Here is a 57,671-nt window from a genome sequence, read left to right on the forward strand (position 1 = left end):
ACGTTACTTGTATAATTATGTATCATAAAAAATATCCTTTTTTGTACAGATTATACCATAGATTCTAAACAGGTTCTTAGTTCCGGGTTTCTTTTTTTATTTTCTATATGTAATCGTAAACCTCCCATAACAATTCCCCCACTTTTCTTAGTATTACATTAAGTGTAAGTTATTGGGTTAACCCAATATCAATATGTACTATTTGAAAAGTTTTAAGGGGAAATAAATAAAAGATGGGGTTAACCCCATCTTTTTCCGAAAAATGAATATGTATAAATTTCTTCTCCCTGAACAAAGAAATCCTCGTATTTCCCGCCCCGTTCCAAATAATTTGATGTTCTCTCATCAATGGATTGAAACTGTAGATTTTGGATTTCTTTCGTTACTTTTGAAAGTGTAAAATTAGCTTGAAATTTATTTGTAATTTGGCTATTTGAGCTAAAATTTTTAAATAAAATAAATAAACTTAATAAATAACAATCAGGTTTAAAAAGCGGATTTAATTCGTGAAGTAAAAAATTTTCATGCTCAAAACTATAATTGCTCGTACCAGAATGATCAATTACAATATCAACAGACCGATTCTGAATAGGGATGTTCAAAAAATCAGCACAGATAAAGAGTATGTTTCTTTTCGGATTTCTTCTTGCTAATACATCTTTTAAAAATATAAGTTTATTTAAATCTCGATCCACTGCTATGTATAGGCAATCTTCGGGTAGGTCTTCATAAATGTTTCTCAAAAAGAATCCAAGTCCCGATCCTATATCCAGTATTAATTTGTTATTTAAATCTAAATGTATTAGTTTCTTTTTCGCCCATTCCCCTTCTTTAAGCATATTTTCCAAATATGCATTATCAGTTTCATGAATATAATCCGAAATAGTATCTTCAAGTGACGTTCGCTCATTTTCTTTAAATGATTTACCAGCAGTTATAATTCCTGAAGTAATACTATATTCTTCACCACAATTACAAATTAACTTCCCCTCAGTAATTTGATTGTTATTAATAATTCCATCTTGAAGAATTAGCTTTTTGCTACACTTAGAACATGCCAGTAAATGAAGTACGCTTAAATCTATCCCTAAAATTGAATTAGAGGTTTCATTTGTTAATAATAAATCATGTAACACTTCCTTTAATTTATCCCGTTTCTTCTCCAAAAGTTCTATTTCCTGTTCCAACTTGTCATATTTCAGTTTAAATAAAGATTGGTAAAAAGTATCTTTTTCGTAATTCATAGATTTCGCTAAATTTTTATAAAAAAATAGTTCTTTAATTTCATTCAAACTAAATCCTAGCGCTTTGTAATGTAATATAAGCTCTAAATCTGTTTGACAATACTCGTCAAAAAAATAGTGACCTCCCTTTTTTTCAGGAATAATCAGACCCAGGTCCATATAATGTCTAATTGTATCAATACTTATGTTATTTAATTCTCCAAATTTACCTATTTTCATAGCATCACTACCATTTGTATATTTTTTTATATAGATTTCTATTTTTATATTTAAAAACCCTTTAAACTTTCGAAACAACATTATTTACGTTATGTATGGGATATTTGGATGCCACATATTTTATAGGTGTATAATCCTTTTATTTAATTAAATTTTCATCGCATGGAATATACAGGAATTTATAACTTAATATAGAACATAAAAAGGAAAAGTTTATATTCTAAATAAGGGGATATACATACGGAATGAGGGATTAGAAAATGAAAATTGCAATAGTCTGTTTCGATAACTTTACTGATATAGATGTTTTTTTACCATGGGATTTATTAAATCGTGTACGTTTAGTTGGCGGTGTTTCTGATTGGAACGTTCAACTATTAGGAACGGAAAAAACTCATATATCCATGTCTGGCTTACGTATTCCTATGACAGGAAGCATATCTGATATTCCTACTGCTGACGCAGTAATATTTGCAAGCGGTAAGGGTGTACAAGATTTATATAAAAACCAAGAATATATTAATAACATTCATGTAGATCCTCAAAGGCAATTAATAGGATCTATGTGTTCTGGTTCATTACTACTAGGAGCTAAAAAATTGCTTACAGGTAAAAAAGCGACTACATATCCGTCCGTAGTAGAACAGCTTAAAGAATTCGATGTAGATGTTATTGAACAAAGTTTCGTGAATGAAGGAAATATCTCGACTGCTGCAGGCTGTTTTGCTGCTCAAGATCTCTCAGCTTGGATTATAAGAACCCTAATCAATGAAGAAATGGTCGATACTGTGCTAGAAACTGTTCAGCCAGTAGGCAAAGGTTTATATTTTTAATTTCAAATCAAGTTGAGGGAGTGGTTGCTCCTAAAAACAATAATATGAGACTTTTTACTTGATGGCGACGTAATATGCCTCCATTTTCAATTTAATTAAATAAAAAACCCGCGAATCATTCACGGGTTTTCCTCTTAATAACTAATTGCTATTGTACCTTCACCTGCATGAACCGCAAATGAAATTGGTAATGGATATAGTTTGAAATCCATTTCAGGGAATGCTTGTCTAATATCTGAAATCCATTCTTCAGCTCCATCTTTATCGTTAGCATGGAACATGTGTAGTACTTTTGGTAATTCTTTTTCAAGCTCATTTTTAATATATTCTCGACATTTTTGGATTTTGCGAACTTTCTTTTCAAGTAAAAGCTCTCCACCTTTTACTTCTAATATTAAGTTGACACTTAATAAACTTCCAAGTAAAAATTGAACTCCTTTTACACGTCCACTTGCGTAAAGGCCTTTTAAACTTTTCGGGAATACGTGGAAAGGTCTTCTTTTTTCATCTACTAATGTTTTGTGTATATCTTTTAACGTCATACCATCATTGTATAACGATTTCGCTTTTCTAATTAGTTCATCCATTGGATAACTTGTTGTTTCACTATCCAATACCGTTAATGGGAAACCTGCCATTTCTGCAGCTAACTTCATGTTTTGATAAGTTCCACTTACTTTTCCGCTAATAGCAACTGCAAATCCCTCTTCATATTCTTCTTTGCATTTCGAAAATAACTCTACCATTTCCCCTATGTTAGGCTGTGATGTAGTGACAGTTTTACCTTCGTTTAACGCATTATAGACGCGCTCACGCACACCTTCTTCACAATCTTTGTACGACACACCATCAATAATAACTTCAATTGGGATAACAAAGTTATCTCCTTCTGTTGTAAAACTCGCAGTTGTACTATCAGTAATCCAAGCAACACGCTTCATGTTGTTCCTCCCTTAATTCAATTCCTCTTTTCTGACTTTTCTATATATTTATGTTACGAAAAGAGAATATCCCTGTAATAGTAACAGGACTTTATTGTTTTGGCTATAGTAGATGCATATTAAATGTGAATATTTTTTGTCATTTTCACGAAAAAAAGAAGAAAACCGAAGTATTTGCCCAATTTTCTTCTTATCGTGCATTATTTAAACGTTTCATTATCTAAAATTACAACATAATCATTCGTCAATCGGCCAGCTTCTTTCGTATAACTAACAAGTCTTTGTATGTTATCACAACTAAGTTTTGTTCCCCATACGAGTAATGGTACACCGATAAAATCGATGTGGAACCTTCTAGAAAATAGTCCACCGAAAGTCATAGGTAAAGGTACTGTTGGTGATGTATTAGAAAAAATAATTTTTTCATGGCTATGATAATGTTTTTGCAGAATCTCTCCTAAATGCTTCATCGCAGGTACGACGACTTTGGATGCCCCGCACCCAATTGTATATACAGGATTCTCATATTCGTCTACTCCATGAAAAATGATTTTCCCCATATCCTCTGTTTTCAATTTATTAAAGTAATCTACATTTAATATTTCTTCTTTCGTTAACTTACGATCCGTTGGTAATTTATTCAAATGATATGCTGCAGCGAGTGCAGTTGAATGCGTTCCGCCGAAATCTGTGTAAATGAATATCATATTATCATCCCTTGTTGTAAAAATTCAATGTTATTTAGTATTACCGTCCACAGCATTGTTAAACAAGGGATACATGTATTTACACTTTTTGTATTAACTCGTTATATTTTTTCCAAATATAATATCGTCTACTTATTACTGTACCTAATGTGACGCATAAAAAGGCATTCGTAACAACCATTAATGTGTTGTGAGTACTATCAGAAAACATACTTTGCTTAATTACAATTTTCGCCCCTAAAATAATAAGAAGAATTATTGTGCTTAACCAATTTCCTTTTCGTAATACATGACCCGTTTCACTATCTATTCGAAATGTTAACGCTTTTCCTCTAATAACCCCAAGAACCAATCCAATTCCAAGCATGGAAACGAATAATAGTAATTGTAATATAGTTAATTGTCCCATATGAATAATGGACTGAATTGTTACAAAGCACAACAAAGTCGGAACGAGCCAAATGCGATTAACTTTTACTTTACGTTCCTTACTTTGCATTAATACGATAATAAGAATAACAAGTAAAATATCCATTTAGTATCCTCCTTTATACTTGTTTATCTATAAAACTATATTCAGCTCTTTTTACTCCATACTTGAAATACGATAGCTACTTTAAATTGTAAAATATGGAATGTGATTCCCCTTCAGTTTGAAGCATTATTTTATTAATAAGGGTTTTCTAGTTAGCTAAAGTACTTTTCAAAACAAAAACAATCATGAACTCGTTTAAATTGTTTTCTTATCTCTTCATTATTTTCACCTGTATAATGAGCAAATGTTTGAACTGGATATAGCCGATCTATATTACTTTTCATTACACCTTTGATCTCGTCTGTATGATCGGAGTATACGTGTAAATATGAATCTACGTTTACGAATCCGTTCTTTTCATACCATCCATGTACCCATAGGTTGTCCCTAGTCCATGCTTCTAATCGATTTAGGTTATGTTCTTTCGCTAGCTTTTCCGCTTCATTTAATAGTTGATCACCAATTTTCATTCTACGAAAATCCGGATGAACTGCAATATGCCAAATCATGCCACCAAGACCAGTCCCTCTTGAACAAACTGTACGTTCTTCTAATTCATATTCAATATCTATTAAACCCACAATTTGATTTTCAAATAGAGCTACTAATTCAATAGCAGGATTTTCATATTTTGCTTTCTCCTTAAATACATTATCGTAATACGCTGTATCTAAAAAAGATAACACACGGCAACGTAGCCATCCTGTTTCATCCGATTTGTTATAAGCTCTAATTTCTATATTCATATAATTAAAAAGCTCCTTCTATTTCTGTCATTAATTTTTCGGGTCCTGTTCCTTTATTTGATGGAATAACTAAAGTAATTCCTAAGTCTGGATATACGGCCGAGCGAAAACTGACTCCTGGATCATATCCCATTACATGATATTTGAATATCTTATTTTCTCTTGTTTCAATCCATATTCCATAGCCGTAAGACTGATTATTATTCACTTGAATGTGAGGAGTTAAAAGTATCTTTGTATATTCTCGGCTTACGATTTCATAGTTAAACAACGCTTCCCAGAACTTCAGCATGTCTGGCGCAGTAATAAAAGCTCCACCATCAGATCCTCCTATTATTGGTATAGAGTAGATGTTTGTCCTCCAATTTTGGTTAATTTCATCTTTTATATATCCGAGAGCTGTGTGCCTTGGTAATGTATCTAAAGAAAAATAGCCAGAATCGTTCATACCAATTGGATTAAATATGTTTTTTTCTATATACTCCGTAAATGTAAGTCCTGTCTGTTCTTCTATAATTAATCCAAGTATGATAAACCCAGCATTGTTGTAGTGAAACTTACTTCCAGGTGCAAACATCATATTTTTATTTTGAAATAGTGGTAAAAAGTCTTTTAAACTTTTTAATAGATACATAGGAGTTTGTTTCCATAGATCTTCGAAGTTATCCATAATACTTTCATCAAAATAATCTGGAATACCCGAACTATGCGTCAATAGATGATGTATTGTAATATCTTCATTGAAGTTTGGAAAGTTACTACTTAAACACTCTTTTAACTTTGTTTGAAAAGTAATTACCCCTTTTTCAACAAGTTGACAGATACCGATAGCAGTGAATATTTTACAACCGGAGGCAATCCCGAACTTTGTTTGTAGCGTATTGTTTATACATTCATTTCGATTTGCGTAACCAAATGCCTCTTCATAGACTAAGCCTTTTTCTTCTTTCACTAAAATTACCCCAGAGAAATCTATATGTCGATGTATTTCTTTTACAACGCTCTCTATTTGATCTTTTGTTTTCATTACAAAAACCACCCTCGTTTATCAATATTGTTCACCCTTCTTATATTTCCATATATAGGAGGGTGAACCCTCCTATTGAATATCATAAATCAAAACCAAGCGAACTATTTGGAATTAATTGACTCAGAGGAATGCACTTTAGACTGTGATGGTAATAAAGTAAACACACACAATATGATAGTTATAAGTAGCATTACGAATGATCCTACGATAACGACAAGTTGTATAGAAATAAATTGAGTTGTAACTCCGAACAATATCGTAATTAAAATGGTTATGACCGCAATCACAAGCTCATAAATACTCCCAATCCGTCCCATCATATGGACAGGTACATTATTTTGATAAAAGGTGTTAAATCCTGTATTTGCATATGCCATAGAGAAAGATAAAATAAAGAATCCGATAGTAGCTATTAAAAACTCATTTGAAAAAGCATAAATTAAATAACCGATAGCGATGAATAATGATCCTATTCCAATTAAAAATGAAGGTGTTAATTTTTTTGATAATATTGTATTTGTTATGGCTCCTAAAATAAACCCGGCTCCAGCGATACTAACTAAAAAGCCATATTCACTATCTGTTAACAATAAAACTTCTTTCGCAAATGACAATTCAAGTGAATCAGTTGCGGCAACTAAAACCATCATCCCTTGAAATAAGAAGTACACAAAAACGATATATAAAGATTTCTTACTGAAATTTAAAACGATGTTCCAATCTTTTTTTAATACAGCTAAAGATAACTTGTCATTTGACGTAGTAATATCGGATTTTTTATCAAGATTAGGTAACAGTAATGTAATTACTCCTGCTAAGAGAAATGCTATAGCATTTATATATATAGCAAACTCTGGTGTACTTGCAATTAACAATACTCCCGCTATCGCTGGACCAATTAAAAATGCACCAGATCCTATTAAACTACGTAATGAGTTAAAATGTTGTCTTTGCTCAACTGGAATTAATTTCGTCATATACGTCATAGCAGTTGGCTCATAAATTGCACTGGCCATACTAATAAAGAATACGAACACATAAACAATCCAAAGTGATGGAACTAAAGGTAAAATAGCGATAAATACTGCACGATATATATCGAGGTGAATCATTAACTTCCGTTTATTTAAACGATCAATCATACTTCCTGACCAAGCGTTTGTAAATAAAGCGGCTAATGGTTGAATTACATATAAAGTAACAACAGCTAAGGCTGAGCCACCCATATTATAGACAAGTACATTCAGTGCTATTAAGTAAATCCATGCCCCTAAATTTGCAATACCAACTCCGGACAGTAGTAATAAAGGATACTTCCAATCTTTAAATAAGTTTTTCATTTTAGGCCCCCGCTTTCCAAATTGTTTTAAAACAACAAAAAAATCCCACCCCCAAGACTTTTAGTCTTAGGGACGAGATTTATCATCGCGGTGCCACCCTAGTTTGTTAATATGTCGCCATATTAACCTTATCAGGTACTGCATTCTAATTCATGCTTATACCATAGCTCTATAACGGGAGCTCCCGTCACACCATCCCCTAATAATAGGTTCCGATGCGCTGCTCAGAGGCTTGGTTCAATAAAGAATTTTTACTCCTTTTCAGCTAAATGGAGCTCTCTGTGAAAAATTCATTTTATTTACTCTTCTCTTCACTGCATTTGATTTTTTCCATATTATCACAATTATTTTTAACTGTAAATAAAAAATAATCAGATATTTAACGACCTGCTTCTGTTAATTCACTTATTTATTATTTTTTCTGAAAATTACGGTGCGTGAAATTACTTATAACTCTAAAAAGAACCTATTGGATCTAGGCTCTTCAAAGTGTTGAAATTAATTTGTATTTGCCTCTGCTAACGGTTGTAACGGTGGTTCTAAGTCTAGTTGTAATGCATCTCCTTCTTGTATAGCTTGTCCTTTTTCAATGCTTTGATTTGTTACATAGCCCGTACCTGTAGTTTTTAAATCTAATTTTAATAATTTAGAGAAATACATAACATCACGCATTGACCAACCTTGTAAATTTGGCATTCTTGCGTTGCTTCCTAATAAAAAGATACGATCTCCTTCACTCATTACTTCACCAGACTGCGGATATTGTTTTATTATTTTTCCTTCACCTAAAATTATCGGTTGGAACTTCTCTTTTTTCACCTTATTCTCTACTGTATCCATTGATTGATTGACATGATTTTGTACTTTTAATTGGGATTTTTTCGTTGCATCGGCCATTTGTTTTTCTGTGTATGGTTTCACCTTTAAATATTCAAGGCTATTTTTCACAACTGGTTTAAATATTTCAGCAAGCGGCTGAGCTCCATACTCGTCCCCCTTTAGCTTTGGCTGCTTAATAGCTAAGTATACAATTAACTCTGGGTCATTAATTGGAGCCATTCCTAAAAATGAAAAAATATAATTTTCTTTTCCTTCCATATATCGTCCATTTTCAGGATTCGGAATTTGTGCTGTTCCTGTCTTACCTCCTATTGGATAACCGTCCACTTTATACATTGTACCGGTACCTTTTGAAGACGTAATAACACGCTCCATTAAGTCTCTTACCTTGTCCGCTGTCTCTTTTTTTATCGGATTTCCAGTTTCTTTCGGTTGATTTTCCATAATAACTTGATTGTTTGTTGGATTTACAACTTTGTCAACGATATATGGTTGCATCATTTTCCCGTCATTAGCTATAGCAGTAGCTGCTTGGATTAATTGAATCGGAGTTACTGTAGAACCTTGTCCGAAAGAAGTTGTAACTTGTTGAATTTGTGTATTTAATAATAAAGTATTTTTACTTTCACCAGGTAAATCTATGCCGGTTTTTTGGTTGAATCCAAATTTATTCATATATTGCTTAAATTTATCTGGTTTTAATAACTGATCTTCTAAAATAGAAAAAGCTACGTTTGATGATCTTTCAAAGCCTTCATCAAATGTAATAGATCCCCATCCAAATCCACCATTATGATCTTTAATATCAGATGAACCAACGGAATATTTTCCTGATTGGAAATATTCTTTCCCGTTATATACCCCTTCATTAATTGCAGCAGCTAGCGTAAATATTTTCATTGTTGAACCTGGTTCGTATGCATTTGCGATTGGATCATTCAAAAAATATTCGATATCGCCTTTATTAGGATTAAAACTAGGTTTACTAGACATTGCTAAAACTTTTCCTGTCTTTGGATCCGCTATGATTCCTACTAACATAGAAGGATCATAGTGCTCTTGTGCTTTATTCATCGCTTCTTCTAAAAAACTATTAATTTGTTTATCTAGCGTAAGGTATACGTTATTCCCATTTTTAGCGGGCTCTATTTTCCCTATATCATTTGTAAGCGGGATTCCTCTTGGTGCTCCCACATATTCTATTTTCCCATTTGTCGAGCGCAAATATTTATCCAGACTCTTTTCAAGTCCAAATTTCCCTTCTGTATTTCCTTTATCATCAGGTCTAGCAAAACCAAGTATATAGGATGCAAAATCTTCATTTGGATATACTCTTGCTTTCTCTGTCATAAAGGATACACCTGGGATTTTTAATTGCCTAATTTGTTCCTTCACTTCTCTAGTTAAATTCCGGCCAACTTTTCCAATTTCAACTTGCGTACGTCCCTCATGAAAATTTTTTAATACATCCTCTTTATCAATTTCAAGCGCATCAGCTAATCGCCCTGCAGTTTCATCTTTATTTTTCACTTTATTTGTTCCTTTTAAATTCACAACAACACGATACGTTGTGGAATCTTGGACAAGCACTTTTCCAGCTTGATCATATATTGTGCCACGATTTGCTTCCAAAACACCATTTTTATTATGTTGCTCGTTTGCTAAATCCTTTACATTCACATTATGCAAGACTCCTACTGCCTGAATATAGAAAAAACGCAAAAGCATAATAAGAAACAAAACAATAAAAGCAACCATAAAATATCGAGCGCCTTTATTCGTTTGAAGTTTATGCATATTTATCCCCTTTCTTTCACAATTCATTACTGCGATAGTGTGCTATAAATTATGTAGTTTTTGCTTTCAATACTATATGTTTCGAACTTTTCCTTTTAATTCCTTTAAATCGTTCTGAATGTAGCTGTTGTTTCTGCTTTTATTTTATTTTTCTATTTACAGTACGGTGCGTGAAATTTAAGAATATTCCGTCATAAGATGGTTAACTTATAATAAACTACAAATTTAATAGGGGTTAACTCAGTTGTTCTTTCACCAATCTTTTAATGCATATGCCCTTTTCTTGTGCGCAATAAAAAAGTTCGCCTTTGGAAATCCAGAGACGAACTTTTAAACAAACTTACAAATAGTTATTTATAAGAATTAAGCTATATGATTATATTTCGCTAAAAAAGGAATTCGTTTCGCTACTAATGCGTACATTTTAAATACAAATTTCGCTATCGGTTCAAACGTACGTGTACTTTGCACTACTAAACCGCTCGTAATAAATGTTAAGAAAGCAGCGCCAAGTATATCTAGAGGATAATGAACTCCTACGTACATACGTGAAACACCAACTAATACTGCCCAAATAAGAGCGACATATTTAAGTTTTTCTCCTCTAAGTAAAAATACAAATGCAATAGAAAATACAAGTACAGAATGATCACTTACAAATGATGAGTCTGCTGCATGTGGCACTAATTGATGTACATCATGTGATACAAACGGACGTGGATGGTAATATACCGCATGTATCACAACATTTACTAGTAATGCGATAATGACTGAAAGTGTCGTATATAACACTGTGTATTGTTTTTTAATGGCATTGACTTTCTTTCCATTATTAAACCATAAGATAAACATAAACAAAATTGCTACATATACAGCACTATTTGTAATTGCAATCATTAGCGTATCTAATAGTTTGGACGATCCAGCAAAATTATTAAACCATTGAAATACTGTGTAATTCATAATACTCTCTCCTTACATAAAAGCATTCTTGATTTACACAGTATACAACATCAATATGAAAATGGGCTTAAACTTTTCTCATCAAATTCTCATTTTACTAGTACTCATTTGACAATAGTAAGACTAATTATATCGACTAATTATGTATAAAGCTGAAAAACCTTTAAAACAATACGAATCATACGCTTTTTATGTGTAGAATACATAACATAGTTATTTAAATATACTAGTTGCGAAATCATATTTTTACTACATACGAAGTGCGATATTACCAAATTGTTCTCCTTGTTCCATACGATTTAACGCCTGAATGGCTTCTTCTAACGAATATACTTTATCAATAATTGGTTTAATTTTATGTTTCTCTATAAACATAACCATTTCATGAAATTCCTCACGGCTACCCATAGATGTTCCCATTATATCGATTTGATTATAAAATAATGCTCGTAATGGTAATTCAATTTTATCTCCTGAGCTTGCACCAAAATTAACAATTCTCCCATTTGGTTTTAATACATCAAAGTATTTTAAAAACGTTGCTGGACCTATACTATCAATTATTAAATCTACTTTCTTTCCGTTTAAACTCTCTTCCCAATTTCCAGAACTATTAAAAGAAAAGTCTGCGCCGTATGTTTCGGCAAACTTTCTTTTACTCTCTACTCTTGAAGTAACACTTACTTTTGCACCAATTGCTTTTGCAAATATCATGGCAAATGTCGCTACACCACCGCCTATCCCCGGAATTAAAACATGTTCATCGCACTTTAATCTACCCTTTGTAAAAAGTGCTCTATATGCAGTTAGTGCCGATAAAGATAGAACCCCAGACTCTTCCCAAGAAAGATATGACGGTTTTGCCACTACATTTTCAGCTGGCACAATAACATATTCAGCAAACGTTCCATCTTTTGGTCCACCTAACACTTCTGGTAACTCAGGTACTTTGGCAATATTATCCCATCCAATGCTAGGATTTATAATAACCTCGCTATTTAATAAATGATTTGAAACGCCTTCTCCGATTTCTGTAACAATTCCTGAACCATCTGAACCTATTACTAACGGCAGATCCATTTCTTTTCTATTGTTTATAATGAATAAATCCCTATGATTTAATCCTGCAGCTTTTAACTTTACCTTTACTTCACCAGCATAAGGATTTATTTCAGATGACAATCTATATTCTAATCCTTCTACCCCTTTTTTATATTGATGTACAATAGCTTTCATTGCTTCATTCCCCCTTAATATTTTCAATGTACTAGATATATCAAAATAAATAAAAGAATATGCCTCCAATAATTAGAAATAATGTATATCGTTGTGACAAAAGAAAAAATCCCTCCCTATAAATAATGCAGGAAAGGCAGGAGATTTTTAAGTTTTGGCCAGCTCTAATATATTTAGAATAAATGGCGCTTTTGCACTTGTATATGAAGCACGATCAAACGGAAATGTAGCTGCAAGTTTCTCTTTTAATTCTGTATATTCAATCTGTGCCCATTTATGTTCTATAAGAAAATCACGAAATAAAATGTTATTCTTCCACTCTTCACTATTATATATATAAACATGTAAATGATGGGTACCAGCTCTCCATTTTCCCTTTCTAAAAAAACGCCAATTAGGTGTTTCTTTTGGAACATATTCATAGCCAATTTTTAATAGCTCTTCAATCCACTTTTCGGTAATTTGCAAATCAGTTACGCCAATCATCATATCTATTAGAGGTTTCGCTCCTAATCCCTCTATGGATGTACTTCCTATATGTTCAATAGCGATACAATCTCCTCCGAATAAAGAAATAAATTTCTCTTTTTCTATTACATACTCTTCATGCCAGTCTTTTTGATATGGTTTAATAACGATTTGTTGTTCCATTTTATCCCTCTTCTTATAATTATTTATTATTATATTTATAAAATTCTATGTGATTAACATAGGATTTTCACAAAATATGTCGAATACTGAAATATACAACTTAATTATAATAAATGCGAGGTATATTATGAAAGATAATCCAGTTGAAATTCAGTTGAATCAAGTTACATTCCAGTTAAAAGAACATCATAATTTTGATTGGCTATTGAAATTAGGAAACGTATTTGCTGTTTTTGACCAGCAAGATTCAGGCAATCTATCTTTTGGTGTAGAAAAAGATGGGCGTAAGAAATTTATTAAATATGCAGGGGCACAAACACTTGCATATGAAGGAACAATGAAAGACGCTATTGAAAAATTAAAAAATTCAGTTCCACTATATGAGGAATTACAGCACGATTCGCTTATAAAACTAATTGAACATTTTCCAGTTCACTCTGGGTATGTATTAATTTTTGATTGGTTTGATGGTGAATGTCTTCATTCACACTGGAGTTTTCCGTCTCCTGAAAAATATACAAATCCAAACTCTCCATTTTATAAATTTAAGCATCTATCAGTTATGGAACGAATTCAATCCTTAAATTCTATTTTTTCTTTCCATACATATATCGAAGAGAAAAACTACGTAGCAATAGATTTTTATGACGGTAGTATTTTATATAATTTCCATACAAATGAAACGCTGATTTGTGATATAGATTTATACAATAAGAAACCCTATGTAAATACAATGGGACGACTATGGGGATCCTCACGTTTTATGTCCCCTGAGGAATTTCAGCTAAACGCTATCATTGATGAGAGAACAAATGTATTTAATATGGGGGCAATGGCTTTTGCGCTTTTAGGTGGTGAAAAAGATCGTTCCTTTATAAAATGGGAAGCAAGTAAGGAGTTATATGAGATAGCTTTCCGTGCTGTAAGTGCAAACCGTTCGGAACGATTTGCATCAGTTGAAGAATTTTATATAAAATGGTTAAACGTGGCAAATGCTGAAAAGATATAAACCTATATTTTCAAAACCAATATATAGTTTATACTATTATCATGTATAATACATATGAAATAGAAATTCAAAATAACGAGGCACATACTATGAACTTTGTTTATATTAATCAAAACGTATTAAATAATCTTCTCTACATTCTAATTAGTATATTTATTTTCTATTTTATATATGATAGCGGGCACTATTTAAAGAAATATAAAAAACTACTTATTATACTTTGTACGAGTATACCTCTTATTTTATGTATGCGCTATCCTATCTATATGGATGAAAATTGTATTCATGATTTAAGACAAATACCAGTTATAATAGGTACGCTTTATGGTGGCTTCCCTGTCGGTATCATATTGTTTACTATTTTATTAGTTACAAGGTTTTCATTTTATGGGTTTAGTATGTTAACCATACTAGTTTATGGCACAATGTTTATCATTACAGCGTTCGCATCCGCAAAATTTAATAAGCATAATAGAAAAGTTAAAGTAGCATATGGAATGTTTTTAACATTTTTTTTAGCGATATTTACAACTGTAATTGTATTAACTTTATCAGATTTTGAAGTGAATAATTTATACATTATTTATTTCATAATATTACCAACTATTTTGATGTTGTTTGTCATTTATTTTAATGAAGTTTTAAAAGATGCTGTAGGTATGCGATCGAAGCTAATTAAAATGGAAAAAATGGAGATAGTTAGCCAACTTGCTGCTAGTATATCGCACGAAGTTAGAAATCCCTTAACTGTCGTAAAAGGATTTACTCAACTTTTAAAAACACCAAATTTAACTCCAAAATCAAGAGACGAGTATATTGAACATATACTTGAAGAGTTACATCGTGCCCAAGGAATTATTGATGATTATTTAACGTTTGCCAAACCCGCTTCAGAAAAATTAGATCATATTTCAATAGAACAAGAGTTAAATCGAGTTATTAACATGATCTTACCGTTATGTAATATGAACACAATACATATTACAAAAGATTTCTCTACGGCAACAATTGTTGGTAATAAACAGCACTTTCAACAATGTTTTTTAAACTTAATAAAAAATAGTATTGAAGCAATGCCGAATGGTGGTACTTTAAATATTTCCTCATCTATTAGTAATAATAAAGTTATCATACGAATTGAGGACAGCGGCATTGGTATGTCACAAGAGCAAATAAATCGATTTGGCGAACCATATTTTAGTACGAAAACGAAAGGTACAGGTTTAGGTACAATGGTTGCTGTTAAGATCATTGAAACGATGCAAGGTAGTTTAAAAATCCGAAGTATTGTTAATAAAGGTACAACTTTGACAATTACATTGCCGAAATGTAATATGAACTCATCTGAAAACAAATAAAAAAGGAGCATAATTGCTCCTTTTTTTATTTCGATACATAAGTATCTTCTATGTTTTTTAAGTTTACATTTGTGGAGACTAATTAGAAATTAGTACCCTCCGCCCCAGCAGCTGCATCCTACGATAATTAATAAAATAAATAACACAACTAATAAAGCGAAACCTCCACCAAAACCACAAGAACCACCGTAACTCATAATTTCTCCTCCTTTTGGTTTGAAAACTAATAGGTAGTTGATCATTTTAACTGGTTCGTATTATACATTATGAAAATATCCTCTTTTTGAGCATGTCTACATAAAAATAAGTAAAAGCACTCATTTGAGAGTGCTTTAAAATGGATACCAAAAGTTTTGAAATACATGTAACTTTAAATATACTGCTACAATTAAAATAAAAGCACCTACAAATAAAGCAATGAAATCCCCGCTTTTTGCTTTATTTGTATAAAACCACGTACGTTTATCCTTCTTTCCAAATCCTCTTAAATCCATTGCATTTGAAACTGTATCGATTCTCTCTAGAGAATGAATAATTAAAGGCCAAAAAATTAAGACACGGTTTTTCATACGGGTCCATAAACTTGCTTCTCCTTTTTCAAAAGCTACTCCTCTCGCCTCTTGCGCATGTTTAATAACTTTATATTCGGACTGAATATCAGGTATATAACGTAACGCAATATTTATTGCATAGGTAATTTTATAATGAATACGAAATTTACTTAAACTACTCACAAATTCGCTTGGATCAGTCGTATAAATAAAAATAAGTGTAAATGGTAATAACGTAAAATATTTTAATGAAAGTGTTGTTGCATAAAATAATGTTTCATAAGTAATTGTCGCATATCCGATATGTAAAAACGAAGTATATGACTCAGTTAATTCAGATCCATGGGTTGGTGTAATAAATAAAATCATGACAGAATTTAATAAACTAAATGTAAATATAACACTAAAAACAATTAAAATTTTACGAAATGGAATCTTTGCAACAAGAAGTCCGATACAACCAATCATAAAAACAATAAGCAATATGCGAAAATCAAAAAACAAAAAAGTAAGCGTCATACAAAAAATAAATAACAACAATTTCACTGCTCCATCCATACGATGAAAGTATGTACTATACATGTTCCTCCCTCCTAGTAACCTCAAAATAAAGTTCTATAAACCTTTCAGGATAGGCAATCCCACTAAATTTAACTAACTTGAATAATGAACTTTCCCTTAGATTCGCTCTTTGTAGCGTTTTTGAATGACCTAATACGATAGACGCAGTATTATTTGCAATAATTTGCCCTTCATGTAAAACGATAGCTCTGTCTGCATATTCTAGTGTGAGATTCATATCGTGTGTGATAAAAATAAAAGATATTCCCTTTGCAGCTAGTTTTTTTATAAACGACATAAACTGTTTATAATGATAATAATCTTGTCCCGCTGTCGGTTCATCTAAAATGATCAGTTTCGGATTTGTTGTTAGTACACATGCAATTGTTACTCTCTTTTTTTGTCCATAACTTAATGCCTGAATTGGCCAATTACGAAATGGATACAAACCACAAATTTTTAACGTTTCTTCCGCTCTAAGCTTAATTTCTTCCTTTGAAACCTTTTTTAATTTTAATGAAAATGAAACCTCTTCTATAACAGTAGGTTGCGTAATCATATGATTTGGATTTTGCATCACATAAGATATAATCTCTCCACGTTTACGAATAGACCAAGAATTAATATTTACTCCATCAAATAAAATCCTATCATTTTTTGTTTTGTTTATACCTATAAGACTATGAGCTAATGTTGATTTTCCAGCTCCATTATGACCTAAAAGTGCTACAATTTCCCCTTCTTTTATTGAGAAATTTACATTTTCTAATACTTTTTGTTTATTAGGATAGGAGAACGACAAATTTTCAACTTTCAATAATTCTTTGTTTGTAGGAGTGCTTTTACAAAAAACTTGCTTCTCCATCCACTCATTTATTGCGCTACTTACACTTTCTCTTTGAAGATTTTCGAGTGGATATATTCCAGCATTATTACCATCAAAAGGTAATTTCTTTAATCCTTCTATGTACATAGGTTCTCTTAAGCCGATAGATGGTAATATATTTGACGTTAAAATCTCTTGTGGAGTGCCTATCGCAATAATTTCCCCGTCATCCATTAAAATGATTTTATCTAAATCCAGATTTAACATTTCTTCTATTCGATGTTCAATAATTACAATTGTTTTATTATATTGTTTATGTATATCTTTAATAAGTTCTATTGTATGTAAGCTACTTACAGGATCTAAATTCGCTAAAGGTTCATCAAATAATAATATATCAGCATTCGTTGTTAACAACCCTGCTAGAGAAACAGTTTGTTTTTGTCCCCCTGATAATTCATGTGGACTTTGTTTATGAAAAGAATGCATCTTTACCTTTTTTAATGAATCTGAAACAATTTTTTTCATAGTGTTTTGATTTACACATTCATTTTCTAAATAAAAAGCTACATCTTCTTCTACTGTAAGACCAATAAATTGAGCATCTTGATCCTGCAAAATTGTTCCTACCTGTTTACTCTGTTCAAAAATACTCCCTTTCCTCGGGTCTTTTCCAGCAATTAAAATATTTCCAGCACTAATCCCTTCATAAGAAAACGGGATTAGCCCATTAATACAATGAGCTAACGTTGACTTCCCTGAACCACTACGTCCAGCAATTAATACTTTTTCCCCAGGATATATATGAAACGTAATGTCTTTTACAGTAGGCTGCGCCGCATGCTCATATTGAAAGCTGAATTGTTCAAAAGAAATAATTGGTTGCATGTTAACATCCCTACTTTTCAATTTTTAAATGTGTATGTTTCTTATTAGACTTAGCTAGACCTATTGTAATTGGTAACCCAAGTACTAAAAATACAATAACATCCGCAATTGTTGCTCCTAATACTTGTATAACAATTTTGTCAAACGGTTCTCCCATCACAATAATATCGAATGCACCAGCAAATATAATAGCAATGACAATACCAAGTAACCCCGCAATAGCTAAATAAGAAATATTCCCCTTATTATACGTCCCGTTTTTCACACTAAAGCCAACTCTTTTTTGAATGAGTCCCATTGCAAAGCCGATAATGCCTGAACTAATAACCCATCCCCACCAAATACCCCAACCAGCGATTGTATCCGTTACGGTATGACCGATAAGTCCTATTAGCAGTCCTGCCACTGGGCCAAATAACGCTCCAAAAACAGTTAAAATAGCTAATGCAGGTTTAATAAATGTATTTGGTGCAATTGAAAATCCCCAAAGTCCTAATATCCCGTATAATGCTGCTCCAATTCCGATTGCCACTACTAACTTCGTTGATAATTTGTTCATTACAATTCCCCTCTCATATTAGTCAACTTTTATTACTCTATATTTATTTTGAAATTGAATTATGCATCGACACTCCCTTTCTATACAACAAAAAATGACCCCTTATATAAGAGGTCATTTTCTTTCACGTTCAAGAATCCTCTTATCTTCCAAAAAACACATCGTGTCCTCTGCGGAATTAGCACCTTCCTATAAATGTACATAGGGGTTGCTGAGGTTTCATAGGGCCGTTCCCTCCACCTCTCTGGATAAGTATTAATTTGTAATTCGTATTATGGCACCAAGAAGAATAAATATCAACACTTTTCTAATTATTTTTATTTTTTGTTAAATGATACATTTAAATCATTGTATTCTTATCGGAATTATGAAATAATGAACTCAAAATTGTTTCGGGAGGAATGTATAATGAAAGTAATTGGTTTAATTGGTGGACTAAGTTGGGAATCTACATCGTTATACTATAAACATATAAATACACTTACACTCTCTCAATATGATCAAAATGCAAAGCTTGTTTTATATAGCATGGATTTTGGCGAGGTAACTACTTTATTACAAAATCATCAATATGAAGAAGTGAAAAACGAATTAGTTACCGTTGCAAAAAAGGTTGAAAATTCCGGGGCTGAATGTTTATTAATGTGTTCCAATACGGTCCATTTATTTGCTGAAGAAGTAGAACAGGCAATATCAATACCACTCCTTCACATCGGTGATGTAAGTGCTAAAGAAATGGTAGAGCATAATATAAAACGTATTGGACTATTAGGAACGAGACAAACGATGGAACAAGACTTTTATAAATCTCGTCTAGCGAATTATAACATTGAGACAATTATCCCAATTAAAGAAGATAGAGATTTTATACATCATGTTATTTTAAATGAATTAAGTAAAGGAATTATTTCAGAATCATCAAAAGAAAAGCTATTACAAATTGCAAAATCATTAATTCAAAATGGTGCAGAGGGTATATTACTTGGATGTACTGAAATTCCTTTGCTTATTTCTCAAAACGACCTTACTGTACCTGTTTTTGATACTGCTTTAATACATGCAAATACTGCTGTGCAGTTTGCGGGATAATAATATAAAAGCATAAAGGTAGCATCTCTATGCTTTTATATTGTCCAAACTATTTATTTAAAAGAGCTTTAATAACTTCGATTGCTTCTTTTGAACCACCGCATTCTAAAAAACTATCATTCAGTTTTCGTATACCATGTTTATACTTTTCATTTGAAAGAACGTCTAATACCGCTTCATTTAGAGTTTGCACATTAACATGCTCTTTCAATAATCTATGTGCTGCTTCCAAATCAGTTAATCTTTGTGCTATCATTGGTTGGTCTTTATCATGTGGAATTATGACAAATGGGACATTAAAATAAATAGCATCGTGCACACTATTCATGCCGCCATGTGTAATAAAAACATCTGCTTCACTTAATATTTCTGATTGTGGTACGTATGAAGCAATTAGAAAATTGTCTGGCGCTTTCTTAATTTTAGAACGATCATTTCTATCACCAATTGCCATTACAACTATTCCATCAAAATCTGAAAAAGTATCAATGCAAGTATTAAAGAATGGTTCGAGTCCTTCAAGGAGTGTTCCCATTGAGATATAAATAACTTTCTTATTTTTAAGTAATTCAAGCGGAAACTCTACATTCGTTTTACGCTTTGAAATACTAGGTCCAATAAAAATGTTATTTTCTCCGAACGCATCGCTATTAGGTTGAAAATAACGACTTGTGTACACGAGAGAAATATCACCCTTATTATGCATAAATTGAAGATTGTTTTTGGGCTTTACTCCAAATTCGTGTTCTATTTGATATAATAACTTTTCAGAAAGTTCATCAGGTTGAAATTGTATTTCTGCATTTGGATGAAAAGGTAAAGTCTCCAAAAATTCTGGAGGAATTAAAAATATAGGAGAAGAAACTACGCCTGGAATTTGTAAATACTCCTTTACTAACTCTCCAGCACCAAATATATCATAAATTACGAAATCAAAATTTATTCTTTCACATAATTGTTTTGTAATTTTCAATATATATAAAGAAGTTTGAACATGTACATGAAAGAAAGAATTCAGCCCAGATGAAGTTTCATTATCAATAGAAATCTCCTTTAATAAATCTGGATGGGTATATACAGTCGCTCCCAAATCTTCAATTCTGCCTTTAAAGTGTTCTGTTGTAATATAATGTACATGATCCCCCCGTTCAATAAAGGCTTTGACTAAACTCAATGTAGGATTTACATGTCCTTCTGCTGGAAAATTAACCACTAAAATATTTAGCACTTATTTCTCACTCCTTACATTTCAATACTCTTATTAATCATACTGTAAATATTACCGTCAATCTTCACCTAATAGTCCTAATATGCTTGCTACTTAAGGTTGATAAATAATTATCAGTTAATAACATAAAAAAGCATCTACATAAGTAGATGCCTAACTGTGATAAGGAGTGTTCTGTGAGGTTAGAATAAGCTTTTCAGCTTGTCCTATGCTATCAATATATGATTTATTTTATAAAATGTGAATAATTGATAGAATTATTTTACCCATTTTATTCGATTAAATAGATAATATACTATTTCTACTTTACCTATTATACCTCGTTTCTAATTTATTCCTATGAAAAAACGCCTCTAGTTCACATGATTGCTAGAGACGCTTCGTACATTTTAATTCTCTTTAGGATCATCTATTTTTGGCGATTCTCCACTTAAACGCTTGTTTTTCAATTCGAAATAAGCATCTAAAACTTCTTTTCCAATATCAGAGTTAATGCCAGATTTATCATTAATAACCCATGGTACAACAACAGAGAACGCTACTTCTGGATTATCATATGGCGCATATCCTGCTAACGTTAAATTATAACATTCCCTTCTCTCGCCTTTTTCATTTCTTCCGATATCACTTTCACCACCGTAAACTGTCTGTGCTGTCCCTGTTTTACCTGCTGGTTTATACGATGCTTTTTGGAACGCCCTTACCCCAGTTCCATCACCTTCTTGGAATACCCTTCTAAATCCTTCCTTTACTTGATTTATATATTCCTCTTTCATATCTATTTTATTTAAAACGATTGGCTCTACTGAATGTACTACTTTACCAATTTCATCTTTTTGCGACGTTTGCTCTCTTACCTCTTGAACAATTTGCGGCTTCATTCGATATCCACCGTTTGCGATAGTTGAAATATACTGTACAAGCTGAAGCGGTGTATACGTGTCATATTGACCAATTGAGTAGTCTAATAAGAAGCCAGGCTGATTATCTTTTTTACCAATTTGTCCAGCTGTTTCATTTGGTAAATCAATGCCTGTTGGAACACCTAGTCCAAATTGCCTGAAATAATACCTCATTTTATCAAAGTACTCCTGTTTAATATTTAATGAGCTATTTTTCACATAATCCACACCTGCAATTTTTAATGCTGTATGAAACATATAAACGTTTGAAGAAACTTGTAACGCTCTTAAATCATCAATATTTCCGAACTCTTTCCAAGACTTTTTTTCCTTAGTTCCTTTAAACTTTATTGGTGCATCATAAAAATAAGTACCTGGTGTTATAGCTTTCGTTTCAAATCCAGTTAAAACTGTCGCACCTTTCACTGTTGATCCAAGCTCGTACGAACTAGTCATTGTGCCTAATGCGTAGTCTTCAACTTCTGTTTTCCCATCTTTTTCTACAAGTCTTTTCCCAGCCATTGATAATACTTGTCCGTTTTTCGGATTCATCATTACAACGAAAGCACGGTCCAACATCGATTCTGAACCTTTATATGCTTTTAATATTTTTTCAATACTTTCTTCTACTTTTTTCTGCAGCTCCATATCTATTGTTAAAGTTAAGTTCTTACCGCTTTTCCCCTCAGAAACTGTTTCCGTTCTAATTGTATTACCTTGTTTATCAGCAACGCTTCTTACTTCTCTTTTTGCCCCATGAAGTACATCTTCATATTGCTGCTCGATATAACTTTTTCCAACCCTATCATTTCGACTATAATCACGTACCAAGTAGTAATCTAATCGTTCACTTGGTAATCCTTCATCAGAATTAGAAACATTTCCAAGAACGGATCGGAATAATCCATCATTTACATACACTCTCTCCCAATCAACCGATACGTCTACTCCTGGAAGATTCGCTAAACCTTCACTAATTATAGTAAATTCCTTTTCACTAACATCTTTTTTAATAATTTGAGGAGCCATTTGATAGCCTGCAGTCATCTTACTTTTAATAGCTAACACTTTTATATCTTTATCTGTTAATTCCTGAAGATTTTTATTTGTAACTCGTTTTCTTTTTAACTCTTCTATTTTTTTATCTAGCTTCTTACCGCTAATATCCTTCTCTCTAAATGTATCTATTTCTTTTTTAGATACTAGATTTTCAGCCAGTTTCGGATTTAATTGCATCCAAAAATCTTTCTTATCTGTCTCAGTTAACTTAGTAATATCTTCTTGCGGCATTTCAATTATATCTGCAAGTTGTCTTGCAGTTTTTAATATATCTTCTGATTTTACACCTTTCATCTTTGTGTACGTGACCGTTCGTAAAGATTTATTATCAACAACCGGATTTCCTTCACGATCAAATATTTTCCCGCGCGGGACGGAAAGACTCACAGTTGCATTTTCTCTCTTTTCTACTTCATTTTTATACGTCTCTCCATCGAGAATTTGCACTTTCCCTAACTGTATAATCATTGCAGAAAATAATAAAAATACACAAAGAAATAAAATGTTTAACCGCGTCGGTATTGCTTTAACACTTTTTTTCTCTTGCTTATTCACTTTGTCATAATCTCCTCCTTACAGTATTCCTCATAATAATAGAATCTATATATTAAATGTAATGCACATTTAATATACAGTACTTTATACAAATATTAATATACCGATAATAACTTAATAGAAATTAAAACAAAGGTAAAGAAAAGGTAAAGTTTACTAAATTAAATATAAAAATACCCAATGAAAAAGTTTAGCTTTTTTCATTGGGTATTTAATCATTTTTTTAAGAATGAATGCTAGAACGTATCGATATACATCTATCATCACAATTTGATAGATGCTCTTTACTCTGAATTTTCGGCAAGTAAATCGTTACTGTTGTCCCGACACCAACCTCACTCATAATACTTATATTTCCTTGATGACTTTCAATAATTTTGTAACTTAACATTAATCCAATACCGGTACCTTTTTCTTTCGTACTATAAAAAGGCTCACCTAATCTCTTAATTCTTTCTTCAGGTATTCCTATTCCTTCATCAATTACATGAATAATGACACCATCATCGTTTATTTCTTTTATGTGGATTGTAATTTTCCCGCCATTTGGCATAGCTTCGATAGAATTTTGCAAAATATTAATAAATACTTGTTTCAATTGATTTTCTGAGCATTCAATACTTATATCGTTGGATTCTGCATATAATTCGACTTGAATATTTGTCATAATTGCTTTTGTATTCATTAACGATACGACATTTTTATAAATTTGATAAATATTTTTTTGTTCTGTATTCATTTCATCTGTTTTAGCAATTGACAAAAATTCTTGGAGGATCGCCTCTATTCTTTCAATTTCCGAAAGCATTAGATCAAAATATTTTTCTTGATCCTCTTTATTAATTTGGAATAACTGTATAAACCCTTTTATGACTGTTAATGGATTCCTCACTTCATGAGCTACACCCGCTGCTAATTGACCGATTGCTGCAAGTGTGTCTGATTTATTTAGTAATTCTTCTGTCTTTTTCCGCTCTGTAATATCACGTACAATGATCATTATTTTATCATGTAATAATGGTAAGCATCTAGCTTCAAAGAAATCAATACTCCCATTAATTGTAAGGGGATATTCCACAATTACATTCGTTCCTTTTTCCTTCACTTGATGAATTGCTTCCTGAAACTGCTGTGCTACTGGAGATGGTAATACTTCGAAAAACTTTTTTCCCATAAAAGCTTCTGCCGGTACGTAAAATTTCGAAGGGAATCCTGCTTTATAATCTATAATTGTGCCATCATCTTCTGTTAAGAAACATAAATCTGGTAAAGCTTTAAAAATTAATTCCAATTCAGACGTTTGTTGTTTTAACTGCTCTTCTATCGCTTTTAAATGTGTAATATCTACACCGACAGCCCAGTAGCTATACCCTGTTACAGGAAACTGTTCTGATATATTGGACCACATGATTGTTTTGATTTCACCATTTTTACATGTTAAGCGCATTTCCCAATCCCTGAAATTTTTTCCGCAAGTTAAAAATTTCGTTTGTATTTGGTGACGATAATTATGATCTGGGTACAATAATTGAAGGGCATTTGGATTTCCGATTATTTCTTCAGCCGTATAACCTGTTACAATTTCACACTCCCGATTCCACAAAACAAAATCTCCATTATAATCAAGCGCATCAACCATAACAGGCATGTTTTGTAAAATCGTATGTAGTTCCTCCTCTTTTCGAGAAAACAACGTTGTATTTTTACTTTGAATTACTTTTGTTGCTCCATCAATAATTAGATTTGAAAGCATTTCAAAGTATTTTTGACAATTGAAAATTTCGCTTTTGTTTGACCATACTACAAAAGATCCTAAATGTTGATTGAATATAAAAATGGGGATTTCAATTTTGGGAAGTTTACATATTTTCGTCTCATTTATTCCAAAAGAAAATATACATTCTTTTTCAGCATCAAGAAGTTGATGTGATATGTTGGTTAATTTATAAAACTGTTCTGCCATGGTTTCTATTGTACTCACATCAATAAGTTCCATTAGCCGCGCATTCATTCCTTTTTCACCTCAATATGTAAAATTAATACAAATTCAAAATTTATACTTCTCCATTATACGAAGAATGTACGTATAGGTATATAGCTGTAGAATAATTATTCGAACAAATTTTATTTTTCAATTAAAAATAGAAAAGAATTTGCATGAAAAATAAACTTTTAATCCATTTGTATTTACTCATCTCATACATGGTTTTGATATGAGAGTAATACACATCACCTTTAGTAGTATAAAAATACAAAAAATATAAAGTTCATAAAATTTTCACAATTAACATGAAAAATATAAACATTTATTCCAATATATTCTATATAATTAAAAGTAATAAGGCTTCTATGAACCTCATAGAATACCTTACCCCTAATAAAAAAAAAAAGAATCTATTTGGATTCTTTTTTTTTTATTACATTACATATTTATATAAGGCATGTGCAACACCGTGTTCTTCATTTGATAAGGTTTCGTATTGACACATCGCTTTTATTTCTTCCACTGCATTCCCCATTGCAATTGATATATTCGCTTTTTCCATCATGGAAACATCGTTTAGCCCATCACCAATCGCTACAGTATTTTCGACTGGAATATTCAGATGTTCTGCTAAAGTATATAAGCCATTTCCTTTTTGGGCATCACGATGATTAATCTCTAAATTATGCCAATATGAAGATGTAATTGCTAAATCAGTATTATGCAGAAACGCTGCTTTTAACTTTTTTAATTTTTCTATGTCATAAGAAAATGGTAAAAGTTTATGCACATGTATATCAGTTTCTACAATTGGTTTACAACTTTCTGCACTATGAAATGCTGTATGTTCAAGATATAATGCTGCAATCGTTTCTAACTCTTTCACATCAAAACTTTCTTTTGAATTCTTCACATATTCGATCTCATTACGCACACTCTCTACGCCATAATCTGGTACATATACACCTTTATTCGTATAAAGCTGATAATATAAGCCATTCTCTTCAAGATAGTCTACAATCTCAAGTGCCTGCATATTTTCAATTGGATATCTCTTCATCATTTTTTTATCTTTATATATAAGCGCACCATTTTCCGCAATAATTGGACAGTCTAAATTAACTTCTAACAACAATCTTTCAATATCAACGATAGAACGTCCTGTACAAATTGCTACAACATGGCCAGCTTCCTGGCATTTTCGAATTGCATCTGCATTCTCTTTACTAATCAGTTTATTCCCTGAAAGAAGAGTTCCATCTAAATCAATTGCGATTAATTTCATTATTTCTTCACCACTTTCTTTAAATACACGAGTTCAATTAAACAAAAGGTATCGTTTTCATAATGATCTCGTGAAGTACTCCTTATTTATAATTTATGAAAAGCGTTTCAGGTCAAGAAATAATTATAAATAAAATCCAAAGCTTTTGCTTTGGATTTTAAACTATGAATTATAACTAATATATTTTGTCTCACACATGTATACATTTTTTTCTTCAGTTGGGACATATACTTTAAACTTTTCTAAACATTTTCCGTAAATATGAATCGTGACAACGCTTTCGTTTTCAGCTATTTCAAGAATATGACAATCTGCTGGTGGAATGACTGTATCTGTTTCTCCTTCTCCCAAATAAAGATTTCCTGTATGCGTTAAATAAACAAGTGAATTTTCAATTTGCTTAGTTTGTATAAAATTCTGCACCATTATCCTTCCTGTAAAAACACCTTCTACTCCCCATGTACCATCATGATCATGTAAAGGTGTAGATTGTCCATCTTTCCATACAAGAGCTAATACTTCAAACCGCTTTAAAGGATCTTCATATAATAGGTGTCGTGCATATTGAGCCGAATTCGCCTTCTGTTTTTCTAGTGGAAGCCATGTTTTCTTTTCTAAAAGTTCTTCTAGTAATTTTTCAATCGCACAAACAATTTGATCTTCTAACAAATTACTATCCATTAAATCCGTTACAGCTTTAATAAATGTTTGAAACGTTTTACTTCCATTACACGTTAACATAAGCATCCTCCTCTACTCTTTTCACACACTTCCATATTAAATAGGCCACCAAAAATTTACAATTGAGAAATAAAAAAACAAGGTACAATAATTTTGCACCTTGTTGATTAGGTTATTGAGTTGTCAAGCGAATAGGTAAGAATTTCAAAGTTTGTTCATTTTCCAATATACATTTTTCTAAATTGAAAGATGACGATAACTCTATTTTTTTAAAAGCATTTATAAAAGTTCTTAATGCAATCTCAGCTTCTAGTCGTGCAAGTGGTGCCCCTAAGCAAAAGTGAGGACCTTTACCAAAGGTTAAATGCTTTTCATTTCCAATTCGGTGTAAATTAAATTTAGAGGTTTGTGAAAACTTTTTCTCATCTAAATTTGCTGCACTTACCCATGCAACAATCATTTGATCCTTTTTCATAAAAGGTCCAAATATATTTGTATCCTCTGTAATTCTTCTAGCTAATGTAACGGGAAAGCGATAGCGTAAAACTTCATCAATCGCTTTTGAAATTAATGTAGGTTCTTTTCTTAACTCTTCATATGTTCCAGGTGAATCCACTAAAAAACAATAAAAGCTATTAATAATTAAATTTGTAGTTGTTTCATTACCTGCCGCTAATAAGCCTAAAGAAAAAGTAACTATTTCTTCATCGGTTAATCTTTCGTCTTCATATTCAGCTCGTATTAAATCTGAAATAATATCGTCGGATAAATGAAATCTTTTCTCTTGAACAATTGGAAGAAGGTATGTTTTAAATTCATTTAACGCAATTCCTTTTTCTACATCCAAATCGTTAAATTTTTCTTTACTATATGGCATAAATAAAATATCAGACCATTCTTTAATTTTTTTACGGTCAGTTGTTGGCACTCCTAACAAATCAGATATGACGGTAACAGGTAAAGCTGCAGCAAACTCTTCAACGATATTAACCTCACTATATTTTCCGATATGTTGTACAAGTTCATTTGCGATAGACTGTATTCGAGGTTTCCATTGTTCTATACTTCTTGGAGTAAATGCTTTAGAAACAATAGAACGTACATTTCGATGTTCTGGTGGATCAGTAGAGTTTATATTTATTCTCGTTTCTAAAGGTGGGATTGAGAATTGTCTTCGTTCCCTTCTACTTGAAAATAAGCGATAATCCGATAAAACTCGATTTACATCATCGTATAAAAAAACATTCCATACATCCTGCTCCTCATCATAATGAACCGGATGATTGTCCCTCATAAATTGATACCACTCATACGGATTCCACAATTCTTCTTTTGTTTTCAGCTTTGAAATTTCATGAACTAAAATCACATTTTCAGGCGAAGCCATAGTTCTTTCCTCCCTTTTCATTTACAATAAAAGTGATAGGTCGGTAGTTCAAAGTTGTATAATCTAACATATGTTATTTTAACATATGCTAAAGCGGATTTTTCATTGGAGAACTTGAGAAATATACAAGGGGGATTATTATGTATGTTGACATTTTATTACTAGCAGAATTAACGACTGGACCAAAACATGGATATGAAATAAAGAAAAATGTTCAAAATCGGTTAGGTGAGAATTTCGAATTAAATCATAATACACTGTACCCTGCTCTTCGGCGTTTCGAAAATATGGGTGCTATAACGAAAAAAATACATAAACAAGTCGGAAAGCCAAATCGAAATATGTACGACATAACTGAAACAGGAGAAGAAATTTTTTATGAAATGTTAAGAGAGTTTCCCGAAAAGATTGCGACAAATAACGCTGAATTCCTTGTGCGTATCGCACTATTTGAAAAACTTGATTTCGAAGCTAGAAAAGAAATTTTAACAATACGCCAAGACGTACTACATAAACAGCTTACTTCTATTCAATCTTTACATGTTAGCTCACCTTTTATTACAGAAGTCATTGAATTTAGTAAATCACGTATAGAACATGAATTGCTCTGGATTACATCACTTATGAAGAAAATATGAAAAAATAAAAGAAAAGTTAAAAACAATGAATGAAAATGAGATTTATTATCAATACTATAATTAAGAAAAGGGCAACCACGATTTGGCTACCCTTCAAAATTTTATATTTCTGGATCGAAAGTTTTGCAATCTGTTTCTTCAGTAGTTGATGCATGTTTCCCTTTATTACTTACTACATAAATTGCATCTGCACTACATTTATTGCCGTTAGCCCAGAATTTACAGTTGTTTACTTCACATAAAACGTCTTGTGCCATAGTATCACACCTCCTTGTTCTATTATCATTAACAAAATTCGGAGGTATGATACTCTTTAGACTGCATTTTTTATTCCCTTTTTAGCTTTCTTAATGATTCAATATCTCCTTGTACAATCGCATCTATATTTTCAGTTATTTTATTAATGTCAAAATGCCACCATTGAATTTGCAATAATTCTTCTATTATTGTTTTTGTAAATCGTTCCTTTATTTTATTTGCAGGGTTTCCGCCAACAATTGTATATGACTCGACGTCTCTAGTCACAACAGATTTAGCTGCAATGATTGCACCATCCCCTATTTTTATTCCAGGCATAATCGTTGTATCCATACCAATCCATACGTCATTGCCTATAACTGTATCACCTTTGTAAGGTAAATCAGACAAATTAGGTGTATACTTCTCCCACCCATTCCCAAATATATTAAATGGATATGCCGAAAATCCATCCATCCGATGATTCGCTCCGTTCATAATAAAGGTAACTCCATTTGCAATACAACAAAACTTTCCAAGTATAAGGCGATCTCCAAGAAATTCATAATGATGTAATACACGATCTTCAAATGTTTCTCCATCTTTCGCATCATAATATGAATAGTCTCCAATGAGTATATTAGCTTTTGTTATTGTATTTTTTATAAAATGGACATTTTGATTTCCTTCAATAGGATATTTAACATTTGGATTAGGATTCATGTTGTACAGCACTTCCTTTACCATTTATTTCACTTTCTACCGCTATTACTGGCTTTAAATTGTATATAGGTAAAATAAATAATAATCCAATAATAAATAGTAACGCTGTGCCCTCATACATCGTACTTAATGAGAATACTTCTTTTAATGAACCAGCAATACTCATCGTTACTACCATTGAACCGGTGAATAGTGGACTTAATATACCATTTACACGACCAATAAAATCAGTATCGCTATTTTGAATAATAAGCGTATTAATACCTATTTGGATACATGGAAGAGCTAACCCACTAAAAAGTTGTGCTGTAAGTGTCACCCATAAATTTGTCGAATAACCTATTATACCAATGCCGATCGCCTGACCGAGCATCCCTATAATTAACATCTTTTGCGGAGCAACGTTCTTCGCAAATACCATCGCTAAAGCACCGCCAACAATCATTCCTGCACCATTTACTGTTAGTAACCATTGTAAACTCTCTTTTGATAAACCTAACTGCTCAGTTACGATAAATATACCTAATGGCTGAATCAACCCTATACCTAGTCCTGCCGCCATAAAACAAAGTCCTAGCAAAGTTAATGCTTTTTTCTTTTTCACATATTTAATACCATCAAGCATCTCCTGTAGTAGCGTGATTTCTTTCTTCTCATTATCATTCTCAATATCTTTCGGAAGAAATAACAACACAACAGCTGCTAGTAAAAAAGCGATACCTGTTATGATGATTGAAATATAAATTCCAAAACTATGAAAGATAAATGTTCCAAGAATCGGTCCTAATACCATAAAAATCGCAAATATTGTTTGATATATAGACATTGCTAATTGGATCTGTTCCGCCGATAAATGTTGTTTAAACAATTTCATGCCAGATGGCTGAGAAAACTGTGAAAGGATTGCAGAAATAAGCGTGACAAAAAATACAATTTTCCACGTACCAAACATAAGTGTAATTAATACAGCGAATACTGAAATAGAACTTAAAGTCTCACACCATATCATTGTCTTCTTTGGCTTCCATCTATCAGCAAACGTTCCGCCAATAAAAGAAAAGATGAAAATTGGAGCAAACTCTGCAACTGAAATCATCGAAATAGCAAAAGCATCACCCTTCGTCATTTCCATTACATACAGTAATACCGCAAAGTTTCGAACCCATATCCCTACTTGTAAAAATAATGCTGATGCTAAAATTCCCTGTACAAATCTATTTTTCAATACTTGTGATACCCCATTATTTTGTTTCGTTACTACATTTGTCGACATAAAAAAGCCCCCTATTTCATGTTCTGAACAGGAGGCAGCACAAATCATATAAAAAGACTATATATTCGCAGAGCGAAATACATCCCTTTTCTATAAATGTACAGACTAATCCTATTCAGAAGAATATTTCGTTTTTTAACGAAGATCTCTTACAAATAGAATTAGTTGATCATTGGGATGTGTTCACCCTTCCGTTTCGAATTTAAATAACACATACATACTCTATGTAAATCATTTTCTATGTATGCATGTCTAAAAATAAATATTCTAGAATGTTAATGGTAATTCCTCTAAAGAACGCATTAAATAATTCCCCTGCCATTTAACATCTTCACGATTCCCTTTTATTTGTAATTCAGGCATCCGATTAATCAAAGTAGTAATAGCAATCTTCGCCTCCAACCTAGCAAGTGGAGCGCCTAAGCAGAAATGGCTACCATGTCCAAAGGCAATGTGACGATTATTTTCCCGAGTAATATCAAATACTTCTGGGTTTTCAAATACTGTTTCATCGCGGTTTGCCGAAGCTAATGCAATGACAACCATATCCCCTTTTTGGATTGTTTGTTCGTGAATTTGAAAAGGCTCAGCTGCCCATCTTGCAGTTGTAACCTCAACTGGAGAATAATAACGCAATCCTTCTTCAATTGCAGAATCGATTAATTTTGGGTTATCTTTTAATAACTGTAATTGATCTGGATTTTCAAGAAGTGCTAATACCGTATTCGTAATTAAATTCACTGTTGTCTCATGTCCTGCTACGATTAATAGCATTATCATTGAATATAGCTCTGGAGCACTAAGTTTATGTCCTTCATTTTCTGCAAGTATTAGCGCACTAACCAAATCTTCTTTTGGATCTTTTCGTTTTACATCAACTATATATTGAAGATATGTAATAAACTCAGATAGTTGTTTTTCCGTTTCTTTTATTTCTTCAGGTGTTTCTGGCGATGCAATAACAGCATGAGACCAAATTCTAAATTTTGCTTGATCTTCTTTTGGAATACCAAGCATTTCACTTATTACAATAATCGGTAAAGGGAACGAATAATCATCCACAAGATTTAAAGTGCCTTTTCGCTCTATCTCACTTATTAAATCATCCGCTATTCTCTGAATTCTCCCGTCTAATTGTGTAATCATCTTCGGTGTAAAAGCTTTTTGAACTAAAGATCGTAAACGACTGTGATTAGGTGGATCTGAATTTAACATGTGAGTTGTTAAATGATCACTATTGTCAACGGAAAGATACATGTTCGTTGTATCTTGAGGAAACACATTTGTCATATCTTTTTTCAAACGATTATCTTTTAAAAGTGGCAGAGCATCTTCATATCTTGTAATGAGCCATTCTTTACCAAGTTCAACTTCATTTACAAATAATATAGGTTGTATTTTTCGCGATTCTTTATAAATTTCATAAGCATCTTCTTTAAACTGCGCTGAAGCTAAATTAATACCATCCTCTATTCTTTGCCCAACTTTGTTTTTCATTGACATTGTATCCCCTCACTCTCATTTTTTTGAAAACGAACCAACAGTTGCATTATACTCTAATAAAAACGTGAAAATTGTAAATTTTTAATCAAAATCTTACTTCTTATATTGAAAAATAAAAAAGTGAGAGAGTAAAATCCTTCTACTCTCTCACTCTTATTTACGCAAAACACATGAAATTACTAATTTGTTGATAGCGATAACTTACTTTACGACGGCGACCACCTTGCCAAGTGTAACCTGAAACCCCATTTCTCCTCACTTCAGTTGGGAAGAACCATAAGTCCCTTCCGAAAGGTCCAGGACGATGCAAACGTAAATAGCCCCATCTTCCTAGACAGTTACACATCCAGGATTTCATATTTCCTGGCTGTGCTGGCGAAGCAAATGTCGATGGTAACGATGGAGCTTGAGATGGTGGTGGTGACGTTGGAGCATCTTCCGCATCATCTGGTCTATAATCTTCTTGTTCCATATCTCTCACTTCATTTACAGGTTCATACCCGTAGTTTTGTGGATTATAATACATCCCTTGATCATATGAATAATTTTGCTGATTATACATATTAACAACTCACCTACTTTTCATTCAGTACCTTTAACATTCATATGTGATATGCGCACTATAGGAAGCTTATGTATAGCCTAAATTCAACAAAAAAATAAAGCTCGTATTTTAAAAATACGAGCTTCTTCATAAACGGAATAGATGTATTATTTTCTTAATTTCACACTATAAAAACGCATTTCTTCTAATGAACCTTCAAATTCAAATACTTCTTTTTTAATTAATTGCCTTAAATGATATTCTAAAAAAGTATCGCCAACTAATTGCTCTACAAGACCAAGTGCTTCACCAATTACTCTAGGGGCTTTTAGAAATTCTCGATCAGCACCTATACTTTTCGCGCATTCAATAATAAATTGATCAAAATAATCTTCCTGTACCGAACGCACTTCATTCTCTTTCCAAACTCTTAAAAACTCCGTACTTTTCGATAGACTATCCCACTCATGTTCAAACTGCATACGTTTCTCTACAGTTAAATATGGCAATTCTACAAAACTTTTTTGAATTAGAGCTAAACTTTCAGGTGCTAACTCTCCAGTTCCACGAATATCATATTCTTGTTTTAATATTTCTTTACTTGCTTCAGACGTATTCATAACGCGAATGTTTTTCTTATCTTTTAATTGTGCAATTACAAAACTTAAGCCTACATGTTCATGTGCGTTATCTGCCTTCCAAATGGTAATTGGTGTTTCATTTGGAATTGAATGTAGAACTTCTAAAGTTTCCTTAAATTTTGGTAAATACTCTTCTTCAAAATAACAATCATAAGAAGTTAAGTTATTTAATAACCACTCTTTTCTTGCTAATTGACCTTCATTTGTATGTAATTGATGAACAGGCCCAATTGAAAAGAATTCAGAGAATGAAACTACACTCTCCTCAAGTAATCCTTCCTGTTTCAACATATATTTTAAACAGCCAGCTGTTGAATCATCAAAGGCGATATGAATGTGTATACTTTCTCTTACGTTCTTTTCCTGAGTCGCATGACTTGTCAATTGCTTAGGAATACTCGTTAAATTTTTTATCATATCTTCGTTATAATTCCCGTCTAATACATCTAATTGTATTAGAATACTTTGAAGTAAATGTTTTGCTTCATCTTCGTACATATCATCTACAGCATTTTTAATTTTATCTATCATGTAAATCCCTCTATTCATTTCAAAACTAACATAGATTATAGTTTATCATTTTAGTATCGCTCTTTAAAAGTTTTTTTAAGTAAAAACATTTATTATTTAGATTGCTACAGCTAAATAATATTTTTAATAGCTAAATAACTTTTTGTAAATCCTTTTATTTAAATGTATAATTATATAGAAAATAAAAAACACAGGAGCTATATGTATGGATAAAGTATTTACTACTTATAAACATTATCTGAAAAATTGGAGATTTATATTTATTTGTATATTACCTACCACCGCCTTATTATATGTTTTCCATGTCATCTTCGAATTACTATTTCATCAAAATTTCTATTTATCTAACTTAATTTTTGCTATTATATTATTTTTAATATTTATTAACATCAAAGATATGTTTAAAATTGAAAGTTAAAGAGCTGGATAAAAAAAGAGCACCCTGCAATTGGATGCTCTCATGTGATAGAGGTTTTTTCTGAGTATTAAGTAGGACACGAAGGTCTTGTCCTACTTAATACTATATGCTTGTACTTATTTTATTGTGCACCTATTACACATCAAATGTATACGTATTGCTAAAAATCCTGCTCATATATTCATTGTACAATTATCATATTTATAAATAAAAAAACATCCCTATGGATGTTTTTTATGTACCAATTTTTAAGCTTCCATAAACTTAGCCGGTACACCAATTTTTTCAACTACAGAAGATATATTAGTAGGATTAATCATTACATTTTCAATACTAACTAATTTATTTTCTAATAGTCCATTCTCTGTAGTAATAAGTTCTTCAAACCGATCTAAAGTCATCGAGAATTTGTGTTCGCTTCCGCCATTCATACATACTTTTACATACTTCATAGTGTCACCGCCTTTCATAATAATCTATACTTCGATAAGAAGACGCTTACATCCTTTTTATTTCCTACTAGATTTCTCACTTTTACTCCTTGCTAATTCACGTTTATTTTAAAGAAAGCAGGTACTATTTTCTGTTCACGATATTATTGCTAGTAAGAATGATAAAGATAAAAAAGCACAAAGTGGTATATATAAAACAGTATCCATTCTTGCAAATTGCGTATCCTTTTTTCTTTTAAAGATACCAAAATAATGAAACTCACCAATTACTCTTATGAAAAATACAATCATACAAATCCAGGATCCCATTTGAACAATAATATTAGGAAATGCCAAATGAACAACATTCGTTTGTTGTAATAAAATTATTGCTGCCATACTTAATAATAACGCAATGAACAATGTCATCCCTGTACCTGGTGTAAACGCCTTTTCTCCAGCTTTTGTTGGAATGACACTATTGGTCGCCCAACTACCTCCGAAAGCCCAGTAAACATGTAAAAAGCTAACTAAAAACAATATACAGACCGAAATATATGTAATAATAAGCATTTTGTCCTCCCATTATTTTATTTAAGTCCTCAACTTTAGAGTATGCTACAATTTCCACATTAGCAATCTATATTTAATTACATAAAAAAAACCTTTAATGATACATCATTAAAGGTTTTTTTATACATTATACTTATTCCTACGACGTTCCATCCTCGTTTGTCCTTGAACAGTACCTTCTTTATATTGTTGTATTGGCTCTGTCATTTCATATGTTGCAGCTGAAGCTGGTTCTTCGTAATTATGCTCACGTATGTTTTCTGGTGTTTTTCGTTTTGATCCTTTCCCACCAAATTTAAATAATTTCATCTTAATTTTCGGTAATTTTGGAAGTGGAATCTTAAATGATAATTTTTTGCGTTTCTTTTTTTGTTGAAAAAGATTTATATTTTCTTTATTATCATTTTTCTCTCTGCGGTGAATTAACATCGCAAGTAATCCACCTACTATTAGTCCTCCAACTAACAATAGAAGATATAAGTAATGACTTGTCATTAAACTCGTCATACGTTCAAGTATAACTAACGACTGTATTTCTTTAATATCCCAAAGTAAAGCGGCCCATAATGACAATAAACCTAAAGTTAGTCCATATGTACGAAAACGGAATAAACATGGAATTAAAGCGATACAAGCGGCAATTTTTGCATTCGCTATTATTGAACTTGTTGAAATATCCTGATTCCAAATGATTAACAGTAGTGTTATAAATGGCGCGTACGCTATCCAACTACATATACGTGAATATATTTTTTTCGCAAAATAGCTACCGAAACTAGTAAAAAATAATAGGCCTCCAATATATAAAGATTGTTCTAATGGGATTTGCTTCATAATTCCTGCAACTGGAAAGAGGCCGCTTAATAGCATTAATAACACATCTAATTTCTTCACAATTCCTCATTCCTTTCAAATTTCTTTTGAATCAATTCATATTGCTTTTCCATATGATGTAGATTTTGTATTTCTAAAAAATATCTTAATCCTGTATGTAAATAAAGTAAATACATAAAAGAAAAGATACATGACAAAGGATATCCTTATTTACATGAAAAAATGACAAATCCTGATCAATATAACGAGCAGGATTCGTCTACTATTATTTAACGAATTTACCGAAAGAATTCTCCTTCCAGAGGCGCGTGAAGGGCGATAGCCCCGCTGTAGGTGGGAGATGAAAGGTTACTTTCGTCTTGGAACTGAGAAGCTCCCACTCCAAGCTATTCTAATTGGCCAGTAGTTCACAGCAGTATAGTTGAATCTTTCTTTTCTCTTTTTATTATATCTACATCCAATCTAACATCAAACTCTTTAAACTCTCTTGCATCTATATCAGTCATATAGCTCTTTATTACTTTTGCCATATGCATAAAATACGGCATATGTATATTTTTTTCCTGAAGCATACTTGAATTACAGCACATATAGTGTATCATTTTAGCGATGTAATTCCGTTCTATAGGTTTTACACCTAGCGTTAATATTTCAAGTATGTATCGCTGCGATGTTTCACTACCATTTAGCGAATATTCGCCAGTGCTATAATACATCCCTTTTTGATCTACATATAAACTTGTGCCCTCTGGAACATCATCACGTTCTATCACACCGTATTTTGGTGTATCAAAAGATGTATTTATTCTTATAACATTTAAATTAGGAACCTTTAGCACATCAGGAACAATCTCCGGTAAAATATCTATATCAATTTTTTTATTTTGTAACTCTTTCATCCAATATTTTCTTAAATGCGCATCTACAATGAAATAAACTTGTTCATTTTTCTCTTTTGCACGTTGTAAAATTCCCTTTAATGTTTCAAAAACAAATTGTTTAAATTGAATTCCCATATCATTTCTTTTTGAAGGCTGTGGTAAAAAGGTATTATGTTTATTTACATTTAATAACAAGCAATCAATCGGTTGCCACTCTGTATTCCCATATAATTTATATGAAATTTCTTTTCCTTTTATTTGTGAAATAATAGGTAAGAAATCAAATTTCGAGATTCGTTCAATTGATAAATTAACATATGTACAAGGTAAATTTATTTTATTCCAACTACGTTTCAAAAATCCTTTTTGTTCTAATAAACTAAGAATACAATTTATTATTGTTTTATGGGTTACACTTTGGCCTATAAATAAATTAATAAATGCTGAAATACGGTTTGTTCGTGCAAACCCTTCTCTAACGATTTGCTTTGGATCAATTTTTTCACGCCCATCACAATTTTTCATTGCGATTAACGCCAATGACACATCATTACGCTCACCTGCAGTAGCATACACCGCTTTCATTACATCCTCTATTAAATTTGTTTTGTATTTCTGGCAATATTGCATTTTATATGGATTTTGCAATACTTTTTCAATATTATATCTTACTATTTTTAACAATACTGGAGAATCTGCATTTAAAACATATAATGACTCACCGATTTGAGCTAACACAATTTCACTTTCAAATAACGCTTGTTCAACTTCCAACGAGATTTTTTCAGACCATATTTCTAACGTTATAGTCTCTAATCCTTTTGGTGCAATTAAAGGGAATAATTCATTTTCATTATTTGTTGCTACCTTTTTACATTCTGGTAGTAATGTGAAATTAGCGAATTTTTGCTGAAACTCTTTAAATAGATGCTCTTTTTCTTTTACTTTTATACCAGGTTTTATTTTAGTACCTTGAACTTTATATATTCTCTCATTATATGGAAGCAACACCCTAATATTTGTTCCTATCATATAATCTTTCGGATATTGAAGAATATGCTCTAATTCAACTTCTCCACCTATACGAAAATCATCTTTTAAATTTCTAAATATCTTAATCCATTTGATGCCGTTTGTAGCCTGCTGAACTTTTAGTTTTACAAATCGTAATTTCTTATTATTCGATGCAAATTCTGGAGTAGAAACCAATATCATGCCCCGTTTTCGTCTTAATAGCAAAGGAATATCTGGATGGTTATATTCTTGATAAAACCTCCGAATTCCTATTGAAACATTTAATAATGGAATATTTTCGCCCCCGCGCGTGATACATTCGAAACGATATACATAGGCAAAATAATCTTGAGTTTTTTCATCTTTAATAGGCTCTGACATTGCCTCACAAATATTTTGTGATCTAAGAGGAGAAAAATATATATCTTCTTCATTGATATTCTCTATTCGTCCAGGTTGTTCACAAAAAATATGAGAAATTAAAGCAGGCACCCACTTAGAATATATTTCATAATCATGTAGTACAGGTATGTTAGAAATTAAATCGTAATGCCATTCATAATTTGGCAATTCTATTAATTTATTTGGTTTCCAATCATGAATCACCTCATACCAACTTTGGAAAATATAATCGAGTTGTTCTTTTCTAACAGGTTCTTTGGATACAATCCATGGTGTATTTTCACTTAATACATACGGATTATGCTGAATAAATAATATATCAGAAAACATATCATATAATCTTTCATTCAATCGTTTCAACTTACTTGTTAATAAAAATGTCTTATAATGTATCTCTACAATATCAAGCCAATCAATAGGGAAATATATAAATGATACGTTTTCATTTAAAAGAGGCTCTACTATATCTTCAAATGTTAACAACTTTAATTTTTCCATAAGATGATTACTTCCTTTCTTCATTTGTCTTGATCACAAAAAGCTAGAAAAATTAACTCTTAATCTAATCGATTTATACCAAGTATTTAAAAGAAAAGTAAAAACATACCTCCGAATAATATATTCTTAAAACGACTGATTTAAAAATTAAAAGTAATTATCATATACGACACCTCTAATATCTTTATTTCAATACATTAGAATTATATAATATTATTATTGTAATGTATTTAACATTTACAATAATTTTACAATAAAACTAAAAAAGAACACCTTAATTCGGTGCCCTTCTTGCAAATATCAGCCTTTATGTAATTGAACATACAGATAACACTAATCCCCCTAATGTAATTGCACCTAGTAATCCAAATACAAATCCAGTTATACAAACACAATCAGCAAGACAAATGGATGACTGCGATAATGGAACAAATGACCTACTTGTACCCGATCCATATTGTTTTATTTTCTCATAATTTATATCTAACATTAATTGTAGACATGCTATAACTTCCTCAATAGAATGAAGAGATTCTTTTTCTAATCGATCCAATAATTTACTATTAAAAGTAATTGGAAGAGGATACTGCTTATCAAATTTCATATTTTGATAGATTAATTGTAAACGAGATAATATATTATCTTTCTTTTTTTCACATGTTACTGTGTACTTCATGTTATTAAATTCATTTAATAACAGTGTCAATTCATCTCTGTTTCCGTATAAATCCCTTGCTATTTTTCTCTTTAGTTTGTACGAATGGATAATAGATTTAAGTTCAATCATTTTAATACACTTCCTAATAAAATTTTGCTTACCCTAATATTTTAAAAATAAACAGTACTTTTAAATCTTATTTAAAATACACTCAAGTATCTTCTTTTACTATCGATTAACATTACATTAACCTTACATAGTTGTAATAATTTCTTTTGCTATCCACTAACTAGAAGCAACAGATTTCTTATTTTATGGTAAAAAATACAAAAAAGCAATGATTAGGTTTTAAATCTAGTCATTGCTTTTTTGACCTTATCTTGATTTACAACTAAAAATCTAAATATCTTTCTTCCACTTGAATGCTACATGTGTTTTAATTAAATTCTTTAATAAAAATTACATAATGCTTCACTAATGGATTCCTTTTTTCTCTTATCAATATTCATATGTTACAATAGTACCAGTTGTATCAGTAGTACCATTAAAACCACTAAAACAATTTGAACAACTACCACAGCCACCACAACCTCCGCAGCCGCCACAACCAAAACAGCCGAAGCAACCAATACAACGGAATCCACCACAACGAAATCCACCACAGCGACCTGCACAACCTCCACAACGACCACCACAACCTCCACAGCGACGAACAGCATCTTCAATATAGTAATATGGATATTGGTTTTGTTGATCCCAATACACGATATTTCCAGACTGGTAATCATTAAGGCTTAATGCTTGTAGTTCTTGTTGAAACTTATTCATTTTCATGACCTCCGTTTATAAACTTCAACCTTTTCAATGCTTTCCTATCTTTCTGTTCGTTAAATCTAAGTAGAAATAGCGCTATAAAGTGAAACTTTAATCAGTGGGGGGTTGTTCATCCCCCACTGATTATTAGTTGAACCAATCGGACTTTTATGGGCAGCCCGACCCCCGCCTAACTTCTTTGCTTTCGCTGAATTTTGAGGTGGGGGGCTTACTGCCCATTAAAGCGGGATAAACTAAGTTCAATACGTACACCTACAAAGTATGACCTATCACTAGATGATGTATCTTGTTCATATACCTATTTTTAGGTTATTTTTTCCATGGGCTCATTTTTATAAATTGAAAAAAGACGCACTTAGATTGATGCGTCTTTTTGCGATACTTCTTTTGTGAAATTATATACATAGGTATTATCCATACCTGTGTATAGCATTATCTCTACTCATTATCCAATTACATCTTTTATATCTGTATTCACTGGCCACTTTTCCAAAGTATAGGCCATTTCCCAAAATGAATATTCATATTGACTGCTAATAATAAAGTGCTGTTTCATTCGATTTCGGTCTGCCTCTGTTACTTTTTCAGCTATTGCATCTAATCGTGTAATTTGCTCTTCAACTAATGTACGGAACCAATCAGATCCATAAGCAGAGATCCATTCGTTATAAATTGGCTCTTCTGGCTGACACTCTTTTAAACGTTCACCAATTTCATAATACAACCAATAGCAAGGTAAAATTGCCGCAATTATATCACCTAAATGTCCTTCATACGCAGCACGATACATATGTGAAGTATATGCATATGCAGTTGGGGCTGGGATAAAATTCTCTTTTTCTTCTTGTGTTATCCCTAGTTTTTTCGCAAAATTCTCATGTAAAGATAATTCTGCTTCATATGTATTTTGAGCATGGTGTGCCATCCGAGCTGTCGTTTCTAATTCTAGAGCCTTTGCAGCACCTAAAGTTTGTACTCTAGCGAAATGACTCAAATAATATGAATCTTGAAGCACGTAATAGCGAAAACTAGCTAAATCTAACGTTCCCTCGCCAAGTTTTTTTACAAAAGGATGATGAAAACTAGCTTCCCAAATTGAATCTACTTCTTTACGTAATGATTGTGAAAAAGTCATTTAAATCCCTCCAATTATGTATAAAATTTAAGTATTTACCCACTATTATTAAATCTGTAAAACAAAAAAAACTTTCTTTACAGGCGTAAAGAAAGTGAAATTGACAGTATTTATTCATAAAATAGCAAAGTCTTTCCCACTTCCCTACGCTGGCATTAACCAGATCAGGTACTAAGAGTCTCAAATTCTCATTTGATCTCAGCCTATATTAGGCCCCCCTAGTGGATAAATATTCAATTTTCGTATTGTAATCATCATAACATACTTCATGTTACTGTCAAAAGTATTCATGCTACTGCTACTTAAAATCCTTCTTCTTTTCTTACTCTCAATGAAGTTTCAATAATCATATCTAATAGTTTACTATAATGTATACCAGCTGCATCTGCACTTTTCGGTAATAAACTTGCTTGTGTCATCCCTGGTAATGTATTAACCTCCATTACATATGGAATACCGTCCTTCACCATCATATCAACTCTCGCATAAACGCTGCATTTCAAAGCTTTATAACAAGCAAGTGACGCTTTGTTTACTCGTTCTTTCAATTCAGCTGGAAGTTCGATAACTTCTTCAATTGTACTAGCATCATCATATTTCGCATTGTAATCAAAGAACTCCGCCGCATGTCGAATTGAAATGATAGGTAACTGTTTTCCATCAAAAATTGAGCATGTAATCTCGTCACCTTTTATATACTTCTCTATTACAACTTCAGAATCCCATTCGAACACAGTTTCCAACATCGAGATTAATTCGTCTTTATCATAGACAATTTTCACCCCAACACTTGAGCCACCAGAGTTTGGTTTTACCACTAACGGAAAACCTAAATTATCTAATTCATAAAGATTTAGATCCTCCATTTTTGTAAGTTCAATCCAATCTGGTGTTTCTATACCTTCATAACGTAAAATCTTTTTCGAAATATTTTTGTCCATACATATACCGCTAGATAACATATTGCTGCCACTATAAGGAATACCTAAACTTTCAAGTGTTCCTTGAACAGTCCCATCTTCTCCGTATTTTCCGTGTAATGCGAGCAGCGCGAAATCAATGTCCTTCGCTTTTTCGATTAAATCCATTTTTTCGTTTAACGTAATTGGGACTATTTCATACTTACTTTTATCTAAATGTGCAATCATTTCATTTCCAGTCATAATTGATACTTGTTTTTCAGAAGATACTCCACCCATAATAACGCCAATTCTCATTTCCTCAACTCCAAATTTCATTTTTTATTGTATCACCAATTATTTTGATTCCCCGAACTATATCTTCTTCTTTCAGACGTGAAAATCCTAATCGAAACGTGTTCGCTCCTCCTCCATCAGAATAAAAAACATCTCCTGGAGAGAATGTAACCCCTTGCTCATAACACTTTTGCAAAAGCGTACGGGCATGAATTTTTTCTTCTAACTCTATAAATAAATGAAGGCCACCATCACCGGTCATTCTTTGAAACGGAATGTACTCGTTACACGCCCCAACAGCTAACTCATATTTTTTCTTATAAACTGATCTTGCCTTTTTTAAATATTTTTCAAAATATCCTTCATGTAAATATTGAAATAGAACAGCTTGATCTAACGTTGATGTGTGTATTGTTCTTGCTCTTTTTACACTTTCTAAATGATGGATTAGTTCTTTATCTGCGATGATCCATCCTACACGTAAACCAGGGAAAAGCACCTTTGAAAAGCTACTAATATAAATTACATTATTACCAGCGCCAGCAAAAGTTAATAATGGTGCTAAATGTGAACCTGAATAACGTAGCTCTTCATTAAACCCATCTTCTATAATAGGAACCTTATATTTTGAGAATAATCTCATCAGTTCCGTTCTTTTCTCCGAACTCGTAACAATACCAGTTGGATTATGATAAGAAGGAATTAAATACGCGAAATCAAAATCCTTTTCACACAAACTTTTTTCTACTTCGTTCGTATCGATGCCATCTTCATTCATATTAATTCCATGCACTTCAAGTCCATGCAAACGGAAAAGCTTCAGTGCAGCATGATGAGTCGGGTTCTCACAAATAACCCGCCCTGATTTTTTGGATAACGAGGATAGTACAATATCCAATCCTTCAGTAAATCCATTTGTAATTAAAATATCTTTGTTCGAAATATCTACACCTTTCATTTCCATATAATGAAGTAGATAATTCATTAACGGTCTATAACCTTTAGCGTAGCCGTAGTTTAATACGACATCACCTTCAATGGACATACGAGTAAGAAAAGCTCTTTTGAAATTTTCCACATCAAATAGCTTTTCGTCCGGAGCAATGCTATTAAAAACAATCATTCCTTTTTCCCAGCGGACACCATGTTTCATTAAATCTAATTCATCCGCTAATAAGGTAACTGTATTAAGTTTATTTTTCCAATCTATTTTAACAGACGAAGTGTTTGAAATATCAATCTTCGCAACAAAATTCCCTTTTCCTTTAACTGCATAAATGAGTCCTTCTTGCTCTAAATCGGCATAAGCAGCGAGTACAGTATTTCTGCTAACACTCAGTAATTCGCTTAGTTCCCTTGTTGAAGGGATTTTTTGATCCCCGAGTAAATGCCCTTTCATAATCATCTTTTTCAAATAATCTTTCAATTGAATATAAACAGGACGATTTTTGACAACTTTAAAATCTTTAAACAATTCCTTACCCCCTGCAATCATTTTTTCATATTTATTTCATTCTTTAAAGGTCCACTACATATGTATTTTTTATAAAGGGCGGTACGGTCTTATAAAGTAAAGGCTAATAATTAATGGATGATTTTACTCCTCGTTAATAAGGTGCAAATCTTTTCGGTATAAGTTAATTATATCTTTTAAAGCTGCAGCTGCGGCTCCGCGTGGATTTGATGCACCACCAATTGTAGTAACTTGCCCCATCGTATCTGTAAAGAACGTGATTCCTTTTTCTGTCCCATTTACATTTGCTAGCGGATGATTTCTATCTATTTCGTATGGTTCTACTTTAAGAGCCACTTTACCCTCCTGATCCTTATATGCTGAAGCTATTAATTTAATATATTTATTTTGTTCCTTGGCATGTCGAATTTCTTGTTTTGTAACATGTTCGATTCCTTTTATATGTATATCTGCAAGCGTATTTTCTGTTCCCATTAAACTGTTTGTCAAAAGTAACAATTTACAAGCACTATCAGAACCACTTACATCTAATATTGGGTTCGTTTCAGCAATCCCTTTACTTTGCGCTTCTTTTAGTGCTTCTTCAAACGTAATATCTTCCTCATTCATTTTCGAAAGAATATAATTTGTAGTCCCGTTTAATATTCCTTCTATTTTTTCAATATGACATCCAGCTAAACTAAATTGCCCAATATCTAGAGTCGGTAATGCGGCCGCAGTTGCACCACTATATCGAATTCGTACATTTGCGATTTTTGCTGCATCATTTATTTCTCTCCAGTTTGTAACGAGTGCGCCTTTTGAAATTGCTACAATATCCATATGTTTCTCAATCGCTTGTTTTATATATTGCTTTCCTGGATTTCCATCTTTAAGGTTTGTAACTGTTGATTCCACGAGTACTGTACCACTTATGTTATCTGTTGCTCGTTCCTTCGGATTATACTCAATATATTCTTCAATTGCAGAGCTACCGCCACCATACCTTAATAAGTGATGAATAGATAAACCATCCTCATTATGAATTGCAACATTTCTACCTAACACGCCACTTACAATTAATTGAATCCCATATGTTTCATATATATATAAATATTTTTCATTTATTAATTTTATAAACTCTCTTCCTACTGTTCCATATCCTGATAATACAACTTGAATTTTCATAATATCCCCCCATATTTTTCTACCATATCCCTCTTTCAATATAATATAAAGCGCCCTCGAATTCCATCGAGAGCGCTTTATTATTACCTATCTCGGTAAACTTGATAGCTTTTCTGCAATTGTTCTATAAAACTCTTGAATATTAGAAAAACCTAACGTGTCTGAAACACTAAGTCCTACCATATCGAGATGGTCCCAATTTGCTTTCGTTTCAATATGATTCCATTTTCCCATCTGTAAAGTCTCATTATTATTTACCGCAGTATTAGAAGAAGGCGCGATCATAGAATTTGTATTTACTACACCATCATTTTGCCACCAAGAAGTATCAATTAATGGACGGTTTACTTCATATCTTGCATAGGAACCTAAGAAAAATGCATTACCCATTAACACTTTATTCATTGTTATATGAGGTAAATGTAAACCTGTTATAGGTGCTGCTTGTGAGGCATGTCCACTATAGGATAAGTAATACACATCTGATTGCGTCTTTACCCAATTATTAAGCTCTTTTGCACCATCTGTACTTAAATCCCATTGACTTATATCTTTTGTATCTTTCCAAAGTGTACTATTTACAATACGATCAGTGTATTGTAAAAAAGACTCTCCAGTATTCTTTTTTATACCCCATTGATCCAATTTAAAATCATATAACGATAAATTATTATTCCCTCCAAAACTTGCAGCTGTAATGAGTAAATCTTTAACGAACGGTAGTAGAAGACTACCATCCGCAAGTGTAGTGCCATTGTGAGGAGTTGCTAATGTTGTCACACTATGAACATATGATTTCTTACCCTCAAATAGTTGTGATATATTCGTGTTCGGATGATTTTTCACATAATTTTTTTCTTCAAAACTACCTTCTTTTAATAGATGTACTAATGTTCTAATCGTTTGTCCACCCATGCTATGCCCAACTAAATGAACTTTATTTGTTTCACTCCAATTCGATGCAAAACCACTATAAGCTCTGCCAAAACGATTATGTCCATGTTTCTCAGCATGTGCGGCACCGTAGTCAACTGTACCACCATTAATTTGCGCATATAATTCACATGCGCGATCCCAGTTACTAGAAACAGGTCCAACAGCAGCAGTATGTACTGTATAGCCACTTCTTTTTAAATCCTCTTGTATATCATGAACACCACCCCAATATTTAACTCCTAACATTTCCTCTCTACCCCACCCTGCAAAACCATTTACTAGTATGATAGGATAATTATTTTGTTGCTTCTCTTCAGCGTATGTTGTTTTTACTGTGAACGAAAAAACAATCATTAGTGCGAAAAAACATATTTTTAAAATTAACTTCCCCATTCTTTCTCCCCCCTTAATAAAACGTTTACATATTTCTATTAAAAAAGAGTTCTTAACTTAAACATAATGTAAAGTATTTTATATACATTGTATATACAGAAAACATACGCAAATGTTGATAAATATTAAATCAAGTAAGCATTTACTTTTTAGAATACAACTTGTAAATCTTATTATTTGAATTTATAATTAGATTTAGTTTCCTCATGTTAAATAGCTTTAAAAATCATAAGAAAACTAATTCCATTACTTAAGGAGGAGGAAAAGCCATGCAAATCGGATTAAATATTCATACATTATCTCAACCTACTAAAATAACTCCATCTAACCTTGAACATAATACTATCTCTTCTACTAAACTTGAAGATAAAAAATCAAATGATCCCATCAAGTTTGATATCCGTTCATCTGAAAAAGAGATGAAACAACCTGAGCATAAATTTAATGAATTAGATTTATGGAAGATGTTAAAAGATAAAGGTATTCCTTTATGGATTATACTTGAAATGCTACAAAAGGCCCGTAAAGAAAAGGAAGCTCAAGATAGTTCGGTTCAATATGCAAATGGTATTGAAGAAACGAACGAGACACGATTAAATGAAGTAATGTAAGTTATTTACATGGTATTAAAAAGAGTTCGAGGTTGATAAAGTTTCTATCAATCTCGAACTCTTTTTTAAGATTTTTCTCCAATCGTTACAAACTGAACTGATACTTTTCCATTAAAATCTTTAATCAACTTTCTTACTTTTACATATTCATTAATCAATGTATTATCTGTCGACATTTTAGGTTTTTCATCACCTAAAGACTTTTTTAGATGAAGCAGTTGCATTTTTGTTTCATAAATCTTTATTTCTTTATACACACTATTTTTCGCCACAATCACATACCATTGTGTTCCATAGTTACGAGTATTACCAATCCAAGCATTACTTTCATATTTAATAGGAATCTCTCTTCCTTCTATCCCAATATTTTTTATACCTTTTTCGTCTTCATGTGTAAATAAAAGTGATCCTTCTTTTGGAAAATTCGGTAACGTATCAATAGGTGTAGAATTAGATACATCATCTCGTTTACGAAAAACCTTTGCTTTAATCAATGCTTCTGCTGTAGATTCATCTAAAATTAATACCTGTCCTTTTCCAAAACTACCTGTTTTCACAGAGAACACTTCATTTTCTTCCGTAATTTCTTTATAACGATTAATAATTGGAGAAATATTATTTTCATCTCCAATTATTAATACACCGTTTGCTGGAAAGGTGGTTTCATTTTTGGAACATGCACTAAAGCTTATTAAAAGTATTATGATTAACATAAAGATAGTTAAAATTCTTTTCATCACATTTCCTTTCATAACTCAGTTCATTTTTTACTTTCTTTCGTTTAATCTTTACTAGCAAATATACTCTCTATTGATCCATAGTCTTATAGAGCTTTTGTAGGTAACGCCAGCGAGTTATAAAGAAATATAAAACCTGTATACATATAAATGAAATTAAAATAAAGATAGAACTATTTAAAATTGAAAAATCGACTAATTGTTGTAATGCTGTATAAGCTACTACAGTATGAATTACTGCAACGATAATCGGTAAGAAGAACATTAATAGTAACTGCCTCGTTACAACTTTTTTTACTTCTCGTTTACTTAATCCCATTTTCGAAATCATTTTATATTGTTGTTGATCACGGTCCAAATCAGTATATAATCGGAAATAAATAAAACTAGCAGCAAATGTAAAGAAAACGATTCCGACTAAAACACTTGCCATAAGTAATAATCCATTTGTTTGCTTTGCACTTAACAAATCTAACGTTAAAGATTTAAAGTAGAAATCACCATTACTAACATTTTTTTCGAATATACTATTTAATTGGTTTGAAATCTCTTTTGTTTTCATCCAATCGTCTACAACAAATCCGTACGTACGATTTTGCTTACTTATATCATCTTGGTCACTAGAAATAGGGATTTCATCATATACATGATCTTGAACAGTAATATAAATACTTTCAGTATCATGCGGTAAAACTAAATTTTCTCCAGCTTTTTTTACACGAAATGTTTTTGTCCAATCTCCTTGAATGACTTCAATATTCTTTTTATAATCACCGTTTTTAAATTCTTGTTTTTGTGACACTCTTCCAGGAATCAACAAAACTTCATCTTCTTTTTCAATCGTTTCCTGTTGATATCCAAGTGCCCTCGCAAGTCCGTTATATTCACTCAACTTCATTACATTTACGTTACTTTCTGTATATTTATTTAAAGATGAAGCCATGCGATACGGAATATTTGCATCAGACAGGTGTTTTTTTATAATAGAGAGATGTTTATCTATCATATTGTCTTTTTCAGGAGCTATATACAAAAGTGTATATGGATTTGTCATCCTTACCAATTCTTTATTTCCAAGGGCAGCTGTTGTACCAATTGCTGTAAATGCAACTGCTGAAACAATGGATACTATAAAAAACATTGTCGCATTATCTTTCATACGGTAGATCAATTCTGAAAATGTTAATATATTTGTTCTCTTTAAAAAGAATGATTCACTCCTTTTAGCAAGATACAATATATACACGCTACACTGTGTATATAAAAAGTACGTTCCTATAATTACTAAGAGCACACCCATTCCGAGCATAATAAAATTGTGATTTTGAATAAAGCGAAATACTGAAATATATCCATACCCTATACTAATTAAAGAAAGTAACGATAATATTATTGAAGCTTTCGGTTCAGGCTTTGGCTTTTCTCCAGCTTGAATAAGTTCCACAAGTTCGGTTACTTTAACCGTTTTAAATGTAACTAACGAAACGATTAAAAATAAGACTAGAAACGTGAAAACTGTTAATAATACAGCCTGCACTGGTATATAAAAAGGTAAACCATTATTAATCATTAATACACTAGCGCTTATCAATAAGACTAATTTAGAAAATATGAGTCCAATGAAAATCCCTATACAAATTGAGCCAAGTCCAATCAACATATTTTCAATTAACAATAGCTTCTTAAGCTGTCTCATCGACATACCGTGCATCATTAATATCCCAAATTCTTTTTTACGCGTTTTTAAAAATGAACTAACTGAATATAGAATGAAGAAAAATGAAAATACAAAAATCAAGCCTTGCGAAACTGAAAATCCCAATGTACCAAATGCACTTATTGTTGCACTTGTCGATTTTAACTCCCCTTGTAAATCCGGATGGAATAATAAAAGAGCATACGTAAAGAAAATCATAATCGAAAATGCACTACTTAAAAAATGGGCAGCATATGTACGCTTATTGCGAAAAATATTATTAAATGCGAATTGACGAAAAGTCATGCCTTTTCCCTCCTAACAAAGAAAGGACATCCATAATCTTTTGATAAAATGCTTGCCTACTTTCACCTCGGTAAATTTCATTATACAATTGACCATCTTTTATAAAAATAACTCTGCTACAAAAACTCGCTGCATACGGATCATGTGTAACTAACATCATCGTTGCCTTTTCTTCCTTATTTAGAGTATCTAACATCTCCATTACATCATTTGAAGATTTAGAATCTAAATTCCCTGTTGGTTCATCTGCAAGTAATAATTGCGGCTTATGAACAATTGCACGAGCGATTGCTGTTCTTTGAGCTTGTCCCCCTGATATTTCAAACGTTCTTTTATCCAATATATCTGTAATATTTAATTTCGCTGCAATTTCTTCTACCCGATTGTTCATTTCTTGCACAGAAACACCATCTAATGTCATCGGCAATACGATATTTTCCTTCACTGTAAGCGTACTAAGCAAATTAAATGATTGGAATACAAATCCTAATTGCTTTCTACGAAATAAAGCTAATTCTTCAGATGATAACTGGAAAGGATTTGTACCATTTATTACTATTTCACCCGATGTTGGAGAGTCGATAGTAGATACCATATTTAATAACGTTGTTTTCCCGCTCCCTGATGGCCCCATAATACCTATAAATTCACCTTCTTGAATTGATAAATCAATATCTACTAATGCTTTAAAAGGCACTTTCCCTTTATATACTTTACTAATACTTTTTGCATGTAAAATTTCCATTTATATTCTCCCTTCATTTGCACTTCTTACAATAGAGTGTAAATGAATTGTCTTATAACTCATATTGATTCATCTTTCATTTATCTTACACGCTTGTAAGATTTCTAAAAAAACTGATAATAAAACTGTTTCCAAACTAAAATAAATGCATAACTATCTTATAATAATTATATAGTGGCAGGAAATACAATAGTATATCAAAACTTTATTATATAAAATGCAAAAAGCTTAGAGTTATAGCTCTAAGCTTTTTTTTGCACTGTATGATCATTCCCTTTAAAGAGCACTATTTTTTATCCATTTGGATTTACTCAATACATAATGATTAAAAATTTGACTTTCTATCGTCTGTTGACTCAAAAAAACAAACCCGCATTTTTCAATAACTTTATTTGACGGTACGTTATTAATTAATGCAATTGCGTTAAGGACATCCACATTTGTATTTTCAAACAAATAGCCGATCAAGCCTTGTGTCGCATTCGTTGCATATCCATTATTATGATATTCACTTGAAACAGCATACATAATTTCTCTATTCGGTGCAGGAAGTTCATCTTTCATACCTGTGCAGCACCATCCAACAAATTCATTTGTAGTTTTCTTAAATATTCCTAGTCTTAATATGTGATCATCTATGTTAGACGTAGTTCTCACTGCATGAAGAAATGCTTTGTTTTCTGGTATTTCTTCATTTGTAACCCAATTAACTCGTTGTTCTTTCGTTGATTTCCAGTCTGGTAAAAACTTTTCTATTTCTGGTTGATTTGCTATTTTATAAATACTCTCTGCATCTTTGACCGTAAACTCTTGTAGGTATATATCTCCACAATCTATTTTAAATAAATTAGTCAAACTCTCTTCTCCCCCTTCCCTTACGTTAAAGCGCCTTAATCTGCTTCGTAAGTTCCATAAACCGTTCGTCTAGTTCTTTATATTCTTTGTCTTTAGAAGTTAAAAAGCTTAATTTCCCTAATACTTCTTGTCTTTCTGTTTCTAACGTTAAACGTAGCTCTTCCATTTCATCTCTAGTTTTCGTAGGTTCTTCAAGCTGTTTTTGTATCGTATTGTTTAAAAACAAGAGCTTTGCGTTAGTTGTTTTCTCCAGAAAATATCGATCGTGAGAAACGATTACGAGTGTTCCGTTATACTCAGCTAATGTATTTTCAAGCTGTTCACGTGAAGGTAGATCAAGATGATTCGTCGGTTCGTCTAAAATAAGTACATCTTTTTCATCTAAAATATAAGCCATGAGCTTACATTTCACTCTTTCTCCCATACTCATATACTCAATTGACTCTTTCCATTGAGAAGCTTGGAATCCTAAATGTTTCATTAAATTTTGGACTTTTCCTCTCTTCTCAAATGTCTCTTTATAAAATAAATCTTCTGGTGTTTTATCAAGCGGTAAATCAAATACTTCTTGTGTTAAATATCCAACGTTTGCTGATGGTGAAATCCATACTTCTCCTTCGACAGTTTCTGTTCCCATAATCATCTTTAGTAACGTTGTTTTCCCGCTACCGTTTGGTCCAATAATCGCAACCTTTTCACCGTGCTGAATTGTAAAATTAACGTTTTCAAATAATATCCGATTATTAAATTCTTTCCGTAATTGTTTTACTTCTAAGAAACGTTTTCCTACTTTTTTACTCGCTTGAATAGAAAATTCAACTGAATACTCTTCTTTCACACGTTCTATCTTCGTTTTCTCCAGCTCTTTTTCGAGGCGTTTTCGTTTTGATTTAACTTGCGCGTCCATTCGCTTCGCCTTTACACGATAAAACTCTTTCACTCCTTCTTGTTTTGTAGACTGCGCATGTGCCTTTTGTGACCATGAACTTAATTCTTTTATATGTGTTTCTACTTGTTCTATCTTCTTTTGTTGTTTTTCATATTCACGCTGCTGCGTCAATCTTTTATGCTCACGTTCTTTCATATAACTTGTATAATCACCAATATGATCAATTAATTTCTTATCCTCAATTGACCATATTCTAGTTGCGACAACATCTAAAAAGTATCGATCATGTGATACGACGATAACTGTACCTTTCATATTTTTTATTTGCTTAATGAGAAATTCCGTACTCATCTCATCTAAATGATTTGTCGGTTCGTCTAAAATTAAAACATTAGGATTTTCAGCAAACCCTTTTGCTAATCGAACTTTCAGCTTTTCGCCACCACTTAAAGTAAGGAAATCGTTCGTTGGCACACCCCATTTCGCAAGAAGTTCGGCTTCTTTTGCAATCATATCCTTACTAACGAAAGATTCTTTTTCTTGTTCAACATATGCTGTTGTCACATTCATTTGCATCCATTCAACAGTGCCTTTTGATGGTTCAATTTTCCCATTTATTAATTGAAGTAACGTTGATTTACCAGCCCCGTTTTTACCAATTAACCCGATAACATCCCCTTGTCTTACTATCACATTCATTTTCTCTAACAAAGTATTTTCCTTTATTTCAACATAAACATCATTTAATTTTAATAGTTCTTTCATAATACCGATCCCTTTCATTAAGGGAGAATAAAAAAATCCTCCCAAATAAATTTGGCAGGATTAGTCGTTAAAATATTTACACCCAAATAAGCTATTGCGTAACATAAATAGCAATACCGCTGTATGGAAATTGGGCAGACTAATCCTATTTTTTAGAAATTGAAATTTATTGAATTTCAACATTTAAAAATAAGATTAGTTAATCATCGTCCACCCATCATTCCTTTCCGTCGTTAATAACCATATTGTACCATGATAGTACTGTATGAGTAAATACAATTATATGTGCTATTATTATGATTGCTTTCTTCTAGGTCTATTTATCATTTCTTAGCTTCAAATTGAATAAGCATACTTTATTTTTCTTTAGATTTCACTAATAATATCCTTCTAAGCATTCCCTCTTATATAATTTTTATATAACTGTATGATTAATTTTATATTATACATACTACATTTCAGTTTTTATAATAAAGTTATCATTTTTAAGGAGGGATTCTACAATGGAATTTAGCAAACTCGGAAACAGTGGATTAACAGTAAGTAAGATTGCATACGGTAACTGGATAAATCATGGTGGAAAAGTAAATGAAGATACTGCAAATGAATGTGTGAAAGCTGCATTAGATGTTGGAATTACAACATTCGATACTGCAGATGTTTATTCGGACACTATTGCTGAGGAGATACTTGGTCGCTCTTTGAAAGGACTACGCCGAGAAAGTATAGAGCTTTGTACAAAAGTTTGCCATCCAACCGGACCTGGAAAAAATGATCGTGGATTATCACGCAAACATATTATAGAAAATTGTAATGCATCGTTACAACGGCTACATACAGAATACATTGATGTCTATTATGCACATCGATTCGATACAACAACTCCTCTTGAAGAAACAATGTTAGCGTTCTCAGATCTTGTAAGACAAGGTAAAGTCCTTTATTTAGGTGTAAGTGAATGGACATCGGAGCAAATCACACGCGGTGCAGCACTTGCCCGAGAATTGAACATTCCTCTTATCGCTAGCCAGCCTCAATATTCGATGTTATGGCGAGTGATCGAAACAGATATAATACTACATGTCAACGTGAAGGACTTGGTCAAGTTGTTTGGTCTCCCCTCGCACAAGGTATTCTCACTGGAAAATACCAACCAGGTAAACCAATTCCTGCTCAATCACGTGCTAATTCAAATGCGGGAAAACCGTTTTTTAACAAACTCGTACAACGTTGGATGAGTGATAATGTACTTACTGCTATACAAAAACTTAATCCTATTGCACAAGAAAATCATCTCACCCTACCTCAACTCGCAGTTGCTTGGGTACTACAAAATCCAGCTGTTTCCTCTGCTATTATTGGCGCTTCCAATCCGGAGCAAATAAGAGAAAATGTAATTGCTTCTAATGTTACATTGTCACCTGAAATTATGGGTCAAATTGATAGTGTGCTAAAAGGTTTCATTGAATATGATCCAAGTAAAACAGGTTAAATCATCAGTGACTTAACAATAAATATAGTACCTTTCCAAATTCACTACTGCCCATCCAATCAAGATGGGCCTTTATTTTTCAAATTCAAGTTGTGAAGTCTTATAAATCTCTCTAACAACTACTAAGAAGTTCTCGAGTACGACGGACTTTTCATCTTGTCTCCATCCAGCGTATAAATTTATCTCCGGTGTATTTTCTTGAATCTCTTTATACATGACTCCCGATTTTTTATAACTTTCCACTGATGATGGAACGACAGAAATCCCCATACCTGCTGCAACTAAATTAACAATCGTCTGCATTTGAATCGCCTCTTGAACAATATTTAAACTTACTCCATGTTCCCAAAAGTAACTAATAATTAAATCATAAAAGTTCGTACCGAAATGACGAGGAAATAAAACAAATGGTTCATCTACTAGTTCTTTAATAGAAATATTAGGTAACGAAACTAATGGGTGACTTTCATATAAAACCAATTTTAAACGTTCTTTGGAACAAACTTCGGAAGATAATATTTCATTATTTTGCATAGAACGAATAAATCCAATGTGAATTTGTTTTTCATAGAGCGCTTTTATTTGCTGGTCTGTTGTCATCTCACGTAATATAAGCTGAATTTTAGGAAACCGTTCTCGAAACGTTTTTAATATGTTTATAACCGTTTCTATAGAATCAACAAAACCGATGATTAAATGCCCGATCTTCCCTTCATCCGCGAGCTGTGTTTCTTTAATGGTTCTATCGACTTGAAGTAACGTTTGTCGCGCACCTTCTAAAAAGATTTTCCCCGCATCGGTAAGCTCAACCATCCTTTTTGTCCTGTGAAGAAGTTGAACACCTAATTCTTCTTCCAACTTTCGAATTTCTTGACTTAAAGGCGGTTGTGCCATCATAAGACGTTCTGCCGCACGACTAAAGTTTAATTCTTCTGCCACTGTTATGAAATATTTCATTTTACGAATATCCATTCCAATCCCCCTAACATTCACAACTAGTAAAAAAACCCTCCTTCTAATAAATTGTAAATAAAAACAGGAGGAAACTATATCAATCCCTTTTCGTTTCTTTTTTATCATAAATCATGCCATAAAAATACGAGAGATTTATACTAAATTAAATTACATGATTTGGGCAATTTCATTACTTTCATATATTATTTGATTTACCATTTGGTTGAGTAACGAGTACTTGATATTTTATTCACCTAATTATAAAAATAAAATGTAATTCGTTACCCAATAACCACTTATTGTTTTTCGATAAATTTTTATTGATTACTCTCCTGTAATAAGCTATTATATGTTTGTAGAAAATATTAATATAGGGATTGAATTTATGGACAGGACATTAAAAATCACAAAATTAAATATGTTTTTAAGGATTTGTCTCATCCCGATTATAGTAGGGATTATTGTTGGTATACTAACTAAATTGGGGCAAGGTATACTTCCAGGACATTGGAATTCATTAGCGAATCTAGGAAGCGTTTGGTTAGTTCCATCCTTTTTTGTGGCTAGCTTTAGTTATTCTAAGCGTACAGCTATACTTTCTGGTATCCTTGCACTACTCGGTATGGTATTAGGCTACTATGGTTATGCAATAGTTATTACAAATGTAGCTCACTCTATTTATT

At 32.1% G+C, this 57,671-nt stretch carries 52 protein-coding genes, 1 pseudogene, 2 riboswitches and 1 other annotated feature (1 of these 56 running past the window's edge); of the genes and pseudogenes, 9 read left to right on the forward strand and 44 right to left on the reverse strand.

Features of this window, described 5'->3' with window-relative positions; all coding sequences use genetic code 11:
• Nucleotides 1-239 precede the first annotated feature (239 nt).
• Nucleotides 240-1,463 (reverse strand): MerR family transcriptional regulator, encoded by a 1,224-nt coding sequence (locus PDL00_RS26035; protein ID WP_242250579.1) that lies wholly within the window; start codon nt 1,461-1,463, stop codon nt 240-242.
• 260 nt (nt 1,464-1,723) lie between these two features.
• Here PDL00_RS26035 and PDL00_RS26040 point away from each other — a divergent pair, with 260 nt between their 5' ends.
• Nucleotides 1,724-2,296, forward strand: a complete 573-nt coding sequence (locus tag PDL00_RS26040; RefSeq protein ID WP_242250578.1) for a DJ-1/PfpI family protein — start codon at nt 1,724-1,726, stop codon at nt 2,294-2,296.
• Between the two features lie 134 nt (nt 2,297-2,430).
• Here the strand turns inward: PDL00_RS26040 and PDL00_RS26045 are convergent, their stop codons facing one another.
• The 10 genes from PDL00_RS26045 to PDL00_RS26090 all read right to left on the reverse strand — a co-directional run bounded on the left by PDL00_RS26045 (nt 2,431) and on the right by PDL00_RS26090 (nt 13,082).
• Nucleotides 2,431-3,237, reverse strand: a complete 807-nt coding sequence (locus tag PDL00_RS26045) for a DegV family protein (RefSeq protein ID WP_131932216.1) — start codon at nt 3,235-3,237, stop codon at nt 2,431-2,433.
• 200 nt (nt 3,238-3,437) lie between these two features.
• On the reverse strand, nt 3,438-3,944 hold the full coding sequence (locus PDL00_RS26050) for a DUF3189 family protein (RefSeq protein ID WP_270732143.1): 507 nt from the start codon (nt 3,942-3,944) through the stop codon (nt 3,438-3,440).
• A 79-nt stretch (nt 3,945-4,023) separates the two neighbouring features.
• Nucleotides 4,024-4,479, reverse strand: a complete 456-nt coding sequence (locus PDL00_RS26055) for a DUF1453 domain-containing protein (protein ID WP_270732146.1) — start codon at nt 4,477-4,479, stop codon at nt 4,024-4,026.
• Nucleotides 4,480-4,631: 152 nt separating this feature from the next.
• Nucleotides 4,632-5,225, reverse strand: coding sequence for a GNAT family N-acetyltransferase (locus tag PDL00_RS26060; protein WP_071723207.1), 594 nt, complete (start codon nt 5,223-5,225; stop codon nt 4,632-4,634).
• A gap of 4 nt (nt 5,226-5,229) precedes the next feature.
• Nucleotides 5,230-6,252, reverse strand: a complete 1,023-nt coding sequence (locus PDL00_RS26065; RefSeq protein WP_088030157.1) for a serine hydrolase domain-containing protein — start codon at nt 6,250-6,252, stop codon at nt 5,230-5,232.
• Nucleotides 6,253-6,356: 104 nt separating this feature from the next.
• Nucleotides 6,357-7,595 carry an MFS transporter gene (locus tag PDL00_RS26070; RefSeq protein ID WP_270732150.1) on the reverse strand — a complete coding sequence of 413 codons (1,239 nt, stop codon included), beginning with the start codon at nt 7,593-7,595 and terminating at the stop codon, nt 6,357-6,359.
• A gap of 65 nt (nt 7,596-7,660) precedes the next feature.
• Nucleotides 7,661-7,919, reverse strand: a binding site (T-box leader).
• Nucleotides 7,920-8,093: 174 nt separating this feature from the next.
• Nucleotides 8,094-10,232 carry a penicillin-binding protein gene (locus PDL00_RS26075; protein WP_270732153.1) on the reverse strand — a complete coding sequence of 713 codons (2,139 nt, stop codon included), beginning with the start codon at nt 10,230-10,232 and terminating at the stop codon, nt 8,094-8,096.
• Nucleotides 10,233-10,595: 363 nt separating this feature from the next.
• Complete coding sequence (locus PDL00_RS26080) at nt 10,596-11,195, reverse strand: undecaprenyl-diphosphatase (protein WP_270732155.1); 600 nt, start codon at nt 11,193-11,195, stop codon at nt 10,596-10,598.
• A 249-nt stretch (nt 11,196-11,444) separates the two neighbouring features.
• Nucleotides 11,445-12,431, reverse strand: coding sequence for a zinc-binding dehydrogenase (locus tag PDL00_RS26085; protein WP_270732157.1), 987 nt, complete (start codon nt 12,429-12,431; stop codon nt 11,445-11,447).
• A 147-nt stretch (nt 12,432-12,578) separates the two neighbouring features.
• Nucleotides 12,579-13,082 (reverse strand): GrpB family protein, encoded by a 504-nt coding sequence (locus PDL00_RS26090; protein WP_270732159.1) that lies wholly within the window; start codon nt 13,080-13,082, stop codon nt 12,579-12,581.
• A 127-nt stretch (nt 13,083-13,209) separates the two neighbouring features.
• Here PDL00_RS26090 and PDL00_RS26095 point away from each other — a divergent pair, with 127 nt between their 5' ends.
• The gene (locus PDL00_RS26095; protein WP_270732161.1) at nt 13,210-14,091 is read left to right on the forward strand and encodes a serine/threonine protein kinase; all 882 of its coding nucleotides are present in this window, start codon (nt 13,210-13,212) and stop codon (nt 14,089-14,091) included.
• An 89-nt stretch (nt 14,092-14,180) separates the two neighbouring features.
• The gene (locus tag PDL00_RS26100; RefSeq protein WP_242250566.1) at nt 14,181-15,449 is read left to right on the forward strand and encodes a sensor histidine kinase; all 1,269 of its coding nucleotides are present in this window, start codon (nt 14,181-14,183) and stop codon (nt 15,447-15,449) included.
• 89 nt (nt 15,450-15,538) lie between these two features.
• Here the strand turns inward: PDL00_RS26100 and PDL00_RS26105 are convergent, their stop codons facing one another.
• The 4 genes from PDL00_RS26105 to PDL00_RS26120 all read right to left on the reverse strand — a co-directional run bounded on the left by PDL00_RS26105 (nt 15,539) and on the right by PDL00_RS26120 (nt 18,834).
• Nucleotides 15,539-15,646 carry a YjcZ family sporulation protein gene (locus tag PDL00_RS26105; RefSeq protein ID WP_000120182.1) on the reverse strand — a complete coding sequence of 36 codons (108 nt, stop codon included), beginning with the start codon at nt 15,644-15,646 and terminating at the stop codon, nt 15,539-15,541.
• A 135-nt stretch (nt 15,647-15,781) separates the two neighbouring features.
• Complete coding sequence (locus tag PDL00_RS26110) at nt 15,782-16,582, reverse strand: energy-coupling factor transporter transmembrane component T family protein (protein ID WP_270732165.1); 801 nt, start codon at nt 16,580-16,582, stop codon at nt 15,782-15,784.
• Nucleotides 16,575-18,275: an ABC transporter ATP-binding protein gene (locus PDL00_RS26115; protein ID WP_270732168.1), complete on the reverse strand. Its 1,701-nt coding sequence runs from the start codon at nt 18,273-18,275 to the stop codon at nt 16,575-16,577. The genes PDL00_RS26110 and PDL00_RS26115 overlap by 8 nt, the downstream gene beginning before the upstream one ends.
• 10 nt (nt 18,276-18,285) lie before the next feature.
• Entirely contained in the window at nt 18,286-18,834 is a 549-nt protein-coding gene (locus tag PDL00_RS26120) for an ECF-type riboflavin transporter substrate-binding protein (RefSeq protein ID WP_097817944.1), read from the reverse strand.
• A 139-nt stretch (nt 18,835-18,973) separates the two neighbouring features.
• Nucleotides 18,974-19,089: riboswitch (SAM riboswitch) on the reverse strand.
• Between the two features lie 153 nt (nt 19,090-19,242).
• Between PDL00_RS26120 and PDL00_RS26125 the strand changes: the two genes are divergently transcribed.
• Entirely contained in the window at nt 19,243-19,923 is a 681-nt protein-coding gene (locus PDL00_RS26125) for an aspartate/glutamate racemase family protein (protein ID WP_242250563.1), read from the forward strand.
• A 49-nt stretch (nt 19,924-19,972) separates the two neighbouring features.
• Here PDL00_RS26125 and PDL00_RS26130 read toward each other — a convergent pair whose 3' ends face one another.
• The 6 genes from PDL00_RS26130 to PDL00_RS26155 form a co-directional block, all read right to left on the reverse strand.
• Nucleotides 19,973-21,151, reverse strand: a complete 1,179-nt coding sequence (locus PDL00_RS26130; RefSeq protein WP_270732172.1) for a macrolide family glycosyltransferase — start codon at nt 21,149-21,151, stop codon at nt 19,973-19,975.
• Nucleotides 21,152-21,540: 389 nt separating this feature from the next.
• Nucleotides 21,541-23,667 carry a peptidoglycan D,D-transpeptidase FtsI family protein gene (locus PDL00_RS26135; protein ID WP_270732175.1) on the reverse strand — a complete coding sequence of 709 codons (2,127 nt, stop codon included), beginning with the start codon at nt 23,665-23,667 and terminating at the stop codon, nt 21,541-21,543.
• A 223-nt stretch (nt 23,668-23,890) separates the two neighbouring features.
• Nucleotides 23,891-25,678, reverse strand: coding sequence for a PAS domain-containing sensor histidine kinase (locus tag PDL00_RS26140; protein WP_270732178.1), 1,788 nt, complete (start codon nt 25,676-25,678; stop codon nt 23,891-23,893).
• Nucleotides 25,679-26,084: 406 nt separating this feature from the next.
• Nucleotides 26,085-26,936 carry a Cof-type HAD-IIB family hydrolase gene (locus PDL00_RS26145; RefSeq protein ID WP_270732181.1) on the reverse strand — a complete coding sequence of 284 codons (852 nt, stop codon included), beginning with the start codon at nt 26,934-26,936 and terminating at the stop codon, nt 26,085-26,087.
• A gap of 162 nt (nt 26,937-27,098) precedes the next feature.
• A complete protein-coding gene (locus PDL00_RS26150; RefSeq protein ID WP_270732184.1) occupies nt 27,099-27,677 on the reverse strand; it encodes a cysteine dioxygenase family protein in 579 nt (192 codons plus the stop codon).
• A gap of 112 nt (nt 27,678-27,789) precedes the next feature.
• On the reverse strand, nt 27,790-29,004 hold the full coding sequence (locus PDL00_RS26155) for a cytochrome P450 (protein ID WP_270732186.1): 1,215 nt from the start codon (nt 29,002-29,004) through the stop codon (nt 27,790-27,792).
• 140 nt (nt 29,005-29,144) lie between these two features.
• On the opposite strand from PDL00_RS26155, the gene PDL00_RS26160 reads away from it, so the two are divergent.
• Nucleotides 29,145-29,642 carry a PadR family transcriptional regulator gene (locus PDL00_RS26160; RefSeq protein ID WP_242250556.1) on the forward strand — a complete coding sequence of 166 codons (498 nt, stop codon included), beginning with the start codon at nt 29,145-29,147 and terminating at the stop codon, nt 29,640-29,642.
• Nucleotides 29,643-29,743: 101 nt separating this feature from the next.
• Here PDL00_RS26160 and PDL00_RS26165 read toward each other — a convergent pair whose 3' ends face one another.
• The 6 genes from PDL00_RS26165 to PDL00_RS26190 form a co-directional block, all read right to left on the reverse strand.
• Entirely contained in the window at nt 29,744-29,899 is a 156-nt protein-coding gene (locus tag PDL00_RS26165; protein WP_000046092.1) for a DUF1540 domain-containing protein, read from the reverse strand.
• Between the two features lie 70 nt (nt 29,900-29,969).
• Complete coding sequence (locus PDL00_RS26170) at nt 29,970-30,602, reverse strand: Vat family streptogramin A O-acetyltransferase (protein ID WP_242250555.1); 633 nt, start codon at nt 30,600-30,602, stop codon at nt 29,970-29,972.
• Complete coding sequence (locus PDL00_RS26175; protein ID WP_242250554.1) at nt 30,592-31,875, reverse strand: MFS transporter; 1,284 nt, start codon at nt 31,873-31,875, stop codon at nt 30,592-30,594. The genes PDL00_RS26170 and PDL00_RS26175 overlap by 11 nt, the downstream gene beginning before the upstream one ends.
• A 267-nt stretch (nt 31,876-32,142) precedes the next feature.
• Nucleotides 32,143-33,378: a cytochrome P450 family protein gene (locus PDL00_RS26180; RefSeq protein WP_270732189.1), complete on the reverse strand. Its 1,236-nt coding sequence runs from the start codon at nt 33,376-33,378 to the stop codon at nt 32,143-32,145.
• Between the two features lie 157 nt (nt 33,379-33,535).
• Nucleotides 33,536-33,940 carry a hypothetical protein gene (locus PDL00_RS26185; protein WP_061659363.1) on the reverse strand — a complete coding sequence of 135 codons (405 nt, stop codon included), beginning with the start codon at nt 33,938-33,940 and terminating at the stop codon, nt 33,536-33,538.
• A gap of 149 nt (nt 33,941-34,089) precedes the next feature.
• Nucleotides 34,090-35,094 carry a DUF1835 domain-containing protein gene (locus tag PDL00_RS26190; protein WP_270732191.1) on the reverse strand — a complete coding sequence of 335 codons (1,005 nt, stop codon included), beginning with the start codon at nt 35,092-35,094 and terminating at the stop codon, nt 34,090-34,092.
• A gap of 205 nt (nt 35,095-35,299) precedes the next feature.
• Between PDL00_RS26190 and PDL00_RS26195 the strand changes: the two genes are divergently transcribed.
• Nucleotides 35,300-35,512 (forward strand): hypothetical protein, encoded by a 213-nt coding sequence (locus PDL00_RS26195; RefSeq protein WP_270732193.1) that lies wholly within the window; start codon nt 35,300-35,302, stop codon nt 35,510-35,512.
• Nucleotides 35,513-35,760: 248 nt separating this feature from the next.
• On the opposite strand, the gene PDL00_RS26200 is transcribed toward PDL00_RS26195, so the two are convergent.
• The 11 genes from PDL00_RS26200 to PDL00_RS26250 all read right to left on the reverse strand — a co-directional run bounded on the left by PDL00_RS26200 (nt 35,761) and on the right by PDL00_RS26250 (nt 47,938).
• Nucleotides 35,761-35,964 (reverse strand): hypothetical protein, encoded by a 204-nt coding sequence (locus PDL00_RS26200; RefSeq protein WP_000878362.1) that lies wholly within the window; start codon nt 35,962-35,964, stop codon nt 35,761-35,763.
• A gap of 135 nt (nt 35,965-36,099) precedes the next feature.
• The gene (locus PDL00_RS26205) at nt 36,100-36,516 is read right to left on the reverse strand and encodes a DUF3995 domain-containing protein (protein WP_242250549.1); all 417 of its coding nucleotides are present in this window, start codon (nt 36,514-36,516) and stop codon (nt 36,100-36,102) included.
• A gap of 120 nt (nt 36,517-36,636) precedes the next feature.
• The gene (locus tag PDL00_RS26210) at nt 36,637-37,410 is read right to left on the reverse strand and encodes a DUF3959 family protein (protein ID WP_270732196.1); all 774 of its coding nucleotides are present in this window, start codon (nt 37,408-37,410) and stop codon (nt 36,637-36,639) included.
• Between the two features lie 347 nt (nt 37,411-37,757).
• Nucleotides 37,758-40,145 carry an RNaseH domain-containing protein gene (locus PDL00_RS26215; protein WP_270732198.1) on the reverse strand — a complete coding sequence of 796 codons (2,388 nt, stop codon included), beginning with the start codon at nt 40,143-40,145 and terminating at the stop codon, nt 37,758-37,760.
• Between the two features lie 307 nt (nt 40,146-40,452).
• Nucleotides 40,453-40,932 carry a homoserine dehydrogenase gene (locus PDL00_RS26220; RefSeq protein ID WP_242250544.1) on the reverse strand — a complete coding sequence of 160 codons (480 nt, stop codon included), beginning with the start codon at nt 40,930-40,932 and terminating at the stop codon, nt 40,453-40,455.
• 369 nt (nt 40,933-41,301) lie between these two features.
• Nucleotides 41,302-41,631 (reverse strand): heterocycloanthracin/sonorensin family bacteriocin, encoded by a 330-nt coding sequence (locus PDL00_RS26225; protein WP_088081245.1) that lies wholly within the window; start codon nt 41,629-41,631, stop codon nt 41,302-41,304.
• Between the two features lie 451 nt (nt 41,632-42,082).
• Complete coding sequence (gene tenA, locus PDL00_RS26230) at nt 42,083-42,772, reverse strand: thiaminase II (RefSeq protein ID WP_242250542.1); 690 nt, start codon at nt 42,770-42,772, stop codon at nt 42,083-42,085.
• A 124-nt stretch (nt 42,773-42,896) separates the two neighbouring features.
• A riboswitch (TPP riboswitch) is annotated at nt 42,897-43,002 on the reverse strand.
• A 72-nt stretch (nt 43,003-43,074) separates the two neighbouring features.
• A complete protein-coding gene (gene ddlB / locus PDL00_RS26235) occupies nt 43,075-43,989 on the reverse strand; it encodes a D-alanine--D-alanine ligase (protein ID WP_242250541.1) in 915 nt (304 codons plus the stop codon).
• Between the two features lie 4 nt (nt 43,990-43,993).
• Nucleotides 43,994-45,442, reverse strand: coding sequence for a MocR-like pyridoxine biosynthesis transcription factor PdxR (gene pdxR / locus PDL00_RS26240; RefSeq protein WP_242250540.1), 1,449 nt, complete (start codon nt 45,440-45,442; stop codon nt 43,994-43,996).
• A 123-nt stretch (nt 45,443-45,565) separates the two neighbouring features.
• Nucleotides 45,566-46,609 (reverse strand): homoserine dehydrogenase, encoded by a 1,044-nt coding sequence (locus PDL00_RS26245; protein WP_242250539.1) that lies wholly within the window; start codon nt 46,607-46,609, stop codon nt 45,566-45,568.
• Nucleotides 46,610-46,696: 87 nt separating this feature from the next.
• Nucleotides 46,697-47,938 (reverse strand): esterase/lipase family protein, encoded by a 1,242-nt coding sequence (locus PDL00_RS26250; protein WP_270732201.1) that lies wholly within the window; start codon nt 47,936-47,938, stop codon nt 46,697-46,699.
• A gap of 269 nt (nt 47,939-48,207) precedes the next feature.
• Between PDL00_RS26250 and PDL00_RS26255 the strand changes: the two genes are divergently transcribed.
• Nucleotides 48,208-48,549 carry a DUF3914 domain-containing protein gene (locus tag PDL00_RS26255; RefSeq protein ID WP_270732203.1) on the forward strand — a complete coding sequence of 114 codons (342 nt, stop codon included), beginning with the start codon at nt 48,208-48,210 and terminating at the stop codon, nt 48,547-48,549.
• Between the two features lie 65 nt (nt 48,550-48,614).
• Here PDL00_RS26255 and PDL00_RS26260 read toward each other — a convergent pair whose 3' ends face one another.
• The 5 genes from PDL00_RS26260 to abc-f form a co-directional block, all read right to left on the reverse strand.
• The gene (locus PDL00_RS26260) at nt 48,615-49,286 is read right to left on the reverse strand and encodes a lipoprotein BA_5634 family protein (protein WP_270732204.1); all 672 of its coding nucleotides are present in this window, start codon (nt 49,284-49,286) and stop codon (nt 48,615-48,617) included.
• 70 nt (nt 49,287-49,356) lie between these two features.
• A complete protein-coding gene (locus PDL00_RS26265; RefSeq protein WP_270732205.1) occupies nt 49,357-51,288 on the reverse strand; it encodes an ABC transporter permease in 1,932 nt (643 codons plus the stop codon).
• A complete protein-coding gene (locus tag PDL00_RS26270) occupies nt 51,263-52,033 on the reverse strand; it encodes an ABC transporter ATP-binding protein (RefSeq protein WP_270732206.1) in 771 nt (256 codons plus the stop codon). The genes PDL00_RS26265 and PDL00_RS26270 overlap by 26 nt, the downstream gene beginning before the upstream one ends.
• Before the next feature lie 276 nt (nt 52,034-52,309).
• Nucleotides 52,310-52,888, reverse strand: a complete 579-nt coding sequence (locus tag PDL00_RS26275; RefSeq protein ID WP_270732208.1) for a GNAT family N-acetyltransferase — start codon at nt 52,886-52,888, stop codon at nt 52,310-52,312.
• 25 nt (nt 52,889-52,913) lie between these two features.
• Nucleotides 52,914-54,542 carry a ribosomal protection-like ABC-F family protein gene (gene abc-f, locus PDL00_RS26280; RefSeq protein WP_270732209.1) on the reverse strand — a complete coding sequence of 543 codons (1,629 nt, stop codon included), beginning with the start codon at nt 54,540-54,542 and terminating at the stop codon, nt 52,914-52,916.
• A 503-nt stretch (nt 54,543-55,045) separates the two neighbouring features.
• On the opposite strand from abc-f, the pseudogene PDL00_RS26285 reads away from it, so the two are divergent.
• A pseudogene (locus PDL00_RS26285) lies at nt 55,046-56,034 on the forward strand (aldo/keto reductase family protein).
• 72 nt (nt 56,035-56,106) lie between these two features.
• Here PDL00_RS26285 and PDL00_RS26290 read toward each other — a convergent pair.
• Nucleotides 56,107-57,006, reverse strand: a complete 900-nt coding sequence (locus tag PDL00_RS26290) for a LysR family transcriptional regulator (protein WP_270732210.1) — start codon at nt 57,004-57,006, stop codon at nt 56,107-56,109.
• A 367-nt stretch (nt 57,007-57,373) separates the two neighbouring features.
• Here PDL00_RS26290 and PDL00_RS26295 point away from each other — a divergent pair, with 367 nt between their 5' ends.
• A protein-coding gene (locus PDL00_RS26295) for a DUF6518 family protein (protein ID WP_270732212.1) crosses the window boundary here: on the forward strand, nt 57,374-57,671 show its start. It continues 329 nt past the right edge of the window; only the first 298 of its 627 coding nucleotides appear in the window; its start codon is at nt 57,374-57,376; its stop codon lies beyond the right edge, outside the window.

Origin of the sequence: Bacillus cereus group sp. TH152-1LC (genome assembly GCF_027710505.1) — a bacterium.
GTDB classification, from domain to species: domain Bacteria; phylum Bacillota; class Bacilli; order Bacillales; family Bacillaceae_G; genus Bacillus_A; species Bacillus_A mobilis.

Coding starts and splice junctions, on each gene's coding strand:
- PDL00_RS26175 (WP_242250554.1), bottom strand. CDS start 31,875: ATGTCGACAAATGTAGTAACGAAACAAAATAATGGGGTATCACAAGTA.
- PDL00_RS26055 (WP_270732146.1), bottom strand. CDS start 4,479: ATGGATATTTTACTTGTTATTCTTATTATCGTATTAATGCAAAGTAAG.
- PDL00_RS26245 (WP_242250539.1), bottom strand. CDS start 46,609: ATGAAAATTCAAGTTGTATTATCAGGATATGGAACAGTAGGAAGAGAG.
- PDL00_RS26120 (WP_097817944.1), bottom strand. CDS start 18,834: ATGAACAAATTATCAACGAAGTTAGTAGTGGCAATCGGAATTGGAGCA.
- PDL00_RS26205 (WP_242250549.1), bottom strand. CDS start 36,516: ATGCTTATTATTACATATATTTCGGTCTGTATATTGTTTTTAGTTAGC.
- PDL00_RS26215 (WP_270732198.1), bottom strand. CDS start 40,145: ATGGAAAAATTAAAGTTGTTAACATTTGAAGATATAGTAGAGCCTCTT.
- PDL00_RS26035 (WP_242250579.1), bottom strand. CDS start 1,463: ATGAAAATAGGTAAATTTGGAGAATTAAATAACATAAGTATTGATACA.
- PDL00_RS26100 (WP_242250566.1), top strand. CDS start 14,181: ATGAACTTTGTTTATATTAATCAAAACGTATTAAATAATCTTCTCTAC.
- PDL00_RS26250 (WP_270732201.1), bottom strand. CDS start 47,938: ATGGGGAAGTTAATTTTAAAAATATGTTTTTTCGCACTAATGATTGTT.
- abc-f (WP_270732209.1), bottom strand. CDS start 54,542: ATGAAAGAACTATTAAAATTAAATGATGTTTATGTTGAAATAAAGGAA.
- PDL00_RS26220 (WP_242250544.1), bottom strand. CDS start 40,932: ATGATTGAACTTAAATCTATTATCCATTCGTACAAACTAAAGAGAAAA.
- PDL00_RS26265 (WP_270732205.1), bottom strand. CDS start 51,288: ATGACTTTTCGTCAATTCGCATTTAATAATATTTTTCGCAATAAGCGT.
- PDL00_RS26105 (WP_000120182.1), bottom strand. CDS start 15,646: ATGAGTTACGGTGGTTCTTGTGGTTTTGGTGGAGGTTTCGCTTTATTA.
- PDL00_RS26050 (WP_270732143.1), bottom strand. CDS start 3,944: ATGATATTCATTTACACAGATTTCGGCGGAACGCATTCAACTGCACTC.
- PDL00_RS26145 (WP_270732181.1), bottom strand. CDS start 26,936: ATGAAATTAATCGCAATTGATTTAGATGGAACTCTTCTTTCAGGGAAT.
- PDL00_RS26180 (WP_270732189.1), bottom strand. CDS start 33,378: ATGTCAATGAAAAACAAAGTTGGGCAAAGAATAGAGGATGGTATTAAT.
- PDL00_RS26190 (WP_270732191.1), bottom strand. CDS start 35,094: ATGATAGATAAAATTAAAAATGCTGTAGATGATATGTACGAAGATGAA.
- PDL00_RS26255 (WP_270732203.1), top strand. CDS start 48,208: ATGCAAATCGGATTAAATATTCATACATTATCTCAACCTACTAAAATA.
- PDL00_RS26095 (WP_270732161.1), top strand. CDS start 13,210: ATGAAAGATAATCCAGTTGAAATTCAGTTGAATCAAGTTACATTCCAG.
- PDL00_RS26065 (WP_088030157.1), bottom strand. CDS start 6,252: ATGAAAACAAAAGATCAAATAGAGAGCGTTGTAAAAGAAATACATCGA.
- PDL00_RS26290 (WP_270732210.1), bottom strand. CDS start 57,006: ATGGATATTCGTAAAATGAAATATTTCATAACAGTGGCAGAAGAATTA.
- PDL00_RS26115 (WP_270732168.1), bottom strand. CDS start 18,275: ATGCAACCAATTATTTCTTTTGAACAATTCAGCTTTCAATATGAGCAT.
- PDL00_RS26150 (WP_270732184.1), bottom strand. CDS start 27,677: ATGTTAACGTGTAATGGAAGTAAAACGTTTCAAACATTTATTAAAGCT.
- PDL00_RS26045 (WP_131932216.1), bottom strand. CDS start 3,237: ATGAAGCGTGTTGCTTGGATTACTGATAGTACAACTGCGAGTTTTACA.
- ddlB (WP_242250541.1), bottom strand. CDS start 43,989: ATGAGAATTGGCGTTATTATGGGTGGAGTATCTTCTGAAAAACAAGTA.
- PDL00_RS26155 (WP_270732186.1), bottom strand. CDS start 29,004: ATGGCTTCGCCTGAAAATGTGATTTTAGTTCATGAAATTTCAAAGCTG.
- PDL00_RS26195 (WP_270732193.1), top strand. CDS start 35,300: ATGGATAAAGTATTTACTACTTATAAACATTATCTGAAAAATTGGAGA.
- PDL00_RS26260 (WP_270732204.1), bottom strand. CDS start 49,286: ATGAAAAGAATTTTAACTATCTTTATGTTAATCATAATACTTTTAATA.
- PDL00_RS26080 (WP_270732155.1), bottom strand. CDS start 11,195: ATGAATTACACAGTATTTCAATGGTTTAATAATTTTGCTGGATCGTCC.
- tenA (WP_242250542.1), bottom strand. CDS start 42,772: ATGACTTTTTCACAATCATTACGTAAAGAAGTAGATTCAATTTGGGAA.
- PDL00_RS26270 (WP_270732206.1), bottom strand. CDS start 52,033: ATGGAAATTTTACATGCAAAAAGTATTAGTAAAGTATATAAAGGGAAA.
- PDL00_RS26185 (WP_061659363.1), bottom strand. CDS start 33,940: ATGTATAATCAGCAAAATTATTCATATGATCAAGGGATGTATTATAAT.
- PDL00_RS26040 (WP_242250578.1), top strand. CDS start 1,724: ATGAAAATTGCAATAGTCTGTTTCGATAACTTTACTGATATAGATGTT.
- PDL00_RS26125 (WP_242250563.1), top strand. CDS start 19,243: ATGAAAGTAATTGGTTTAATTGGTGGACTAAGTTGGGAATCTACATCG.
- PDL00_RS26200 (WP_000878362.1), bottom strand. CDS start 35,964: ATGAAGTATGTAAAAGTATGTATGAATGGCGGAAGCGAACACAAATTC.
- PDL00_RS26170 (WP_242250555.1), bottom strand. CDS start 30,602: ATGAATCCTAATCCAAATGTTAAATATCCTATTGAAGGAAATCAAAAT.
- PDL00_RS26160 (WP_242250556.1), top strand. CDS start 29,145: ATGTATGTTGACATTTTATTACTAGCAGAATTAACGACTGGACCAAAA.
- PDL00_RS26165 (WP_000046092.1), bottom strand. CDS start 29,899: ATGGCACAAGACGTTTTATGTGAAGTAAACAACTGTAAATTCTGGGCT.
- PDL00_RS26110 (WP_270732165.1), bottom strand. CDS start 16,582: ATGTATAGTACATACTTTCATCGTATGGATGGAGCAGTGAAATTGTTG.
- PDL00_RS26070 (WP_270732150.1), bottom strand. CDS start 7,595: ATGAAAAACTTATTTAAAGATTGGAAGTATCCTTTATTACTACTGTCC.
- PDL00_RS26075 (WP_270732153.1), bottom strand. CDS start 10,232: ATGCATAAACTTCAAACGAATAAAGGCGCTCGATATTTTATGGTTGCT.
- PDL00_RS26085 (WP_270732157.1), bottom strand. CDS start 12,431: ATGAAAGCTATTGTACATCAATATAAAAAAGGGGTAGAAGGATTAGAA.
- PDL00_RS26060 (WP_071723207.1), bottom strand. CDS start 5,225: ATGAATATAGAAATTAGAGCTTATAACAAATCGGATGAAACAGGATGG.
- PDL00_RS26225 (WP_088081245.1), bottom strand. CDS start 41,631: ATGAATAAGTTTCAACAAGAACTACAAGCATTAAGCCTTAATGATTAC.
- PDL00_RS26090 (WP_270732159.1), bottom strand. CDS start 13,082: ATGGAACAACAAATCGTTATTAAACCATATCAAAAAGACTGGCATGAA.
- PDL00_RS26140 (WP_270732178.1), bottom strand. CDS start 25,678: ATGAATGCGCGGCTAATGGAACTTATTGATGTGAGTACAATAGAAACC.